This is a genomic window from Paenibacillus sp. JNUCC 34 (assembly GCF_058269055.1).
The window spans coordinates 1,521,887-1,579,557 of the sequence record NZ_CM177770.1 but is presented as its reverse complement, the minus strand read 5'-3'; the positions used below and the strand labels follow the sequence as shown (position 1 = coordinate 1,579,557).

Sequence of the window (57,671 nt, the reverse complement as noted above, 5' to 3'; positions counted from 1 at the left end):
CTCGTATCGGATCATCCCATCAGCCAGATCTGGAGCAGATCGCCAAGTTGCAGCCTGATTTTGTACTTGGCCCAGCTTCCATAAAAGACAATCTGGACAAATTATTTAAATCCGCATCCTTGCCATCCGCTTACTTACCAGCTGATTCATTAGATGAATTGAAGCTCTCGATGGTCACCCTCGGACGTTTATTCAAGAAAGAAGACAAAGCAGAAGCATTCCTGCAACAGTTCAACGAGAAAGAAAATGCCGTCATTGAAAAGACCAAAGGAAAAGAAGCCCCATCCGTCATGATACTGTTTGGGTCTGCCGAATCACTCATGTTTATGAATGAGAATACATACACTGGTAGTTTGGTGAAGAAACTCGGCGCATCTAATGTGGTTACTGATGTGCTCAAACTGAAAGAAACCTACATTCCTCTCAACATGGAAAGTATCGTCTCCGCGAATCCGGATGTTATTTTGTTAGTTGCTCACGGAGATCCAGATGCAGTCGCCAAAAAATTCGAGGAGGACACCAAGAAAAACGGTGCCTGGGAGAAGCTTGATGCATTCAAGAACGACAAGCTGATCGCGCTCGATTACAGCCTGTTCGGCATTGCATCGATCGTCAAAGCTCCGGAAGCATATGAAGAGATGTTCAAAATTTTGTACAACTGATACGGAGGAATCCAGAGTGACGGAGAAACACATCAGAAAAGCCGTACTGCTCGGGATCACTGCTCTAGCTCTAATAACCGCCGTTGTGCTGTCCATCGGACTAGGCAGTGTTCGATTATCTCCGACCGATACATTAAGTACCTTATTTGGAAATGGCGACGCGGCCAATCATACAATTCTTTGGGATATTCGAATCCCGAGAGTGTTACTCGCTCTGTTGATCGGGGCAAACTTAGCAGCTTCAGGCGCATTACTTCAAGCCGTCATGTTAAATCCCTTGGCTGACCCCGGTCTGACGGGTGTATCGAGCGGAGCTGCAGTCGCCGTACTGTTCATCTTGCTCGCTCAGCCCAAATATGCGTCATTGGTTCCATTAGCCGCAATTATTGGTGGTTTGGTTGCAGCGGTCCTAGTCTATACCTGGGCATGGAACCGGCGAACCGGGTTTACACCCATCCGTATCATTCTGTCCGGTGTAGCCGTTAACGCTGTATTCGGCGGAGTCATAGGGCTGTTGTCCTTGCTGTACAGCGATCAGCTCCCCTCCGCCTTACAATGGCTGAATGGCAGTTTGTCCGGCAAAGGTATGTCAGCGGTAAAGGTTCTACTCCCTTATTCCATCATCGGATGGATTGCCGCCCTTCTGTGTATCCGACAAGCCAATATTTTACGTTTAGGGGAACAGGTCGCACATAACCTGGGGCAAAATTTGAACCGCATCCGGTTTACACTCTCATTTATAGCCGTTTATTTGGCAGCCATCTCCGTATCAACCGTTGGACTTGTTGGCTTTGTGGGACTCATCGTTCCACATATCGCCCGCATGCTCGTCGGTTCTGATTATAAGCAAGCATTGCCGATGAGCCTTCTGCTCGGAGCATTGATCCTGCTCGCCGCAGATACTGCAGGACGAACGGTTTTCTCACCCACTGAAATACCAGCCGGCATTGTGATGGCGATGCTCGGAGGTCCTTATTTTCTATACCTGATGCGTAAGGGGGACACTTGAAATGCTTGAGGTTCAGTCTCTGACGATACGTTATGCCGATCGAACAATCATAAATAACTTTTCACTTGAGGTAAACGAAGGAGAAGTTGTATCCATCATCGGGCCAAATGGATCCGGCAAGTCAACCATACTCAAAGGATTGTCACGCAGCATTCCTTGCGAAAGTGGACGTATATGCATTGCTAACCGGGAGTTATCCTCCCTTAGCACCAAGCAGGTTTCTCGCATTATGTGCATGCTCTGTCAATCGAATTCATGTCCAGCAGACATGACCGTCGAAGAATTGGTTGGGTACGGGCGGGTTCCGCACAAGAAGTGGTACGAACGATTCGATGCAGGTGATGAGGAGGTCATTGGATGGGCGCTTGAGCAAACTGACATGCTTCAATACAAAGACAGGTTGATCGTTTCCTTGTCAGGCGGAGAAGCACAGCGTGCCTGGATTGCCATGGCACTGGCGCAGCGCCCCAAAGTACTGCTGCTCGACGAGCCGACCACTTACCTGGATATCGCCCATCAACTGGAAGTGCTTGAGCTGATAAGCAGACTGAATCGTGAATTAAACCTTACGGTTGTCATGGTGCTTCACGATCTGAATCATGCAGGTGCCTATAGTGACAAGATCTCCGTCATCCAGAATGGCGTCATGCGCGAATACGGTCCTCCACAGCAGGTGCTCACCCCGCATTTAATCCGCGAGGTATACGGCGTTGAGTCCGAAGTGGAATATGTTGTTGGCAGTTCCGCCCCACGTATTCATATTTTGAAGAAAAGTAGAGGGATCAGTCATGAAGCAATTGGATAAAGAAAAGATCAAGCTGGAGTATTTAACATTTACGGATAGCCTAAAGACAATCATGCTAAGCACTCTGGATGAAAATGGGCAGCCGTTCATCTCCTATGCCCCGTTTGTGAAAAAGAACGGCAAGCTCTATATCTACATCAGCCAAATCGCCAATCATTACCATCATATCGAGAATAATCCCGCTGTTGACGTCATGTTTATCGAAGACGAATCACAGTCCAAAAATCTATTCGCCCGTCAAAGAGCAAGATTCGCATGTACTGCCATCAATGTAGGAAACGAAGAAAATGAGGATATTTTTTATTTGTTTGGTCAGTCTTTTGGGGACAGTATGATCCGAATGCTCCAGGGATTGGATTTTTCACTGTTCGAGCTAACCGTACGCGAGGGGCGTTATGTGGTTGGGTTCGGTCAAGCGTTCGATATCGATCTGTCGGGTAACAGATTTGACCTTGTCTCAAGAGACGGACACACGTCCGAAGCACAATTGTAAATCAGACAAAGGAGTGTTACTTGATGACATTTACCACCGTATCTCAAATCTGGAATGCCGTTCAAGACCGATTTCATCAGACAGCCAAAAACCTACCCGAACAAGATTTACCGCTAAAGCTAGGCAATGCCTCTATCGGCTACATGCTTCGCCATAATGCAGAGGTTGAGTATATGTTCGCCGATTGGTTTTTCAATCGCCCGCTACCAGAAGGACTGGTTATCCATACCGCCCGCGGAGCTGCAGGAGCCGAGAATGAGTTTACCAACTTGCAGGAGCTCCTCGCCATCCTGAAAGCCTCGAACGAGCATATGCTTGACGCGATGCGAGAGTTGCCTGAAGAAAAGTGGAATGAACCCGTCAAGTCTCCGATGGGCCTTTCAACACCGCTCGAAGCTGTTGGCAGACTCATGTATCATACAGGCATTCATGCAGGGCAAATATCGCTCATCCAGAAGTGTGCAACTGTGCAGCGACCATAAGGACAGAGCTGCTGTTTATAGGGCACACTAAAATCACAGCTAACCAAGTAGTATCAAATCAACGAGTATGGAAAAACTCGAGATGTATAGCTGATTTTGAACGAAATACAAGAAGGGAGCCACATAACATGGCTCCCTCCCTTTATGTATAGGAGGTGGTCTAACTATCCCCCCCCTATAGCCTCATACAGCGCTTCAGTATAAGCGATTGCCAGCTTGGATAGCGTAATATTTTTATGGCTGATCCATCCCACATTGATACTCTCCTCGCTCTCAAGCGGAACCGGAATGATCTCATTTCCGTTCAGATCAGCGCTAAGTACACCGGTAGAAATCGTATATCCGTTTAGCCCGATTAACAGATTAAAAAGGGTCGCCCGATCATTCACCATGATGCTTTTTTTATGTGACAGTGTACTCAAAATTTCTTCCGAGAAATGAAACGAGTTGAACTCACCCTGGTCAAAGGAGAGGTACGGATAGTCGTCCAGCTGTTCAATCTTTACGACGGACTGCTTCGCCAGCGGGTTTTTTATACTAATGAAAATATGAGGTTTAGCCGTAAATAGGCTCTTGAACTGCAAACCGGCGTCTTTGAGCAGCTTGTTGATCACCTTGTCGTTAAACTCATTTAAATACAAGATTCCAATCTCACTACGCAGCGTTTTAACATCCTGTATTATTTCATATGTCTTGGTCTCCCGCAAAGCGAGTTCATACTCCTCTTGTCCATACTCTCGAACCAGATTTACAAAAGCATTGACCGCAAACGCATAATGCTGGGTAGATACTGAAAAGTGCTGCGGCGAAGGTTTCGCATTCACATAACGGGTCTCCAGAAGCTCCGCCTGCTCCACAACCTGACGGGCATAACCAAGAAACTCAGCACCCTCTTTGGATAATGAAATCCCTTTGTTTGTCCGTTCAAAAATCGTAATCTGAAATTCTTCCTCCAAATCACGAATCGCATTCGAGAGGCTTGGCTGAGATATGAACAATCGCCTTGCAGCTTCATTCATTGAACCCCGATTGGCTACCTCAATTACATATTTCAATTGCTGCAACGTCACTGGATTCATTCCTCTCTATAACAAATTCTATTTTTGACCATCCCATTTGGGATATATCCCTATCTGCTTCCTCTTATTCTAATCGATCCAAACCGATAGTTCGATAATATTTCTTATCATTTCAACGGTTGCATCGAAAGAATGGCCAGCTTATTCTCCTCATCCAGTTCGACCTTGACCTCGATCCCCAGCTTGTCCCTGAACAATCGGGTAACGTTTAGATAAGGATCTTTTGCTGCACTGCTTCCGCCATTGACGCTGTTTCGTGTCATGCCTGCCGCGATGATCGATTTAATGTATGTCTTATCTGGTTTCTGTTCCGGATTATAACGGTAAACCGGCTCTTTTTGCTTATTAAAAAAGACGTACGTCTCCGTGTAATCATTGGCGTTGATATACTCCTTCTCCGTCTCAACGAATTTGGCATCCATATCATACCGGACATTGCCCGCCAAAAAAGGATTTTCCTTCGAAGGAACAGTTTCATATTTTCCATACGCTAGTTGAAGCAGATAATGAGTACTGGTACCCTCGATCCGATAATAAAAAGCCTTATCTTCTCCCCTCTTATCTACCGCCGCAAAACTGTCGAAGAGAGGCCAAGCATCATACAATTTACCGTCTTCCTCAACAGCGAGCTTGTATTTCGTCAGCACCATTTCCTTCTGGAATACACCGAAAGAACGGGCGACAAAAAAGGTAGGAATGAGCAGAGTCCCCACGACGATAAATAAGATCAATTTAAAAACCGGGTTTCTTCTCATCATGTTTTCTCTCCTCATAAATGGTGCCGCTATCCACCCTGCGTGTTGACCGGAGCTTTTTGCTGCAATTTCCGTAAAATTTTTACGACCGCATCTCGATTTTTCGCTTCCTTCATATATTTGGGCACTGAATAGGAAGCCGTACATTTCATGGCACCGACAGGTTTCTCACGAAGGGTGGCCGACAGATAGGATAGCAAATAATTCAGATGTTCCCGGTTCACCGCCCATACCGGTTTGCCGCGCAAATAATCCAGATAATAAAGCTCCAATTGAAACACAGGATCCTTTCCATCTCGAATATCGGTACGATACATCAGTGATCCGGATTTTTGCTCTACGGCTACTTGATTAACTGCGCCGCAATGGGGGCATGGAATATGAATATGCTTATGGGCAAGCTGGTTGTCATCATGCAGTTCCTCATTAAACCATCTTTCACACGTCCCGCATACACCACTGGCTGTATGACGGAATTGCTCTTTTTCCTTCTCATGATAAAAACAATTCGTGCATCTTACTTCCTTCAAGCATTCTGTTCCGTATATGTAAGCAAGACCGCGACAATCCGGACACTTCACGGCCACTTGTCCTCCCTGACGGAGAACATAGCGGAACGAATATGGATATCCGAGCTCGTCTACAAAACGCTGCATCGTCCTTCCTCCTTCGGTTTTTTTGAGTAAAAAGCGGCCTGCAGCTTAGTCTTACGTGAGAACTGCCCACAACCATACTGAAACAAAGCCCAATACGATTCCTAGGATATAAATATAAAACAAGGTATCTAGTCCAACTTTAATCTACCCTTGTTCATGTTCTCAGCTACCACCGCAGAGGCTCCGCTTCGCTCTTCCATACGACATATCGTCCTAGCTCCCGGATCGTTCCGGTTCCAATGCTATACTCATCCATTGATTCCGCCCGGAGATCAAGCAGATGAAGCATTCCACCGTAAGTACCAACAGCCAACACGCCTTCATCATCCGAAACGGCCATCCCGGAAATCGTACTGCCGACAAAATGACGCCACAGCTCCGTTCCCTCTCCATCAATCATACGTAAATAGCCGTAGGCATCCCCCAGCACAACGCCGTCAGAAAGGACTGCTGCCGCATATACCCTTGCACCATCCTCCGCCAGCGGCCATTCCTCCCGCTCATCGGATGCTCCCGATAACACTTCATCGAGTGGAACCCTTATAGTCGAACCATTATAGAAATGACATGAATTGAACCATGCCTGCTGTCCGTCATGAGTAAATACACTGTAATGTGGATAACTCGACTCTGGATAAATGCTATGCACCTTTCCAGTACTCCGGTCCAGTAGCAGATGATCACTCGATTGACTTCCAAAAGCGAGCCACCGTTCATCAGGAGAAACAGAGCCGTGGGCCATAGCGATGGAGATATTGTCCATTTCGTATTCTTCAAGCTCGCTGGCACTCGGATGCAGCAGCTGCGTCCGATCCTTCCCGATCAAATAAATGCCCTCACTGCTAACCAGCAGCAGTCCACTCCCATCAGAAAAAGGAATGACTTCTTCAATAATCTGATCCGGCCGCTCACAATCCGCAAGTGTCTCCAAATTCGGCATCTCTTCCTTTAGCTGATGCTTAATCGTTGACCAAGAAAAGACGGCAAGCTCCTCTCCCTGCAGTTGCATATTCGGATTACGAATCAAGCGGATATCGGCTGGCCCGACTAACGCGTATACAGAGCCTTGGACAGAGCGTCCGACTAAGCTTAACTCCGACATCTTGCAAATATCATGCTCTCCAGCTGTATAGACAGCCCCCTCTTCCCAAGAGGTTCCGGCGCAGAAGATAACCGAAGATCCCACAAATGAAATGGATTTTATCGCTCGTGTATCCTCCTTGTAACTGTCAACCAGCGGCCATGTTGCCGCAGGCAGCTCTTGACGGAGCTGTTCCACCTCTCCTGCCTTGTTCGCTTCCCGAATCATCTTCCAGACACCTGCTGCAAGTTTACTGCGGGAATCGTTCTCCGGCTCTTTCAATTTCTTGTCCCATCCTGATTCCATTCCGAGCCTGACATACTCATTGATCTCTCTGGCATAGCGATGTCCTTCCGAACGCCAAGCAGCTGCGGCTTCACGGTTCAACCAATTCATTCTTATTCCTCCCATATTGTTCCTACGTATTCCTCAATCAGTATTCTATCTCTTCTATATTCGTTTTCAAATTGTGGTTGGATTCCCTCAACAGATCAGTAAAAGACTTCGCCACATATAATAAAATCGGGATCAAAAGCTTCGATAGCATCCCTTACAAAAAGTATATAGAAGGTGCATTACAAACAATACGCAAATCCCATTTAACACAACCGGAATTCTAGGGATTATTTCATTCATATGATAAAATGTATGCATGAATACTCCCGCCACTTACCTTTGCTTACACTTCGGTTGAAGTGGAGGTTTCTGACGTATTATCTCTGATTATTACGAGATGCTTAGCATCAGTGGAGTTGACACGTTGACGGACCGGTTACCGCCCAACCCCGCTATCCCATCGGCGGATGCCTTTGGGAATACTTTGCGCAAGATGTTCGCCGCACCATTCACATCGGCGTGGATAAAGCCCTTCGTGCTACGGTACAGCCCGCGATGAATTCGTCTGCCAGAGAAGGTCCTAGAAACTCCTTCTTCATACTTGGGCAAGGGATCGCGATCCAGGAAACTCGCTTTCGATGTATACGATTCTTCGGTGAGAATCACTTCGATTCCGAGTGCTTCGGCTTTGTAGCGGATCATCGAGACGAGCATCTGATGCGGGATGTGACAGAATGATTGGTTGTTTCGTCGTCCTATATCGGATTCCACCTTCCATCCTTGGTTGTATCCGATAATGATCGTCCCGATCTGTTGTTCTACAGCCAAGCTAACAATACAATGACTCGTCTTGTGGAAGAAGTCCTTGATCCTTCGGTGGCGCTTCAGATGCAATTGCTCGAGTCGCTTGGATGTATGCGCTCCTTCGTGCGGCTGTTTGCCTTGCCGGAGAATGCTGGTATAGTGTGCCGTGAGTTTGTTGTAAAACTGATTGATCGCTTTGAGCGGCTTGCCCTTCACGCAAACGGGTCTATGACCGGTATTGGTGACAATGGTTGCAAGCTGGTTAATACCGAGATCAATCGCCATCGCCTTCTCTTTCTTCAGATCAGCTGTTTCAGCCTGGCATGTAAACACCAGTTCCATGACATATTGCCCATATCTCGGAACAATGCGTACCATCTTGAAGTCCCCATCTATGGTTCCTAGCTTGCCAATGTTGAGACGGTGCTTCGTCTTTGGGAGTTTGAGGTACTTACGATCCTTGATCTGACAATCCTGGCTGGTGAGAACGACTTCTTTAGTTCTTGAGCGGGCATAACCGGGAATGCGCGGTATTCCGGTATACTTGTCAGGATTCATGCGGTAATCTCTGATGCTAGCAAAGAAAGACTTCCAGTTGGTGAATACGCTTTTCATGACCCACTGGCTGCTTTGCGTAGGGAGCGCTCGGTAATCCGCTTGATCCATCACTTTGAACAAACTATCCAGGAAGGGGAAATCGAGATAGGGAGAGTCTTTAGATGGAAGTTCGAACAGGTTGCAACGGGAACCTTTGCGCTGGTCAGTAGGTTTAAAAAGTTGTTTGCGAAGTCTGGATTGATGGGCCTCAAGCTGACGCAGGTTCATCAGATCGATGTTCGCGCGTAACGTGCCGATGACTTGTTGTTGCAGTGGCTCTAAGGGTTTGTCCTGCTTAAGTGTGGTGAACACTTGGCGGATATAAAAGTTGGTCGTATTGTACAAGTTCTTGGCGCCCTGACACATCTGCTCCGAGTAGGAAAATAATCGATGACCAGGCTTGATCCAGACTTGATAGGTTCGATATGTAGGTTCAGACATACATTAACCTCCCCTGAAACCAAACATATGTTCTGCTTTATTTTACCACATATGATGGTTTAGTGGGGGAGAATTGTAAAGAATTCGCAAAAAAATTAGCAAGTATTTCGAGAGATATCACCGATTCACCACCCACTTAGTTCCTTTGTCACTTGAAGTGGGTGTCCTCTCGGTGGTGTTGATAGATACCGATCCGATAAGGAGTGACATACCATGACTCGTTTTATCGATTATTATATACGGAATGAAGCGGAGCGAGAGCGATTAAAACAGGTGAATATCTTAACCGATCGCTTTGCAAAAAGAGCACCGATCCATGATACGGAAGGAAGCTTTCCGTTTGAAAATTTTAACGATCTTCGGCGGGCGGGCTATTTGAAACTAACCGTCCCCCGCAAATACGGCGGTGATGAAATTTCGCTGTATGAGATGGTACAGGTTCAGGAGCGGATCGCTTATGGCGATGGCTCTACGGCTTTGGCCGTAGGATGGCATCTGGGCCAAATGCTGCATCTGAGAACGACAGGAAAATGGCCGGAAGCATTGTATGCGGATCTGTGCAGGGACGTCGTAGCTCAAGGCGCTATGATGAACGTGTTCGCCAGTGAAGCTGGTACGGGCAGCCCCAGTCGCGGCGGCAAACCCGAAACGACCGCTGTGCGGACTGAAGGCGGATGGCATATCTCAGGCCGTAAAACGTTCAGCACACTTTCTCCGATACTGGATCGGTTCGTCGTAACCGCTTATGTTCCAGAAGAAGACACAGTTGGAGAATTTCTCATTGACCGGAGTGACCGGACCACCGTCGATGAGACTTGGAATACGCTTGGCATGCGTAGCACCGGGAGTCATGATGTTCTGTTAAACGAAGCTTTTGCATCCGACAATTCCCGGATTACCGGTAAGGGAACCGATGACGGCGGCGGATGGCTTCTTCACATTCCGGCATGCTACATGGGCATTGCCCTTGCTGCGAGAGATTTTGCTCTGGAATATGCCAAATCCTATAAACCCAACAGTGTTCAAGCTTCCATTGCAACCCTTCCGACCGTACAACAGTCCATTGGAAAAATGGAAGGCGAACTTCGCATTGCCCGAACGGTCATGTATGAAGCTGCTGATCGGTGGGACCGCGACCCTTCCGCCCGATCATCCATGCGGGCACAGCTTGGACTCGCCAAATACACTGTGACCAACCATGCGTTATCCGTTGTGGACCTGGCTATGCGCATCGTAGGCGGATCAAGTCTGTCCAAGGATTTGCCGCTAGAACGTTATTACCGTGACATCCGTGCAGGATTGCATAATCCCCCGATGGATACCACGGTGCTGAATCAACTGGCAGCAGAAGCATTGAATGAGAATTAACAGAAGCTAAGAAGCTAATGCGCCGCTTCACTACAAAAGGGATGCCCAACGCTCCAAAAGGAATGAGGATTCTATGATGAAAAAACGAAGCCGAAAGAGGCATCTCTCGACTTGAATTAAGTTTGCTGGAACAAAGTCGCGGTTACTCTGCAATCCGAACACAGGAACATGTAGTAGATTCCTTCACCATATTCCTCGACCTCTTCCCAATTCAATTGTCCGATAAAGGTCATACTTTCAAAGCAGCAGGGACATACCGGATACACAGCGTCCTGAATCCATGAAGGATGTCCGCCGATCTGCGAAATGGTCGGTTCAAGGGTCCAGTCTGCGGCATAGTAGCTGTTTCGAGGCATACTAGCTAATCTTAAATTTTTCCCCGCATGGACATATTCATCATTGAAATCATCGGGATCGATATCCGGTAAATATTCCGGTCTTTGATTGGCCTTGCTCCATCCGCTTTCTCCGTTCTTGTCAATGTCCATAAATATCGTATGATAGCAGCTGCAATGAACACAGGTGCTTACCATAAGCCGTTCAAACTCCCTATCTTCACCCAGGCTTAAAAAGCGAAGTGACGCCTGCTTTACATCCAGATCAACCAGCGTTGTTAACTTGCCACCGCACCATGGACAAGCGGATGACTGCTCCTCCAGAAAGATTGCGGATTTATCCGTTCCCCTTACGAAATCATCCTCTTTGTCTACCTTCTCCACCGCATAGCTGGTGAAGTGAAATAAATTCCGGCGCTCCCCACTCTTGGTAAGCTCCCATCCTGCCTCATGTGAATAACACTCTGGAGACACATAGAGCTCCTCAGCCCATTCCGGCGGTGACTGCCTCCATTGATGAAAGCTTCGCACAACCTTTTCATCGCCAATCCAAGCCAAAGCAAGTAACAGATGATTACGGTTTTCCCGATCATGATGTATCTGATCCAGTAATTGATCCCGAACTTCCTTGGACGCATCCTTAAACAATATCCCTGGGTAATATATTTCATGTTCCATCAGCTTAGGGATATAATCAGCAATCGACATATTCTTATAACAAACTAGCGACAATAAGATGTCCTGCACCGTTTCCTCTTCTCCTGAATCCAACAGATTCATGGCATTGTCCAGCATTTTACCGGAGTCCTCAAACGATAAGGAGGAGTAAACCTGTTCCTTACTCTGTTTATAAGGGATATAGCGAATCAAGGGATCATACGGGGGATGATGATATATAATCTTGAGAATTTCCACCGGATCCGTTATTCCCGCATACAAATCCACATCTCTGCGATTTTGTTTGATATAACGCTGCCGTTCTTTCCGTTCCATCTCCTGCGTGCACGGCATGCAATAACCGCCCGTTCTTGCAGCTGTGTTCGGCAATATGGTTGCTGAACAGTCTTGGCTCTTACATGGAATTCGCTCTGTCATAAGGGGCCCTCCTAAAAAAACTATCATTCATGTTGATGTCTTCCGTTAACATGATATTACTTCTAAATTGGAAAATTGTGAACAAAGCGATAGAAAAAGCACTTCCCGATCGAAATCGGGAAGTGCTTCTCCACAAGCATCTTATTTCACTGTACGGTTGTAATCCTGGATTTTGGACGTAATTTCTTTTGCCGCATCATCCAGAGCCTGCTGTGGTGATTTTTTGTTATTGAGCACCTCTTCAATCGCACCTTCGACAATCTGTCTCGCTTCCGGGAATACCCCCATCACCGCCCCCTGCGTCGCTTTGTTCAATTTCGTTTGGTGCAGCTGATCAATCGCTGTTTGGAACTGCGGGAACTTCTTCAGGTTTTCCTTCACGCTTTCTTCCTCATACGCTTTGGTTGTAATCGGGAAGTAGCCGGTATTGATATGCCAGTACGCTTGTTGTGAAGGAGAAGTCAGGAACTTGATAAACTCCCACGCCGCTTTTTGCTCCTCGTCCGGACGGTTGTTCATCATCCACAGGCTGGCGCCGCCAACGATAACTCCGCCATCCTTAGCATCTGCCGGTTTAGGAAGAAATGCCGTACCTACTTCAAATTTACCTGTGTTGCTGTCAACCAACCCTTTCAAGGCTGCAGTGGAATCGAGAATCATAGCAACCTGACCAGCAGAGAATGCCTTCTTGGAATCGTCCGTTTTACGTCCCAGATTGTTAGCCGCCTTCGTATCGATCAGGTCCTTCCACCAGGTCAGCACTTTCACACCAGCCTCGGTATTCACAAGCGATTCGGTAGCGAGGCCGTCCCGGCCGTTGCCGTTGTTCACATATTCTGCACCTTGGTTCGCAAACAACTGTTCCATAAACCAGCCGTAAATTGCAAAGTTAGCACCAACCGCTTTTCCTTTTTTCGAAATTGTGTCTGCCGCTGCTTTCAGTTCTTCAAACGTCTTTGGCGGATTTTCAGGATCCAGCCCCGCATCCTTGAACAAATCCTTGTTATAGTACAAAATCGGGTTCGACGTATTGAACGGCATGGAGTACAACTTGTTATCAAATGTATAATATCCACTAATGTTCGACTCCAGCTGACTGACATCCCATTTGTCCGTGTCGATAAAATCCTGCATCGGTTTGATCAACTTGGAATCGATCATGAACCGGCTGCCGATTTCATACATCTGTACAACAGATGGTCCATCATTGGTTCCCATGGACGCCTTCAGCTTGCTTAATAAATCGTCATAGTCGCCTTGGTACACCGCTTCAACCTGTACCTTATCCTGGGATTCATTAAAGTTAGCTACGAGCTGGTCAACAACCTTCGTATTGGCCCCACCCATCGCATGCCAGAACACGACCTTCTGCGTCCCGGCTTTGACTTCCGTTTCAGTCCCAGGTTTGTTATCGGTTGGCTGTGGTTTTTTTTCCTCGCCCATGTTTACATTACAGGCCGTTATGAGCAGCATCATGGTGGCGAGCAGCAGACTGACCCATCTCATTTTTCTCATTTCTTCATTTTCCTCCCCTTTTTAAATCATCAACTTATATGACAAGCCTGATTGGTAGACAGGCGAATCACCAAAAGTTACCCTTTGACCGCGCCAGCCGTAATGCCGCGCACCAGTTGTTTGACTCCGAAAGCTAGTAGTATAAAGGATGGCAGCAGTACCAGTGTGACTCCGGCTAATATCAGGTTCCACGACATAACCTCGGCATGCTGCAACATCGCTACCCCGATCTGGACTGTCCGCATGGATGCCTTGTTCGTGATCAGGAGCGGCCACAAGTAATGATTCCAGTGGGTTAAGAACACATATACCGCCAGAGTGGAAATGGCCGAACGTGACAACGGAAGCACCATAGAGAAATAATTTCGTAGGTGACCACAGCCATCAATCTTTGCTGCATCAAACAGCTCACCCGGAAGCTGGAGGAAAAACTGCCGCAGCAGAAACACCCCAAATGCGCCTGCCATAAACGGCACAATGAGGCCTTGATAACTGTCCATCCAGCCCCAATCCTTGATCGTCAAGTAATTCGGAATGATTGTAACTTCCCACGGAATCATCATCGTGGAGAGAAAGAGCGCAAACAGCAAGGCTTTCCCTTTAAACTTCAGAAACGAGAAAGCATACGCTGCAAGACTTGATGTTATCACCTGACAAATCATGATGGCCGTGGATACGATAAAGCTGTTCAGAATAAAACGCACGATCGGAAATCCGGATACAGCCTCTGCAAAGTTCCCTAAATAAAAGCTTGATGGAAAAAGCGGCGGCGGGAAGTTAGAAACTTCCTGCACGGTCATAAACGAAGAAAACACGGCAAATAGGAGAGGATATAACACTACAAGCGCTAAAACGGTCAGCAACAAATATGTGAAAAGGGCCGTTGTTCTTTTTGCTATCATTGATAGTGCACCTTCTTTTCAAGAACTTTAAACTGCAGCAATGTAAGCGCCAGAATGATGACAAACAGAATCAATGCCTGCGCGCTGCCAATGCCGAAACGGAAATTGACGAAGGCATCCTGGTAAATGGAGTACACGATCACGTTGGTCGAATTGATCGGCCCCCCCTTGGTGAGAATATGGATTTGGCCAAATGCTTGAAAAGCGCCGATGACCGATACGATGAGCGCAAAAAAGATAGTTGGCGACAGCAGCGGAAGGACAATTTGAATGAACGTACGAATCGGGCCGGAACCGTCCATTTTGGCACTTTCATAAATTTCCTCAGGTACACCCTGAAGCCCACTGGAGAGAACGATGTATAGAAAGCCCATGTTCATCCATATCGTCATCAACGAGATCGAAATGAGCGCCCATGATGGATCAGTCAGCCAAGGAATCGGACTGATGTTCACCAGACTCAAGAAGTAATTCAGCATGCCTGCTGTTGGATGAAACAGGAGAAACCAGATGATAGATCCTGTACCGACGGATATAACAATCGGCAGAGAAAATACAAACTGGAACACCTTCATACCGCGGAGCTTATTGTGTGTAATTGCAGCCAGAAACAACGACCACACGAGTGAAGTAGGCACGGTGAACAAAATAAATAGTAAAGTAACACCCAACCCCGAATAAAACGCTTCAGATCCAAGCAGCTTCGCAAAATTTTCAAACCATACAAATTCGGCGACCTGCCCCCGCGGATCAGTTATTGTCATACTGAGATACACCGATTTCAGCATCGGGTAGAACAAAAACATAATAAACAGAATGACTGAAGGGGCTAAAAACGCATAGGCTAACGCCTGCTCCCCCCGTTCTCTTCTCCTCACAATCCTACTTTTAGTATTTTTACCAGATAAAACGCTTTCATTATTACTCAAATCGATTTGCCCCTTTCTTTAAAATCTCTGTCTGTATCCACCCGCGGTATGAGAACCACAAAAAAAGAGAACAAAAAAACACATAAGCCACATGCCAAAAGACACGCAATTTATGTGATTCTCCTGTTCTCCATCACATGTTCATCTTGATCCTATCTTACATTCGCCACCCGAATATTGTCAACAAATATTCGTTTTTATAATCCAACAATACTTGACAGAGAGTTTATTCACCGTAATATGTTACAAATTCTCCGTTCGGTTTGCGATAGCCGCGAGGCCGTTGCTTGCTCGTGTCTTCTTTCCCGAGTGTAATAAGCATGACTGGTACGAATCTTTCAGGGATTTGAAGTGTTTGCCGGATCGCTTCAGGGTCAAAACCGATCATCGGACAAGTATCCCATCCCCGCTCCTTGGCAATCAGCATAAACTGCATAGCAGACAGACTTGCGTTACGAATCGCTTCATCTCGCTTGAAGTTTTCTCCTCTAGATTCATACAGTTCATGTACTTCTCGAACGTTCTTATCAAATTCGAACTTATCTATAATGCCGAGGTTCAGCATACCTTCATTCATCGGTCCGATGTCATGATAAGCTTCCAGATCTCCCAGAACCACAATAGTCGCTGAGCTGGTCAGAACTTTATACTGGCGGTATGCCGCCTCATATACCTGCTCTTTTAATGTCCGATCTGTCACAACCCCATAATGGGCATGCTGTAAATTAAATGCCGAAGGCGCATACTTGACTAGATTGAACATCTCCTCCAGCTCCTGCCGGCTGATCTTCACATCCGGAATGAATTTCATTGCAGATCTCCTGGATTTTAAAAGTTCGGTGAATGAGTTCGCTATTCCGTTCATGTATAAACTCTCCTTATGTAATCTGTTATTTTCATCTATATTATCACAGTTACTATAAAAAAGTAAGGTGATTATTGCTTATAACTGTGTAAATATGAGCTTAACTCTGACATTATTGTGACAACAAAAAACACGCCATACATGACGTGATATTTGTGTGGTCTATTTTATTCAGTCGTTTCCTCCGACGTTTCAACACCTAGCACATCCAACAGAAACATGAAGATTGGAATACCAATAATAAGCCCCCATATTCCTAAGTAATGCTGTGAAAAAATAAGAATGATAAACGTATAGAACATCGGAAGTTTCGTTTTGGATGCATACAATCTTGGATTAAGGAAATACGTCTCAAGGGCATGAACAACCAAAATCATAAGGATTGTCCATAGCACCAGACTCAAACCGCCAATCTGGTATCCAATGATACCAATAGGAACAAATGAGATAATCACTCCCGCCACGGGAATAAGACTCAACAGGAACACCATAATCGTGAGCGCGAACAAATACGGAAAACCTAATATCCAGAGGCCGATGATCGTTAAAATCGTGTTGAACACGGCAATGAGCAGTTGAACTTCAATTACTTTGCCGAAAGAAGAAGTGAACTTCCTACCATAATAGTAGAACTCTTTATAAGCCCAGCTAATTTTGCTGTCACGGAATTTCTCCGTAAATTGTACAACTTTCTTTTTTTGGACCAGATAGAAAAAGCTTAACAACAAGACGAACAAAATGATTTCCAGCCATTTCCCCAGCATCATAATGTAATTCACTACGTTACCCAAGTATTTTTGGAAATCCAGCTTTTCAAGTGCAGCAGCAGCCATCTCCACAAATTCATTCTGCTGGGAAGTATTCATGAAGCGAGTAATGTTATTAAACATATCCACAACTTGAACCACAATCTTAGGCACAAAGTTGATAATGCCAAACACCAATGAGATTACCAAAAGCAGGTATAAGGCGATGTTTACCACCAGTGGTGAGACGGGAAACAGACGGTTGAGCTTTCTCGTTACGAACCCCTCAAGACGCCCCATTACGAACGTAACCAGGAACAAGAGAAGTATTAAATTAAGCATATGCCGAAGGCTGTATAGCAGTGTTACAACCAGCATAAGAAAAAGTATTCTTTTTACAATGGATTGGGCAAAAAATGTTCGCAAAAATTCCATGGGCTTCCCTCGTTTTGTATTTATGTCTATTCTATGATTATATGCTACACTTCATTCGTTAGCCAGAAATAAAATAACGAATTACAAACCATAATATGGATACTCTATTGTGGTTGAAGTGGTTCGAGCAGCTTTCTCGCCTAACAGTTTCTCTACGATATACAAAGACATATCCATTCCAGCCGACACTCCTGCAGAGGTTAACACATCTCCATTATCTACAAAACGAACATTTCGTAGTACTTCAACATCAGGATATTTATCCGCAAAATTATTTAAAGCCAAGGAATGGGTTGTCGCTTTACAATTCGATAAAACACCTGCTTCAGCGAGCAGAAATGCTCCTGTACACACCGAAGCCATTATACATTCTGAACGATGTTGGGATGAGATCCAATGAAGAAGTTCTGGATTGTTCAAACAACATTTTATGGCCTTTAGAGGGCCTCCAGGTATAAGAACGATATCAAACTTAGGGTGATGACTAGTAAAGCTGAAGTCCGGCAGCACTTTCAATCCATTGTTGGTTGTAAACAAGCTGTCCATCTTGTGATATCGTTTTGACCAAAAAAGGTTTATCTTCACTCGCTATACCTCCCAGTAACAGCTCCGGCACCTGATTCGTTTCTTTAACCGTCAGAGAAAACACTTCGAATGGTCCTGAATAATCCAACACGTCTACATGGTCAAAAAGTAAAATACCTACATTCCATTGCTTCATTCCTATCGCCCCTTCACTTAAGACCATTCGGTCTCAAAATAGCAAAAAAAATTATGACTTCAAGCAATATTGGATGTAATGCTTTAGCTGCTTATAGTATTTTCTTACATATTCGTTGTTACTATAGAGCTTTCCCATCATAACACTACCTTCAAATGCGGATGTAAGAAAAATAGATACTTCCTCAACATCAAGATCCGCCCTAAATTCCTTTGCTTCGACTCCTTCTCGAAGAATAAACTGTATGAACGATAACCATTCATCCATGACCTCGCGTGCTCGTTGATTTAAAAGCGGATGTGTGTCATCCGTATCAACAGCTGTGTTTAATAAGGGACATCCCCCTTCTAAAGGAGGATTCTCTACGAGATCCAAATAGATCGATAATATAGACAACAGTTTATCCTCGCCCGATTTTCTGCCTGAAATCGCAGCCCGATATGTCCCTCTAAGCACCTCCGTCGCGTAATTAAATGCCTCTAACGCGAGTTCATCCTTATTCTTAAAATGCCGATATATGCCTCCCTTTTTCAATCCTGTAGCATCCATAATATCGGACATTGAGGAACCGGAGTAACCTTGTTGATTAAACAAGGCTGCGGATTGCTGTATAATCCTATTTCTTGTATCCTGACCATTTCCCATTATGGTTATTGTCCTCCTGTATCAACAATAGAGACCGTTCGGTCTCTTCATAATAACCCGAACATTTCCATTTGTAAAATGATTGTTTCCGGCTTCAAATTAATTACTCAAAGAAATTAGATGTATACCAGCTTGGTACATTTTCCCGAAATCCATCATACCACTCCAAAACTTCTTCGGCTCTTTTCAGTATGAGATTAACATCTTCTTCACCGTAAGGAATCGCCCAGGAAACGGATGAAATCTGGTTGCTTGCGATGTATAACGCCATTAATCTAAAAAACTCATCCGGAACATCATGGTTAAAATATCCGTTAATCCGGCCTGATGCAAAGTGCCCGCTTAGAGCGGCATCAAACGTAATACGATTGAACTCCTCCCATGGATCTCCATGATCAAGTCTGTTAAAATCGATAATTCCCAGCTCATCAGTCTGTGTAATAACCATATTTCCAATGTGATAGTCACCATGTTGAAAAGTTAAGGGGCGGTCATTCAATAAATATCGATTTTCCTCCACAAAGTTGATGATAATATCATCTCCATCTAAATGAATCCCGCATGATTTATAGTTGGTTATCCAAGCACCGGAAGAAGTACGTAGTGAGTATAAAAAACCACGTCGATATATCGACATGGTTTCATACTCGAATATTTTTTCGGGCTCATCCTTTTGTCCCGCCTTGCAAACCGAAGCCTTTGGACATAAACTGCTGCGACAAAATGTACATGATGATCGCCGGAATGGCATACAGCACCGAAAACGCCGCCAGACTACCGTAGTCCACCATACCGTATTGTCCGAAAAACTGATACAGCTTTAATGAGGCCGGAAACTTCTCAGGTGACTGCAGCAAAATATACGGTACAAAAAAATTGCCCCAGCTTCCGGAGAATGTAAAAATAGCAACCGTACAAATGCCTGGAACCATTAGAGGAGCGACCACTTTCCGTATCCCGGTGAATACAGAAGCCCCATCAACCCAAGCCGCTTCCTCCAGATCATTTGGCACCGAATCCATAAAGTTTTTCATCATCCATATTCCATACGGCATCGACGAGGCGACAAAAAATAGTATGACGCCAACAATGTTATCATACAGCTTCAAACCGAGGAACAATTGATATACAGGTACCATTACAGCCGTGATCGGCAGGGAAGTCATAAATAATATAGTCAACATGAACGGCTTCTTATACTTCATTTGATAGCGTGATAGTGGATAAGCCGCAAGCAGTGCCAACAATACGACGAGCACAGCTTGGCCAACGGACATGATCAGACCAATCAGAAAGGCACGCTGATTTTCACTACTGGTAATTACATCCACATAGTTATCTCCGGTTATCCGGGTCGGCATCTTTAGGGATTGCATCGCATTGGAATCAATGGATGCAACAAGAACCCACAGAAGTGGCAGTACGAAACAGATTCCTATCAGGGTAAGAATCGTATACGGCATCATTCGATAAATCACTTTACGTTGTTTGGCATTCATATGAATTCTCCTCAAAGTTTTGTGAACATTTCACCTTTACTCTTTCATCGATCGAATATAGAGCAGGCTGAGAATAATGCCAATAAGCAGCAGTAATAAGGATATCGCGGTTCCATAACCAAGCTGATAATTAACAAAAGCCTGATTGTACATAAAGATAGGTAATGTGGTTGTTGAAGTGCCTGGCCCGCCTCCGGTCATCGCATAAATCAGTCCGAATACACCCAGCGTCTGCAATGTAACCAGCATCATATTCGTTGTAATCGTGCCTTTGATATACGGTACAATAATTCTCGTGAAAATCTTCCACTTTGGCGCTCCGTCCACAACAGCCGCTTCTTCAATCTCATTCGGAACATCGTCCAGCGCTGCTTGGAATACAAGCATGGAGAATGCTGTACCGTGCCAAATATTCGCCAGGATGATGGTAAGCATCGGAACGGTAAACAACCAGGTAACCTCTGAAAATCCGAAGAAGGTAATAATGGCATTGAGTGTGCCCTCATCTGCAAAAAAGCTGTATAAACATAAAGCACATACGATTTCCGGAGTTACCCAACCAGCTAATACAATCGTTCCAATCACACGCCTGAATGTTTTGTTTTTATGCTTCATCAATAGAGCAATGAGAAATCCTAACACTTGTTGTCCAATGACAGCAGAACCGATCAAAAAGATGATTGTGTTCCAAATGCTCACCCGGACTGTCGGATCTTCAAACATTCGAACATAGTTATCAAACCCGATGAATTTCAGCTCTTTGGCCGCTTCTCCTGTTAAAGCAAGATTCGTGAAGGAATAGAAGAAGGTTAACAAGATCGGATATATAAAAAACACTAGCATGATTGCAATAGAAGGAAGTAAGAAATAGAGCCAGGTATAGGTCCTTCTCTTCTTATTAAAATCATGAACTGCTAAACTGCTCATGTTCCGGTCTCCTTCCGCCCGCTAAGTCTGAAAAAAATCGCTTGCTCAAGTGCTCCCGTTCATGAGGACTCACTTGAGCAAGCTTTTTACAATTATTTTTCCATTACATGGTCCCCGCCCACAATTCTGGTCACATCTTGGGCGTATTTATTCATCGCATCTGTCGGTGAGGTTCCGGTGGTCACGGACTCAACCATGGTTTGGATTTGAGTTGACACTTCAGGATATTTTTCCTGAGCAGGTCTGAATTCAGCATTTTGCAAATATTCCGTTGCAATTTCGTTAAACGGCATTTTGGTGTATTCAGGATCTTTGGCCACGTCGGCACGAACCGTAATATTGCCTGAAGCCATAACAAGCTTTTGAGTGTTCTCTTTATTAAGTGCATATTTGATAAAATTCCAAGCCTCTTCTTTGTGCTTTGAATTGCTTGGAATCGATAACGCCCAGCCTCCGGCCAGTGTGATCGAACCTGGTGCCTGGCCTTGTTGTGTCGGCATCGGAGCGAAACCGAGCACATCTTTATATTCCGGCCACGGGGAAGCGCCCTCTGCGAAATAATTGCCTGTAATCCATGATCCGTCCAGCGATATCGCCAGCTTGCCTTTTGGCAAATATTCTCGTGTCGATGTATTTCCTGCTTGCCCGTTCAACACTTTAGACAGCGGAGGACCCAGTTTTTCTTTATTTATCGCCTCAATAAAGGTCAACGCATCCATGATCCCTTGGCTTTTAATGATCCATTTTCCGCTGGCATCGTCATAAAGTCTTTCTCCGGTGCCATAGAGAAGCATTTCATAGGTCTGCATGGATGTGGCCTCTCCTGTTGCTTTGCCCATATTCATCCAGATCGGAACAACATCAGGTGCTTTTTCTTTAATCGTTCTGGCTGTATTCAAGACATCATCCCATGATTTCGGCTGCCAATCTTCAGGAAGTCCTGCTTGTTTAAAAATCTCCTTGTTATACCATAGCCCTCTGGAATCCGTGTTATATGGCACCCCGTATACCTTGCCATCACTTGCGGTCACGCCTTTTTTCATAGCTTCAATAAAGGAACCGTTGGTCCAATCTTCCCAACCCTTTAATTGCTCATCCAGCGGCTCTAGAAATCCTGCGCTTGCATCCGAGTTCAGAATGAATGTGTCCTCTGTTACAATATCTGGTGCTGTATCTTTGGATTTCAATGCTAATGCGACCTTAGCAAAATAATCTCCTTCAGACGCTTGAATGGGTGCCGGTTTGATCTCCACATTTTTATCTGGGTAACTTGCAGCTACTTCTTTTATCCATTTATATAACGTTCCATTCTCTCCAATTCCGTCATCTCTAAAGGTAATGGTGATGGTTGTCTTCGGAGTCTGTGTTCCCTCCCCTATCCCTGGTTTACTGGAATCCGCTGGTTTATCCGTTTTGCTAGTACAACCAAACAACACAGAAACACATAAGAGCGTCATTGCGATAAGAAATATTAACCGCTTACCTTTCTTCATTCTTCACCCTCCTTTTGGCTGCAACGATTCTAATTTGTATGCGTTTACATAACACATTACTAAAGCATATTTGATAATCGATATGGATATTACGAACTTTTCTCATACAAAATATGGGAGTTTATCAAAAGGTCCATAGACTCAAGACAATCCCATGCATCTGTTGTAAGACGCTGCTGTGTGCATACTTCAACTTTAAACATTACAAGAGCTATGTATGCTAAAATGCTATAATAAACACTTACTATCATTTTTACTAATGGATAAGAAAGGTGACTCTCAAATGGAAACTACCGAAATTATCGCGATTGCCGCACTCATCCTCTCCCTCCTTCTATTGATTAAAGTTTTTAGCCTTCAGAGCAAACTAAATGACATACAATCAGACCTCGAGTGGATGAAAAATCGTCCGGAAAACCCACGAACATACAAATCAGGAACGCCTGTAGTCTCTGAGCCAAATACCCACGGCATAGACGCAGATCTGGAAGAACGGCTCCATGTATTACTTGCATCGGATCAGAAGATTAAGGCTATCAAGATGCTGAGGGAAGCGAGAGGGATATCGCTTTTAGAAGCTAAAAACTACGTAGATAATATGGAGCGTGACCATTAACCTCAATCTTTCACTACATTTGTTAACATTGATATATTCTTAACAGAATACCCATTCACCGTCTCTCAGAGCAGCATAATTTATACTATGCATCTTGAGAGGCGGTGATCTAATGAGAATCTATAGTCTTATAAAACAACAACGACCTTGTGTGATAGAACAATCCGACAAGACTCGACGCAGCCTAAGCTGGTCCTCCAGCAACTGGAGCGGATTCGCTCTCTCCGGAAAAAAAGGAGCATATCATCGGATATCAGCAGAGTGGAATGTCCCCTTCGTTCGGCCTACTCGCTACACTTCTTTTTCCTCCGCCTGGATCGGGATCGACGGCTTTCAGAATAGCAACCTGATTCAGACCGGAACCGGTCATGATTTTGTAAATGGAAAATCCCAATACTATGCCTGGTGGGAAATACTCCCCGCTACAGCAACCATTATAGCTAAGCCTGTTCATCCCGGAGATCGTATGAAGGCCATCATCGTCAAGCGTACCTTCAATAAATGGTTGATTTCCCTCCAAAATTTGACCCGAAATTGGACTTTCCGCACGTTTCAACGCTACACAGGTCCGCAAGCCTCAGCAGAGTGGATCGTGGAAGCTCCCCAGGTTGGAGGACTCAATACACGATTAGCCCGCTTGACTCCCGTGGCATTTACCAACTACCGTGTTAACGGCAAAATCCCAAGGCTAACCCAAGCCGATAGAATTACTATGGTTCAGGGTAACAAAATAATCTCCATTCCCACCCGTTCCAATCAGACAGGCAACACTTTTGTCATCAGAGGTTCTTGAAAAAAAGCAGAAAAAGGAATCCAAAAAAACCATTTTGGATTCCTTTTGTTTCTTATCGATTATGTAATTTATCTAGTTCTGAGTTTTGAATGATTTTTTATGGTTTGGCAATATTAAATGAAATGCTAACAGTCATCTATATCAATTTTTTCGATGGTTTTACAACACTTTCATTATATAATAACAAGGCAAGATTCATATAAAAAATTGAGGTGTCTACAAACGTGATGTTTCTTGGAATTATTACTCTTATTTCACTAATTATTTTTCTAGGCTTTTATTTAACAGATCCTAGAAGAATAATAAACGGTTTTTTATTCAACATGTTTTTTTGTTCATTTCTTATTTTTTTCTGTTATTTGGCATTTAGCTCCGACATTGCGATTCTCAGGTTAATCGCCATTGCACCATTCTTCATTTTTCTCTTTATATCAACGTTTGGTCTATTTGCTTTAACCGTTGGATTATTTCTTAATGCGAAAATTCTTATGAAAAAAGAAGGACGACGATTTTCTAACTGTTTAACTTTTATTTTGGGGACATGCCTTTTATTATTGATCCTATTCTTAATTATTGATCCCGCTCGTTTTTTATCCCCCAATTTCCAATATATGTTTTCAGGGGCAACATTAATTGTGATTTATTTCTTTTTTCATTCAACAAATTTCTTAACTGCTTATTTTCTGTATCAATTTAACAGACCAAAAAATAATCAGGATTTCATCATCGTTCTTGGGAGTGGTTTAATTAACGATAAAGTACCGCCACTTTTAGCGAGCAGAATTAATAAAGCTATCGATTTTTATAGGAAACAAGCGACTGTGGCTTCCCCGCCTACAATTATTTTCTCTGGTGGACAAGGACCTAATGAAAACCTTCCCGAAGCCCAAGCTATGCAAATATACGCTATAGAAAAAGGGATTCCTCCTGAGCACACGCTGAAAGAAGAACGCTCTGTAAATACATATCAGAATATGCTTTTCTCAAAACAAATTATGGATTCACTAAAGGGTAGCGAATACAACAGCATCTTCACAACAAACAATTTCCATCTATTCCGTGCTAGCTTATATGCAAAACAAGCTGGGTTAATGAGCCAAGGAATCGGTTCAAAAACCGCTTTCTATTACTGGCCAAATGCAATGATTCGTGAATATATTGCTATTATTGTGATGAATCGTAAACGGCATAGCATTGTGGGAGGGACGATTTTGGGATTTTCTATACTCCTGACAACTATTAATTTTTTGTTTAAATAAACAAAAAAAGGGAATCCAAATGAACAACTTTGGATTCCCTTTTTTATCATCACATAATTATTAAAAACACCTTGCCGTTCACGAAAGAAACTGTATCAAAGTTGCTGTATTCCCATATCTCAATCGTATGGCCGTTAATGGCAGTAACACTCTTGCTGCCTGGATTCCCGATTGACATCCGGACTTGATCCTTCGTCATGCCGAGAGATACTTGTTCAGCTTTTATCAGTTTCCAGCTGGATGCGGACCATTTATATTTCTTGTACGGATCAAACTTGTAAAAATATGTCTCATCCGCAAGCAGCTGTGAAACGTTGGAAGATGACATAGAATAGCTCTTCAAAGTTTTACCTTTTGCAGATCTAAAAAGAATCGTGAAAGATCCTGTGTCATCCGGTACAATATCGGTTACTGTAACTTTCGAGAAACGTTCCCATCCTTGGAAATAGTTAATCCAATAGGTTTTTCCAATAAATCTGGATAGACTGCCTTGGGCCGCTTTCTTGATTAACGATGCCGTTTCGGAGGACACAACAGTCATACTTGCTTCTCCAAAAGAAATTTCAGCCTGCTTAAACTTGCTATCCCATTTGATACTAGCCCCTAGAGCGTTTGACAACAGCGAGACAGGGATTAAGGTCCCTTGTTTATCATTTATAGGAGCCGCTTTTAATTGGATTGCTTGTCCGTTCAGCTTGGCTTGGGTATCGCCTGCCTTAAACGACAGACTTGTATCGCCGAGCTTCACATCCAATCCCCCGCCTGATGAAGAAACGGTGCCGCCTAATGCTTGAAATACCGATTTAGCAGGCACAAACACGATGCCGTCAGCCTGCTTGGAATATTTCAGGTTATTACGCAGACTGGCGGATACGGTCACGGTTTTCGATATGTCATTTGAAGTTATCGTGACTTTCGTCTCGCCTACACCGAGAACTTTGAGCGTGTCGTTCGACTGTAATTGAAGCAAATGCGGCTTTTCAACCTCAATGTTTGCCTTACTAGCAGGAACTTTGATTTTCGCTCCATTTGTGTATGTTTCCTGTATGCTGACATTTAGTTTATCGCCCACAAACGGCTTCAGATCAGAGAACGACACATCCAATTTTTTTACACTTGGCACGTCGACGGACTTCACATCCCCCTTGTCGAACATCACCCAGCTACCGCCGCTGCGTTTCGCATAAAACTTCTCGGAATTGTCCAAAGCCGCTGTCTTCTCTATATCATTCAGCCCAGGCACCTGTTTGGCCAGCTTCCAACGATCCTTGTAATTTCCTGTAGTCCAGACCGTACCATCCTTACGGGTTACCAGTAATTGATCTGTTGGGTCTCCCGAAGTATATACGATATGAACCGCGTCTTCTGCAATCGTAACCGGGATGATTTTGCCGTTATCATCAAAATTGTGGACTTCGTACACAACAACTTTACCGCTGTTGTACAACAAGGCGACACGGCTATCATGTACCGTCAGAGCTGTAACGAAGGCCGCATCCGATATCGTACCCAGCTTCTTGTAAGATCCCGGTTTATAGGAGTCTTCCAACAGCACATCACCATTTTGGGTCAAAGCCGCAAATTCCCGATCTCCATAACTGATTAACGAGATGCTGTTGAGTTCTTTTATTTTTCCTGTTCTGTGCCAAACGGTTCCGTCCGTCTTAAGCCATGTATTACCCGCCACCTGCTTGACTCCTGTCTGGTCCTTCACAACATGTGGAGCCATTCCTATGTCCCACTGAATCAGCTTGCCATCGCTGGTCACTCCCATGCCCTCGTAATCCGTACCGTGAATCGATGCGATATTCCCCGGAGTGCGAATAACCTGGTTACCATTAATTAATGACCACATGCTGCCGTCTTCCATCAATAATGTTTTCTTGCCTATGATGTCTTTAATCTGGGGAGAAGCGTCCGCAGCGGAAGCTTGCCCGGCTGTCCAAGTGACTGAACCTAAGCCAAGCAGAAAACCGATCAAGATGATATGATATAACGTCTTCCTCAACAATATAACCCCTTTCAAGTTTTGGAATATTTTTCAACATAGTTGATTATTCGACAAAATAAGAGGTTTTCCTCCGCTACTTCGTGCATACTTCCGCTTTAAATATTTGTACATTCAATATGCCATGTATTAACTTTATCTTCCATTAGGCCTGGAAGAAGACATTTCTCAACATCATAATGGTCAAGCCATTGCTCATATTAAATACCTTATAAGATTTGATTAATTTGGTGTTCGTAGATGGGAGGGAATCCAGATTCATGAAACAGTCATCCCGAAATAACGGAAAACCTTTTATCGTTCCACAGCCAATTGGGAAAAATGGTACCGGCGGGCCTGACTTCGGTCCACGTGATATTATGAGGGACATCCAAAATCCGGATCTGTTAGTTCCGCCAGTTACAGATGCGGGTTTGCTGCCTAATCTAAGAATGTCATTCTCCGACACGCATATGCAGCTCAATCATGGCGGTTGGTCAAGAGAAATTACGATACGCGAACTTCCGATTGCCACTACGCTCGCAGGGGTAAATATGAGCTTAACCCCAGGCGGAGTACGCGAACTTCATTGGCATCAACAAGCAGAGTGGGCTTACATGATATGGGGCCATGCACAAATAACGGCTGTAGATCAGAATGGTCGAAACTTTATTGCAGATGTCGGCCCAGGAGATTTGTGGTATTTCCCCGCAGGGTTACCACATTCCATTCAGGGGTTGGCCGAAGGATGCGAGTTCCTACTCGTGTTTGATGACGGGCATTTTTCTGACCTTAACACCTTGTCTATCTCCGACTGGTTCGCCCATACCCCCAAGGATGTGCTGTCCGCAAATTTCGGTGTTCCCGAAAGTGACTTTGACTGCATCCCATCAGATCAGGTTTATATTTTTCAATCCGAAGTTCCAAAACCTGCGGAAAATCAAGCTCTTCAATCTCCCTATGGGACCGTTCCACTTAGCTTCAGCCATCAGCTGTTAGCCCAGCCTCCTCTGAAGATGTCAGGCGGAAGCGTACGAATTGTGGACTCCACCAATTTTCCGATATCAACAACCGTTGCCGCTGCTCTGGTCGAAATTGAGCCCGGTGCGATGCGAGAGCTTCACTGGCATCCGAACAATGATGAATGGCAATATTACCTTACAGGACAAGGACGAATGACCGTGTTTGCCGGTAACGGAGCGGCGAGGACATTTGATTTCAGAGCTGGAGACGTCGGTTATGTACCTTTTGCATTCGGACACTACATTCAGAATACTGGACATGAAACATTATGGTTCTTGGAGATATTCAAAAGCGACCGGTTCGAAGATATTTCTTTAAACCAGTGGATGGCACTTACACCTCGAGATCTTGTACAGAACAATCTTCATCTCGGGCCCCATACATTAGACGCTTTGCGTAAGGAGAAGTCCCCGGTCGTTAAGTATCCCCCTTATACTTATTATCCCAAATAGTTGACATCCTCTTAGTCATCCTTTACTTCAGTTCCCGCAAAAACGCCGCTGCGATCACGCAGCGGCGTTTCATCTCATTCATTATTCTTCTCATAGACTGTGAAGCCGCGACCTTAAGATCAGCAGCTTCTTCTATCTCATTTATCATGAATTTTTCATATAGTGTAATATATAGCTCTCGATTTACTTTGCTGTCTCTTCTTTTGCCATCAATTCCTGTGCATATTCATTCAGATTAATGGATTGGCCTTGATTCAACCGGGATTTCTCAGCCGCGAACGCGATGAGATGGCTCCGTACGGAGGCGCTGGCCGACGTCAAACTCTCCTGCCCGTTATAGTTACGAACCTCACTCAGGAAGCTGGCAACAATACCACTGTCGCCCCCACCATGTCCGCTGGATTGCGAAGGAATCGAAATCTCCGTTTTTTGACCGGTTAAAAAATCAAATACCGTGATTTTCCCTTCCTCTCCCCTAAGCTCTCCACGGGTCCCCATGATCTGAATTCTGCGTTCCTGTTCATACGTAAACCCACACATGCTGAACATGGCGGTAGCACCGCCCTCAAACTCCATATTGACGACCTGATGATCGACCACATTGTTATCACTTCGATACACACAGCGGCCATAGTCCGTTTCGCGAAGTCCCTGAATAATGTTCGGCTTGGTTAGCTCCTGGGTAAAATGCCCTGCCCATCCTTTGTACTCATTGCTCAAATAAAACCGGGGTGCCGAGTACGGGCAGGTGGATTCCACCTTGCAATCCATACAGCGGTCAGTCGATCCTTCGGGCGCCTGCTCCTCCCGGAAATGCATCAATGAGCCAAAGGAGCTGACCTGTGTGCACGGCCGGTCCATCAGCCAAGACAGCACATCCATGTCATGACAGGATTTGGCCAGAATCATCGGACTGGCCTTGTCGGAATTATTCCAATTCCCCCTTACAAAGCTATGTGCAATATGCCAATATCCCACATTCTCGTTCAGCTGGATCGAAGCGATCTCTCCAATAGTTCCCTCTTGAATCACCCGTTTGATGGTACTCCAAAAAGGGGTATATCTCAGAACATGGCATATGGTCAGCAGCCTGTTGTTACGAATGGCCGCCTGCTCCATCTCCAGACATTCCTTCGGATTCGGAGACATTGGCTTCTCCAGGAGCACGTGGTACTTTTGCTTTAAAGCCTGCATTGTGGGACCATAATGCATACGGTCCTGCGTACAAATTACCGCGATATCGGCTACCCGAGACTCTGCCAACAGCGGCTCCCATGATTCATAGCAACGTTCAGGGGGAATCCCGTGCTTCTCGGCAAACCGAATTCTCCGCGCCGGATCAGCCTCGGCTACAGCCACAAAGTTTAGCTCATGCGGGTAATCCAGGGCATAGGGGGCATAGCCCCCGGCACCGCGTGCTCCTGCCCCGATCAATATGGCATTGATTTGAGTCATATTGTGTCGCTCCTTTATGTTCAGGTACACATCATTATTTGGTGTATCGGTCTGCCGCGGACTGGTAAATGGCCAGGTAGCGCTCCGATCCCATTTTTTGCAGGGCAGCTACATATTGGTCCCAGTTATCAAAGGACTCGTTGCCAGCTATGAATTTATCCCGCATCTCATCCACGTACGTGTTGATGTCTGTCTGGATGCCGGTAAGCTCGGATTGTTCATCGGCTGTAAAGTTGAACGGCGGCCAAATCTTGTCTAGAGGTACAACGTATGGCTCGGCTTTTTTCGCATTTTCTACGGACGTCGGGAGCCCTTCTGCTCCTTTAAAATACTTCTGCGTTACAAAACCAGGATAGTATCCGCCAGGCCAAATCAGATACTGCCCTACTGCCTGGTCCAGATTGAGTCCGTTCGAATTGTTCTTGATATCGTCCACATAATCCACATTGCCGTCTGCATCTTCCTTATAGGTTTCGTCTTTCCAGCCCATAAAGAACATTCGGATGCCTTCATCGCTGTAGAAGTGATCCATCCAGCGGATCAACGCCTCCGGATTCTTCGCTTTATCTGTTAGGACAAACATCCCGATATTACCAAGCGGGGAGCCTGCGGCGCTGAACATCTGATCCCCGTGCGGTCCCTTCAGTACAGGAAGTCCCACATAGCCCTCCTGGTTGTAAATGGCGACCGGGTCCACGTTATCAACAACCCCAAGAAGCCCTTCCATTCCCTTCGCATCCACCTCAGTGCTTTGTACGGACATGATATCCTGCTCCAGCAAGCCGTCCTTGTACAACTTGTTCACGAATTGGAGAAGCTCTTTGTACCTTGGATCAGAAGGTATGAAGCGGACTTTTCCACTATCCGGATCGGTATCGACGTTAATATTGGAAGTTCCGTTATAATTGAGGCCAAACGAACCGCGCAAATAGTTCACGATGCCCACGGTTTTGACACCGCCCCAGGCGATTTCATCCTTCTCACCGTTTCCGTTCGGATCCTTCTCTTTGAAAGCCTTCAACATATCGTAGAATTCATCCAGCGTCTGCGGCTCCGCAATACCGAGCTTCGTGAGCCACTCCGACTTCACCCACGGCGTTCCGTACAGCACCGATCTGAACTCCGGATCGAATATCGTCGGCAGACCGTAAATATTACCGTCCGGCATCGTTAACCCCTTCTCGATGACCGGGTACTTCTCCATCAACGCTTTAAAATTCGGCGCGTATGTATCAATCAGATCATTCAGCGGTATAAACGCTCCCTGTTTGCCGTACTTCAGCAGATCAGCTCTTGGGAATGCGGAGGCGTAGAATATTTCCGGATAATCGCCGCCGGCGAGCAGCAGATTACGCTTTTCCGCCAAATTGTCTTTCTGCACCGTGTCCCACTGCACATGGACGTTCGTCATTTTTTCATATTCCTGCCACAGCTTAATGTTATTCCAGTCGGCATTGGCAAAGAACTTTCCGGCAAAACCTGTGACCGTGATTTTGTCGTTTACAATCGGAAATCCCGTCTTGTTAATCTTGGCCGTGGCTTCTCCCGATGAATCCGGTTCTTTCGTTCCTCCTGAACCCTTGGAACTACAGCCCACCATCAATGATACCGACAACATACAGGTCAACAGAAGACTTCCCCATTGCTTCAGCTTCATCCGATTTCCTCCCCTTTTGTTATGTTCCAACACTATATCCATACAAGGAATTATCCTTTGATGGCCCCAATCATAACGCCCTTGACAAAATACCGCTGCAGGAACGGATAGAGCACCAGCATCGGAATATTGGCCACGACCAACACCGCATACTTAATGCCTTCCACTTCCCTTTGCTGCTTGATCGCCGACTCCGTCGACATTTTGACCATGTCATTCGTTTGTCCCTGAATCAGAATTTCGCGTAAGATAAGCTGCAGCGGAAATTTATCTTTATCCGACAGATACAAAAGTGCATTGAAAAAAGCATTCCAATGACCAACCGCATAGAACAAAATGGTCACCGCGATAATCGGCATCGAGAGCGGCAGGATAATCCGTGTCAAAATTTTGATATTCGAGCATCCATCGATGGTCGCTGCCTCCTGCAGCTCACCGGGGATAGACTGCTGGAAGAAGGTCCGCATAATGATGATGTTCCAAATGGATACCGCATTCGGAATAATCATGACCCAGAGCGAATTCAGCATGCCTAGGTTCTTGATCAGCAGATACGTCGGAATCAGACCACCGCTGAAAAACATGGTGAAGACCAGCAGAGCCATAATGGCATTTCGCCCGACAAAATCCTTCCGGGACAGCGGATAGGCCGCAAGGATGGTCATCGTAAGGTTAATCAGCGTGCCCAGCGTTGTATAAATAAGCGTGTTGGTAAAACCGCTGATAATATCCTTGTTTTGAAATATTTTCTCGTATGAGTTCAGATTGATTCCCTTTGGCCACAACAGCATTTCGCCCCGGAGAACCGTCTGCGGATCGCTAAACGATGCGCTGAGCACAAAGAGCAGCGGGTACATGACGATGATGGTGACCAAGATCAGAATCGAATAGTTAATAATATTAAAAATGCGGTCCCCTCTGGATTCAATTTGCATGGTTCATCTCTCCCCTCCCTACCAAAGACTTGTCTCGTTCACGCGCTTCGCAATAAAGTTCACAACAACCAGCAGGACAAAGTTGATGATGGAATTGAACAATCCGATGGCTGCCGAGAAGCTGTATTCGGCATTCTGGATCCCCATTCGGTAGACATATGTGGCAATAATGTCGGAGCTCTCCATGTTCAGATTGTTCTGCATCAGGAGCACCTTCTCGAAACCAATGCCCATGATACTGCCCATGTTCAAAATCAGAAGGATGATAATCGTGGGCATGATGCTGGGTATGTTAATATGCCAGATGCGCTGAAGCCGTGTCGCACCATCTACACGTGCAGCTTCATGCAGTTGGTTGTCAATACCGGCAAGGGCGGCCAAATAAATAATGGAGCTCCAGCCCATGGTCTGCCATACATCCGACAGAACGTATAATGACTTGAACCAGGATGGCTCGGTCATGAAATTGATCGGCTTGCCTCCAAACAATTCAACAAAATGATTGATGATGCCGTAGCGGGGTGACAGAAAGATCATCATCATTCCGACAACCACCACGGTGGACAGAAAATGCGGTGCATAAGTTATCGTCTGCACGAATTTTTTGAATCTTTCAGCCCGAACCTCATTCATGAGTAAAGCTAAAATAATAGGAATCGGAAATCCAACAGCTAGGCTGTATAAGCCAATACCAAGCGTATTTTTGATCAGACGCCAGAAATAATAACTGTTGAAAAACCGATCAAAGTGCTCAAATCCGACCCACGGACTGCCCCAAATCCCTTGGGTTGCTATGAAATCCTTAAAGGCGATCTGGATCCCATACATCGGAACATACTGGAACAGGATGTAGTAGGCAATGACGGGAGAAATAAGCACATAAAGCTGCCAATTACGTAAGATACGATTCCACTGGAAGCGCTTACGTTTTGTTTCGGGTACCGCATTTACTGCGGACTGTACGGTCGTATTAGCCAATGAGCATCACCTCGGGTATGTATTTGTGGACTTGTTATGTATTCTTTAGAGTGTCAGATATAATAACGTGAAATCAATCTATAAATAAAACCCGATGGATTCGGATGTCATTATACAATTTTGGATTCATCTCGGACAAATCATGAGACTAAATTGGATTGTATTTGGAGTTTATTTGGTATACGGAACACAAATCCCCTGCAATACAAGGACTTATATCTTCAATATGAGGAATGGCATCTATTCTTAAATACCCTTTTATAAAGGGAATGAAAGCGAAATCATAATAAGAGTTAATTCGAACGAAGGGTAGTATATATCGATTCCAAATCTAAAAAGACTTACCAAATGTCTCTTTGATTTTCACTCATGATAATATAGCCAAAATGTATTGTCAAACACTTTTTGGATTATTTTGGCGCAACATACTCCTGATTTTTGGTTGAGAATGCAAAAAGCAGCCGTCGGATTTCACACCAACAGCTGCTTTTTGATCATATAATTATCATTATATGTAATATAAATGTACATGTAATGTGAGTTTCAAATTCTGGAGAAGCTGGAGGATTCCCGGATAATAAGAGAGCACGGCAGCAATATTTTGGTCGCCATCGGGTAATGTCCATCCAAATAATCCACGATGGATTTTGCAGCTACCCTGCCGATCTCGTACTTGGGAACGGAAACGGAGGTTAGCGGCGGAGTCGTATACTGGGCTACATCAATATTGTCCATACCTACAATCGCAATATCCTCCGGTATGCTGCCATGATTCTCAACAACGGCACGCATGGCCGGAATGGCCAGCATATCACTGGCACAAAAAACAGCGGTCGGCCATTCCGCTTTTGGAAGCCGTCCAAGAAGCTCGGACATCTTACTGAAGCTTCGATCCACATTCCAGCCGCTATTCATCAGCCACTCCTCCCGCAGTTGCAGGTTGGCTTCCAGCATCGCAAATTTATAACCGACAAACCGTTCTTCGCTCTCCATCTGCTTGGAATATGCGGGGCCCCCGATATAAGCGATCCGCGTATGTCCTTGATCAATCAAGTGGCGTACAGCTGCCCTCGCCGAAAGGATGCGGTCACAGTCTACGACAGGTACCGTCAACCGCTCATCATTCAGGCTCACCCCCATGATTGCAACACCATCCTGCTGTATCTGTTTAAACAGCTCCTCGTCGTACCAACTGATGGCAACAATCCCCTGAGCCCCTGTCTCCCTCAGCATCAGCCGTATTTTTTCCGTATCACCAACTTCCTCGCATGTACGAACAATGGCGGGAGGCTGCCCGAGCTCCTCCATTTTTTGATGGAAACCTGCTAAAACCTTGGAGAAATAAGGATGGTCGTCCATCAGGAGTTGGGGAACGATACAGGCGATCCGCTTGATCGCTGCTGCGTTGTTACCATTTCCGTTTCTGGATGGTTCATGTAGCTTGTATCCAATTTCAAGTGCCGCTTCCCGGATTTTCTGCTTGGTTTCTTCGCTGACCGGACGGCTTGCATCGTTACTGATTGCCCGCGAAACCGTAGATATGGATACCCCGACCCGCTCGGCGATATCTTTAAGTTTAGCCAATCGCATCTCCTCCTTCGCAAAATTTGGAACCAAATTTTCCGCCCATCCATTGATCATAGCATAAACTTTGTCATTTTGGAGCGTCAAATTGATGTCCGTTCCGTTGTACGACGAGTCCCCACAACCACCGGAGTGTTTCCCTATCGCTCCATTATGGAGCCTTTGACAAGAGGAGGGGATTCCTTCCATTTCCCGTCTATTAACATGTACTTTCTTCAGATTGCATGTGTTTTCCTAAGCTAAGCGTTACAAAATACAAAAAAACGGCACCGCGGCCGTCTATAGTTCACTTCATAGAATGGATTAGAGGGGAGACCCGATCCAGCCTAATCCGAATGCTGATGAACAAAAGCAAGTATCCTTTCATTCACCTCTTCAGGGAACTCGCCATTGATGGCATGGGAGGCGTCCGGCCAGTTCTCGATTTGGATATTCGGCACATGGGTTTTGCCTTGCAACACCGCTCTTCGCGAGTTATGCATCGTGCTTTTTTCCGCCATTAGAGCCAATACGGGGATATTGATTTTCTTCAAATCCTCCGCGCTCATCAAATCCGGCGCCGGCAGGCTGATTTTGTAATTCGCCATGCCCAACTCTATCAGCCTTGCAATCGGATCGCTCTCGTCTGCCTTAGCCCCACCGGAAATGTAGCTTAGCATTTTCTCTCTGATAAACCTGGGAACCATCGGGACGGATGCAGGTATTGAAGCTGCAATCATTTTGAGTGACAGAGGCGCAAAGACAAAGACCGGATCCAATAAACTGATCGTCGCTACTTTCGAAGGGGCATGTCTTCCGAGATTCATGGCCGTCCAGCCTCCGATGGATACGCCTATTAGATGCACGGTTTCTACATCCAATCCGGCCAATACTTCACTCAACCAACTGGCTTGATCCTCGGCATTACGGATCAGCTTTGTTTGACAACTCATTCCCGGTTCTCCCAACAGATCGAGGGTATAGACCGGTCGTTCCTTCATGAGCCCACGCAGGTTCGGATCCCACATCGGGGTGGAAGACGAGCGTCCCGGCAAGAGCATGAGCGGTTCTTTCCCCTTGTGTTCTTCTCTGGTAAAGAGATAGATCCGTACACGGCCGAAGGCGGTCTCGATATCCTTCGTTTCAAGCGGTAAGGGAAGAAACTTCATGGCATCTCCATAGGCCGCCTCAAACTCCGCCTTTCCCGTCTCAGTAAGGTAGCGTCCGGTCTTATAGTTGTTATTTTTCACGATCGGCCCCTCCTTTCTTCAAAAAAAACTGATGAGCTGCTTCGATAAAAGAATCGCAATATTCCATGAGATAACGATCTTCCTGCGGCCAGGATTTCTTTGACGCATAACTTTCACTATAGGCGTCTATCATCTCCTGGCTATCCTGCGTGGCATTTTGAACAAAAGAGTGCCACTTCTCACCGAAGGCATAACCGGCTTCGCTGCCGGGGTCAATCCCATTATCGATCAGCAGGAAAGCCTTCAGAACCAGCTCTTTCCATCTCCAATACACTTGGACTGCGGTACCGTAATCCGGAATATATTGTTCAAAAGTTTGAGTTGCCTCAGGGGGAAGTTTCATATCCAAGTACTCCAATATAATGTGTTTCCTCCTATTCACAGTCAACTTCAGCATCGTCTCCAGGTTTATATGATGATTCGTTTCCAAACTCGAAACCATCGCATCTATAAAGGCCCGATCACTTCTGAATTCCATCTCTTTCTTGAATAGAACGTCGCTCTGACGCTGCAGTATCCGCTTTAGATCCCTCTTATCCCCGTAGGACAAGCATAGCTCTTGTATTTCTTTTAAGGTGAATCCCAGATTTTTGTAAAACAGAATTTGCTGGAGTTTTACCATGTCTTGTTCGCTGTAATATCTGCTGTTCTTATCTCCGCTGCGAGTCGCCACAAGCAATCCGATTTTATCGTAATGCTGCAGGGTTCTTACCGTCGTGCCGCAAATCTCTGCCAGCTGGCCTACCGTATACACTGCTTCTTCCAACTGCCTCACCTCCTGAATCCTATTCTTGCACATGACGCAACGTCATGTGCAAGCAGGAGCCACAGTTTCTTCAAATAAAAAAACGGCATTCCTGCCGTTTGATTGTGAAGCCTATTTCAAATGATTTTTAATCCATTAAAGCTTGTGTGTCTTGGCCGGCATCAAGCAATACGGCGTTAATTCCGTTTAGGAAAGCCAACGCACTTGCCTTAATGATATCCGTATCCATCGCACGCCCAGAATAGATTTTGCCCTGGTATTCGATGCGAATGTTCACCCGGCCGATGGCCTCTTTTCCCCTGGACAGACTGTTGATTTTGTAATCCTTTAATTGAACATCTAAACCGACCAACGTTTTAATGGCGCTGTACAGCGCATCAATCGGACCATCACCCACCATGCTGTTCTTAAATGTCTCACTGCCTTTTTTCAGTTTGACGGTTGCCGTAGGGTACAGATCATTAGTCACGACTTGGAAGGAATCCAGCTCATACAGATGGCTGCTGACTTCTTCATGGGTACGGTGCTGGGTCACCAGATAAAAGACGTCATGGTCATACACTTCCTTCTTGGCATCGGCAAGCAGTAGGAATTTCTCGAACAGCGCTTCGAAGTCTTCGCCTTCGCCTGACTCAAAGCCCAGCTTCTCCACCGCATTCTTGAACGCGTGCCTTCCGGAACGGGCGGTCAAGATCAGCTCCATACTATCAGCACCGACTTCCTCCGGCGACATAATCTCATAGACCTGCTTATCCTTGAGAAGTCCATCCTGATGAATACCGGAGGAATGCGCAAATGCGTTTTCACCCGTAATCGCCTTATTCACCTGCACATCCAATCCCGTCAAATGAGTCAGCAACCGGGAGGTTCTGATCAGCTCTTTCAACTGAATATTGGTGTTAGCGTTAAAGTGATTTGCCCTGACTTTTAGTCCCATTACCACTTCTTCAAGCGAAGTGTTACCAGCACGCTCCCCTAAACCGTTGATGGTGCATTCCACTTTCTGAGCGCCATTTCTCACTGCGCTGAGCGTATTGGCCGTGGCCAGCCCGAGATCGTTATGGCAATGCACGCTGAGGATTACCTTATCGTCCAGGTTTTTCAGGCGCTCGTTAATTTTACGGATCAACTCACCGAATTCATCCGGAACAGCGTAACCGACCGTATCCGGGACATTAATCATCGTTGCTCCAGCTTTAACAACGGCTTCGATCGTTGTCCACAGATATTCAAAATCGGATCTGGATGCATCCTCCGTCGAATACTGCACATGAGGCAGCAGCGTTTTGGCGTACTTCACCGCATCAACACCCATCTGGAGCACCGCATCCTTGGAGCGGTTGAATTTCTTCTCGACATGGATGTTCGAGGTGCCGAGCACAATATGAATTAGCGGATTTTGCGCAAGCTTAATACTTTCATACACGGCGTCGATATCACCCTTCACGGCCCGTGCGAGTGCGGTAATCGAGACACTGTCACCTACGGTTCTTGCAATTTCCTGAACCGATTGAAAATCCCCTGCAGAAGACGCAGGAAAACCTGCTTCAATAATATCGACGTTCAACCGTTTCAACTGCTGTGCGAATTCAACTTTCTGTTGTACATTCAGTTTAGCGCCCGGAACCTGTTCTCCGTCGCGCAAAGTAGTGTCCAATACAATAATGTTACGGTCCATTTGCAATTCCTCCTTGAAGATCTTAGTTAATCTATATCAAGCGGGGTTGATTAAACCCGGAATTTAATCAACAAAAAAACCCCGCCTCTACGTATAGAGGCGAGGTTGAACCCGCGGTACCACTCTAATTCATTTTATACAAAATGATCTTCTTCGATGGCCATCACCATCTATCCCTATAACGGTGGAACTCCGGCTAACCCTACATGATCAGGTAGCTGTTCATAGACGAGTTCGAAGGGAACGACATTACCGTTTCACACCTGCCAACGGCTCTCTGGAAAGTCATTTCACTTCTACTATTTCTAATCAAAACATTTGAATATGAAATTGATATCTATCTTAGGGAATTGACAGCGTTTTGTCAACCCTTAATCTTCCAGAATTCACATACCTGCACGATTTTATAACAATCCCGATTTCTTCACATTCGCAAGAAAGTCATGAAATTCCGGAATATTCAATTGCTGCGCCGCATCAGACAAAGCCGTGGCTGGATCTGGATGAACTTCAACCATTACACCGTCTGCCCCAGCGGCCAGAGCAGCTTTGGCACAAGGTGCCAAAATATCCTTGCGACCCGTTGAATGCGTCACATCAACTAACACCGGAAGATGAGTTTCCTGTTTCAGAATAGGCACTGCCGAGATATCCAGAGTGTTTCTCGTCGCCTTCTCGTACGTACGAATTCCACGTTCAATCAGCATGACTTGTGTATTTCCTCGAGATACGATGTACTCCGCAGCATGAACAAATTCATCGATCGTGGCAGCCAGACCACGTTTGAGAAGAATCGGAGTTTGCACATCACCAGCAGCTTTTAACAGCTCGAAGTTTTGCATGTTTCTTGCACCGATTTGAATAACATCGATGTATTCACAAGCGATCTCGACATGGGCAGGGTCTACAATCTCACTGATTGTCTTAAGTCCGAACTCGGACGCAACATCTTTTAGAATTTTCAGCCCTTCAATCCCGAGCCCCTGGAAATCATAGGGAGAAGTTCTCGGTTTGAACGCGCCACCCCGCATGACGGTAATGCCGGCTTCTTTAAGAGCTGCTGCAACGGTACGTACCTGCTCATAACTCTCAACAGAACACGGTCCTGCAATCATTACCGGTTTGCCGCCACCCACAGTTGTATTACCTAAATGAATAATCGTATCCTCTTTTTTCTTTTTACGGCTAACCAGCAAATGTTTTTTTAGATCGACCTGTTGGAGTTTTAACGATGCTTGAAAAATCTGCTTGAACAAATGCCGAACCGTTTCATTATCAAAAGGACCATTGTTATTTTCGATGATTGCTTCCAGCATTTTCTTTTCCCTTACCGGATCAAAATCAGGAACTCCCTGCTTCTGTTTCTCCTGCCCGATGTCCTGGGAAATTTGTGCCCGCTCCGACAATAGCTCCAACAACTGAAGATTTACTGAATCCAATTGTGATCTTAACTGCTCTAAACGTCCTTGACTCATGCCGACTCTCTCCTTATTTTATCTATTTTAAAACAAAAAAACTCCCGTCCGGAAAGGGACGTGGAGTTCGTGGTACCACCCTTATTAGATATGCCAAGAAGAAACAACTTTGTCGTCTTTTTCAAAAAGCGACAGCGTTTCTTCGAGAAATATAAGCCAGCCAAGTATAAAACTTATGCTTTCTTATATTTCAAAATAGCCGCACATCTCACTTGAACCTTTTAACGCAAGGGGACGGGTACTCCTACCGCCTGCGTTAACGCAAGCTATCAGAATACCGGCTCAGGAATGAACTTCGGCGGGAACGTTCGCTCGGATGCTTTCAGTCGGGTGGCATACCGTCCCTGTCAGGAATTTTCTCCGCTTACTCTTTCCTTCATCGCTTGTATTGGATTTACGTGGGAATATAAATTATAAGCATTGTATTACAATAGCTATTGTCGTTGCAAGGCATTGTTTTAACGCGTTAATGCACTGTGGTTTCACAAAAATGACTATCTTACCCAACAAACTATTGACATATTTTATGTCACCAGTACAATTGACGTATATTATGTCTGACGTATTTTATGTCAAAAGGAGATGAGGATGAACATGGAACCCGCACAATCCATAACAGTATTACAATACCTGGCATTGATTCATCAGGTTTCGTACACAAAAGTATGTAAAGAGGTCGGATTAACGCCGCAGCAATTTTCCGACTGGGTCAAGAAGAGACGCCCTGTTCCCAAGGAGCGGCTTCAATCCCTGGCAGATTATTTCAATATGGATGCCAGTTTATTGATTGATGGACACCATTATTTACAAGACTTAACGGGAGAAAAAAAGATAGATATTCAAATTCTTTTTCTTAAACAAAGTTTAGAGCATTCAGACGAAAAAGCGGCAGATAAGGATGAGTATCGAGAGAAATTAGCACGTCTTCAAAACGAGAAAGAGCTTCAAATCCTGATCGACAGATTTACTGCAATGGTTAAGGAAGCCGATACGCAAACCCTTCGCCTATGCAATGCTTTTTTAGATCAAGTTGAACGCCGTGATTTAGACACTCTCCTAACCATTTTGAATATTAAGGAGGCTGAGTGATGAGTACCGCATTTCAAATGAAACAGGATAAAAAAATTGTTATCTGTAAAAATCAAGATGTGATATACGATGGTGTCTACCTGTTTACAAACCAAAGAGGTGTTCACAAAACAGCACTCATGATGCCACCGGCGGTTCCTGCATCGTGGGTATCTCGCTATGGCAGCATAACGATTTCCCAGAACGGTAAAGAGAACCCCAACGGCGGAATGAATGAGCAGGGTCTCATCGTAGAGCAGACGACGTTATGGTCAACAGAACACCTGCCTGCGGATGATAAGCCGACGGTTAATGAATTGCAGTGGATTCAATATATGCTTGACACTTGCGCTACTGTGAAGGAAGTACTGCAAGCAGCAACAACAATTCGCATTGACCAGACCACATCCAAATTGCATTATCTGATTGCCGATCAAAGTGGAGAATGTGCGATTATCGAGTTATTAGACGGACAAATGCACATTTATACCGATCATCTGTCGACTCCAGTTATAGCAAATACGACTTATCTACAAGCTGTTGAGGAAATGATATCTGGAGATCGGAATTGGACGGGCCGTGACGAATATGAGAAAAACTCAATGGAACGCTTTTTGACGGTATGGGAACGAACAAAGAAATCTACACTCGACATGAACATGATCGATTTTGGATTTGAGACTCTGAAGGCAGCCAAGCGAGAGGATACGGTTTTTAGCATCATATACGATCCTGGCGAAATGGAGATTCACGCGAAAACCAGTCAAAACGATGAAACAAGAATAATCCGTATGGCCGATTTCGATTACTCTAATGAATCGCTCGCTGTGGCAGCCGACCTTCAATTACTCCGAGCCTCACATGTTCAAGAAGATTTCGTCACCTATACTACTGAATTCAATCATAACGTCGTACATTCTTTTTTTAGAGACCCTACATTGACGTCAATCTTCCATTGGGAAATTTCAGATGAAGTGATCCAGTATTTGGCCCAATATCCTGAATCATTTCGTTAATTACACCATTTTCTGAACGGGAAAGACCACTTCTTTAGGTGTGGGATGAAAGTGAGGTCGGATACGGAGTGCCACTAGCCCAAAGGTTTGTGGTGCTTCAGGTATCCGAAAAGTCTATGTCTTTTCTCTGTTGCAGTATATCTGTTCAATTGATACTATATAGACATGAACAAATACAGAAGAACCAACACAACCGTATCTCTACTGAATTATCATTTTGTGTTCTGCCCACGATACAGAAGAAAGATTTTTCTCAAAGCAGAGGTAGAGCAACGCTTCAAAGAATTAGTACATGAAGTGTGTGCGGAACTAAAAATTGAGATTGTCGCCCTTGAGTGCGATAAAGACCACACTCACATGTTCCTCAGTGCACTACCAACATTAAGTCCTGCCGATATTATGGCGAAAGTGAAAGGGTACACCTCTAAAAAGCTACGTGAAGAGTTTCCACACCTCTTGCATTTGCCGAGTTTATGGACACGTTCATATTTTGTTTCTACTGCTGGAAATGTATCAAGCGAAATGATTAAGCGTTATGTTGAAGAACAAAAGACAAGGGGGTGACGTATATGGCACAGACCATAACAGTTAAGGTAAAGCTACTTCCCACAACAGAACAAATCCAACGATTGAAACAAAATAGTAACGAGTACATTGGGGTCGTGAATATGCTCGTAGCTGAGATGGTTGAAGAAAAGAAAAGCACGATAAAGACGACGAAAGACGTTCCTGCTAATCTACCTAGTGCGGTAAAAAATCAAGCGATTAAAGATGCGAAAAGTGTATTTTCCACTAAAGTAAAGAAAAGTAAATACACAATTGTTCCGATTCTAAAGAAACCAGTTTGTGTATGGAACAACCAAAACTATTCTTTTGATTTCACGCATATTTCTATTCCACTTATGGTAGAAGGTAAATCCAATCGTGTTAAAATTCGTGCATTGTTTATCAACAAAGATAATCGGAATTTTGATTTATTAAAGCATAAACTTGGTACGCTCCGTATCACACAAAACTCAGGTAAGTGGGTAGCGCAAATATCTGTCACGATTCCGACAACTGAAAAAACGGGTACAAGAGTTTTAGGCGTTGATTTAGGACAGAAAGTCCATGCGGTAGCTATCACAGAAGATGATAAAGTTCGTTTTTTTGGTAACGGACGAGAAAACAAATATAGGAAACGGAAGTTTCGTAGTGTTCGTAAAATACTTGGGAAACAAAAGAAAGTGAATGCTATTCGCAATTTAGACGATAAAGAACAACGATGGATGAAAGACAAAGACCACAAGATCAGTCGCGAAATCGTAAATTTTGCAGTTGAGAATAAGATTTCTGTCATACGCTTAGAGCAACTAACGAAGATAAGGCAGACGACAAGAACAAGTCGTAAAAACGAAAAGAATCTACATACATGGTCTTTCCATCGTCTATCGACCTTCATAGAATACAAAGCAAACTTGGTGGGGATCAAAGTAGAGTACGTTAATCCTGCAAATACGAGTCAATCATGTCCAAAATGTCCGAAAAAAAACAAGGCACAAGATAGAAGATACAAGTGCCCATGTGGATTCGAAAATCATCGTGATATCGTTGGAGCGATGAATATTCGCTACGCAACTGTGGTTGGCTGTAACAGTCAATCAGCCTAAGATGCTATACGCACTGTCTTAGGAGGGGCGATGACACGCCCTAAACTTGAGAGTTGTCCAAAACAGAAATGGATTGAGGGCGTTAACTACTCAAGAATCCCAACTGCGTCAGCAGACTTGCCCCTTTAGGGATGGGAGTGTCAAACCTTCAGACGATAAATAGATTTATTTTCAAGTCCTCTAATCATGGGTGTCCAGGGTTCGGTTTCAACTGTCGTGTCTAAGGCGTCTTCCACCATCTGCAGCTTGGCATCGAGCATATCAATATAATGCAGTGCAACGGCTTCGGCTGTTTGCGGTTGAACCGGACTCCCCCACTCTCCGAGGTTATGATGAGATAACACCAGGTGCTGTAAGCCAACAATCATCTCGGAATCAAGAGGAATGTTGAATGTAAGGGCAGCCTCCACAATCCAATTGGATGCTAACACGATATGCCCGACCAACTTCCCCTGATTGCTATAATCGGTGACGATGCCCATCTGCGCAATCATCTCTTCCGGCTTCGCAATATCATGAAGAATAATTCCCGCCTTTAATAAATCCGGATTCAGAAATGGTCGCTGCTTGCATACAAAATCTCCAATTTCAAGCATTCGTACAATGTGATATGCCAGCCCAGCAAAATAGGCATGGTGATAGGTTTTCGCCGCAGGATAGTGCATTAGCTTCTCTTCAACCCTGTCCACACAAAACTGAACGATATTTCGGATCTTATGATCGGTAATTTCATCAATCGTAAGCTTTATGGTATGTAAAAGATCCACCGGGCGGATCGGGGCAGACCTTACAAAGTCGGTTAATGAAACCCCATCGTCCTCTGTGGCTTTGCGGATTTTGTTTATTTTCACTTGAGGTTGATCTCGATAACTTTGAACAGTACCCTGAATTTTCACTAATTGCATTGGAAAAAATGTTTCTTTATCTTGGATGGTGACATCCCAGTACTTGGCTGAGATTTGACCACTCGAATCCGAGAGCACAATGTCGAAATAATCTTTCGGAGGAGTGCTGCTCGTCTGTCTAACATTAAGTTCTTTTAGCAAGTAAAAGCCGATGAATTCATCCTGAATGTTCAACTTATTTATAGGCTTCATATGTTCCTCCTTGGAAGTCATTGTGATAATCCCTCTCACAATCCACTATTGATCAATCATTTGAGAGGAGATGACTGTAATATAACAATGGATACGTTAAATATAACAAAGTCTATTTATATGAGTCTATCAATTGCTGCTTGCCAAGCCTATTATGCTGTCTAGGTTTGCCCATATGATACCGAAAAATCATCCAAAGCTAGTTATCGAAGCGCCAATGAACCAAAAAAAAGAAGCCCGCTGCGGGCTTTACTGGGACTCGTTCTGTTTTAAACGGAGCATTTGTTGCAGCAACTGTTCTACCTTTTGTTCAGGAAAGGTTGCTAACAAAACTTCTTTAAACGTTACTTGTGCCCTATCAAGCTTATCTTGACCTATTGGTGTAAGCGAGGTATAAATACTTCTGCGATCATCGCCGCAGACATGTCTTTTTAAAGCTCCACAACCCTTGGCTTCAAATCGGCTAACAAGTCTGGAAACGGCACTTTGACTTAAACCAACCATTGATTCTAGTTGTTGTAGTTTTAATTTCTTCTCTGGAGCCTCAGACAAAAACAATAGTAAATAAAATTCTTTTAAAGACAATTGATATTTATCTTGCAAATTCGCTTCCAATTCATTGGCTACGTTCATTTGTATATGTGTTAAAGTCAACCAATTATTTATAAAGTCATTGTTAAGAACGTTGTCCATCTCACAATTCCTCTCCTGAGCGTAATGCTACTGATCAATATAATTAATATATCCTTACAATTTTAACATTGTCACATTAATCGTCAAGTAGACGCGGTTGCGCCATACTTACAGGAACGGTATCCAAAAAGAGCAAACATTCCGTTTTGTGTAAAAAAAAGAGACCCGCTTAGGCTAATCAGGCCGGTCTCCTACAAATAATCGTCATATTTAGCGGTGCTCTTTATTTGTTCTTTCTAGGAAATCCGTATCTATACTGTTCGGGAACGTCAGTCTCCTTATTAAGTTGGGCAGCAGCCTCTAACGTCCAGTAAGGGTTTCTCAGCATGCCTCGACCTACTGCAACAAGATCAGCCTCTTCATTGCCGATTACGGCATCGGCAAGCGCTGCCTCATCCAACCTTCCAACCGCAATAACTGGAACAGCCAAACTCTGCTTGATTGCACTCGCGAACGGTACTTGATAAGCTGCATGTGCACCCGGTTTGTCTTTTGTTGCCATTGGACCAAGTCCAATAGGTCCTTCACCACCGGTACTGACATGGAAAATATCTGCTCCCGCTGCTTTATACGCCTTACTAAACTCTATGCTCTCATTAATTCCATATCCGCCATCTACATATTCCTTAGCAGAAATACGCATGATTAAAGGCATCCCTGCTGGCATTGCGCTTTTGGCTGCACGAATAACTTCTGTACCGAACAGGGTCAGATCCTGTCCATACTCATCCGTTCTATGGTTTGTTAACGGTGAATGGAACTGATGAATAAGGTAACCATGTGCGCCATGAAGCTCGATGACATCAAATCCAGCTTTAACAGCCCGTGCTACACCCTGCCGGAATTTCTCGACCATTGCTTTCACTTCTGCAGTCGTTAATTCTCTTGGAGTTGTAGACTCAGCATTAAACGGAATTGCTGATGGCGCTACTGGAACCACTGCATCTTCTGCCTTGCGACCTGCGTGGGCAATTTGTATACCTACCTTGGCACCATAAGCATGACAAGCCTCAACTATTCTGGCCAACGGGACAATCTGTTCATCAGACCATATTCCAAGATCAAAATCGCTAATCCGGCCATCAGGCTCAACATCGGTCATTTCAATAATAATTAATCCGGCTCCACCAATCGCTCGGCTCACATAATGTGTATAATGCCAATCGGTAGCAAAACCATCTTTCTTGTTGACTGAATATTGACACATCGGAGGCATAACTACACGGTTTTTCAGCTTCAAATCCATCATTTCATAGGGGGTAAATAAATCTTTCATGAGTTCTCTCCTCTTTGTATAATACCTGGATTTTGCATGCACATATCATAAATACAATACGAAAAATAATTAATGTATGCACATGCATATAATATAATGAATACAACAAGTTCTGTCAACCGTTTAATATTCGTCCAATCACTCTCCTCTTGTACAACATACTATGAAAATATCAAAGAAGAGGAGTTGATTTAATGGTACGTATTCTCGATAAAGCTACCACTCAGCCACGACGTAGATTCAACTTAGCAACGGCATTTACGATCAGTAGTTCACCAGCAAGGTCTCGCCTAGCAACAATTCGAATAACAATACCTGTTTTGAATGCTCGACCTAATCGGGTTGAATTAGTAGCAACTATCGGTGTCCAGGGGGTTACCGGTATCGCTCAAATCCTCTTTAGAATCTTCCGTGACGGAATAGAGATTTTCAATACTCAACAAGGTATTGAGTCAGCTGGTTCTGAAGAAAACTATGCTGTCACATTTCAGGCGATCGATAGAAATGTAAGATCGGGTAGTCATGTTTACACAGTAACTGCAGAAAATCGAGCCGCAAATACCAGAGCTGATATTGTTGGGCCGATTTCTTTTAGTGGGCTAGCCGTTCGAACGAGAACCTAATTTAGAATTATTTGCACCTGAATAAGGTGCTTTTTTTGTTTCCTCGTGGACGAAACTTATAGTAATCAATGTTAAAGCCCTCTCCTTTTTGGTAAACTTCTAAAGCATAGAAGTTTACACCTCGATTCACCTTAGTCCCAAATACATTGTGAAACATTGTCCCTAAACTAATAGTGCATAGTTTATCAAAAGACCGTCTTAGACGGTCTTTTTTTGGTGTTTAAAATTTCCCATTACCCTTTTTCAATGTTTCACGCCAAGTCCTTTCTCCAAGTCTTGAATTTGCTGACTTAAAGGTGGCTGTGTGAACTTAACCTTATGTTATGATCGGTGCCTTTCATGGCTCACTTTTTCTATGTAGGACAAATTTCTGATGCGGGTAATTGAACTCCTCCACCAACTCATCTTCAACAAAACCAAATTTCTTATATAATAGGCGGGGAGCAATTCCTTTATCATCATTTTCTCTAAACGTGGATACTGAAATATCCACATCTTTCGGAAATAAAGATAACATCTTTTCTATCATAGCTGTCGCAATTCCTTTTCTTCTATGTTTAGGATCTACGGCCATGCAAGAGAGACATTTTGCATTATAGGAAAATATCATGATTCCAACAACTTCACCAGAGTATTTAGTACAGATCGCTGTATGTCTGTTCATATTTTTAATTACCGTTTGCCTATAACTCTCCAACAATTCTGCAGTATCTAAGCCAGGAAAGTTCGTTTTAACGATTTCAATCATTTGCATCCATGAATCAATGTCCTGGATTTCTGCAAACTGTATCGTATACTCTTCACTCATTCTTAATCCCCTTCCCGTTGGTTAATTACACTGCCTCTATCCTCTGAACTAGGCAAGCTAATCCGAAACAAGGTAGAATACCGCTGACCAGGCTTGCGGATCACCGTAGGCGTTTATCCAACACATATTGCTTAATAGATACTTCTCGAGTTAAGTCGCCTGTTTCTAATTCTGATCCATCCCCGTATTCAAATCCAGTAGAATTCGTCAATAAATGTTTCATGGTTAGGGGAGAGTCAGTCTGATTCGGGATTTGAACGTCCCCCAGGTAACCTGACAAATCTTTGTTCAAATCGATTTTCCCTTGCTCCACTAATTGCATCACTGCTGTAGCGGTAATCACCTTAGAAATCGAAGCGACACGGAACACTGTTCGGTCTGGATCGACCGGAAGCTTCTTTTCCACATCCGCATAACCGTAACCTTTATTCAATAGCATTTTATCGTCAACATCATCAGAATAAATGAGTAAACTTAATCCAGATTCTATACAATCTTAATGTAATGTGAAATATGCAAAGCTGCATCATCTTTTGCTGAATACTTCCGCTAGCGGTTCATTAACAAAAAGACCCTACCAGCGTATAGTAGTATAGCCGGCAAGGTCCTTCGTATTGTCAAACGGTTGAATAAGCAAACATTGTACCCGAATAATCTCAAGTGCTATTTATTAGTAGCTAATAAAATATTTACAATAGTGTCAAGTTGAAGCTCCATCGAGTAAGGATCTTCCATTACAAATTCATCGCCTTTATCTCCGAATCCACCGTACATATATACCTGACCTTTTTTGACAGCAGGAAGTCCCTTCCACAAGTTGCTATTTAACACTTCATTGGCCCCTTCATCTTCTGCACCATATACAAATATATGATTTCCCATATATTCAGGCAACACTTCGAGGGAAATATTCTCAAACCCTTCTTTCATATTCAAGGCTTTTTCCGTAGGCGGCAACTTCATCATCCCATATATGGTCGAACTCCCATAATTGCCGCCTTTCGCCGCAAGCACATACAGTGATTTATTCGCAACTTGTACGATGGAGACCGTCTCGCCTTCTTTGATTATACCGTCAATTTTCTTTTTAGCCTCTTCGACTTTCTTTTCATATTCGGCTATCCATTGCTCCGCTTCCTGCTGCTTTCCGAAGATTTCACTAATTCTCCGGAATTTCTCCAATGGCCCCGCTGTTGATAAGCCTTCCCAATATGGCAGAAACACCGTATTTCCAATTTTTTGGTAGTCTTCGATGTTCTTTTCGATCGAACCTATAATTAAATCTGGCTCCAGATAAGTCAATTTCTCTAAATTCATTGGGAATTCGCCGAGATCCTCGATTCCGGCAATAACATCTTTGGAAATACCCGCTTTCTCGATCCAGGCCTCACTAAGCATAAAGCTCCTCACCCCAACTGGAATGATACCAAGTTTCAAAAGATGCCCCATATACTGGTCTGAAGCTACCCGTTTCGGATTCGCCGGTACTTCTACATCGCCCTTCAACGTCGTTACCGTTCTCATCTTTGTTTGCTCTCCTGTTTGCCCGTCTCCAGTCGGCTGATCGCCTTTAGTTTGGGTTGTTGTCGGGTTGGTCTCCGTTTGCGAACCTACTTGTGTATTTGCCTGATTTGAACAGGCTCCCAGCAACATCGATAAACAGATCAGCATCGTCATCGCTGTAATTTTGATCCTTCCTTGCATCAAAAAATCCCCTCTCGTACCACGTTGATATTGATAATCAATCTCATTATAGCGTGGGGGTTGTTTCTCTTGAACGGCATATTTTAGCATTGTTATGGGCAGATCCTGATCCCAATGTTGCTGCCGCCGCTCTTTTTTGAAACGGACAGGAGATACTCCCTTGTATTTTTTGAAGCTACGGCTTAACGAATGGGCGTCCGGATACCCTACGCTCTCCGCAATTTCCTGTAAAGTAGCGTCCGTCTGCAGTAACAACTGCATCGCTCTATCTACCCGTACTTGATTGAGATAATGAATAGGACTGGTATGCATCTGTTTCTTGAACAGCCTGGACAGGTGCCCGGTGCTGCATTCCAGTTCTTCCGCTATCAATTCTAATGTGATGGGCTGGTTAAAATGCTCGCGGATATACACGACAGCCTGCGCCATCAGATCCGGTTTAAGCGGCTGGATCCCTTGCTGGTGCAGCTGCGACAACAGCTCATACACAAATTGATGAAGTAAAGCTTTGACATGCAGTTTACCGAGTCCCGATGCCTGACGCCACTCCTGTTCCAGCAATTCAACTTTATCGTACAGGGACAGCGGATGATGCGGTGCAAAAGCATATTGATACTGAAAGGGATTCTCCCTTTCCAGTAGTTGTTGAATTTCCTGGCGGCATGGCAAGGCCAGAATTGCCCTATAAAGAATAATGTAGTATTCAAGCTCATCCTCCGAGACGATATTCAGGCACATCCCCTTTCCGCCATGCAGCACATGGAATCGTTCGACCCTATGGACGCGCTGATCCAACCACACCCGGGCGCTTCCGCGCACGGTATATAGAAATGCGCTGGCCGGCAGCCGATAGGTTGGCAACTCCTCCCCCTTATCCATTGTCTGAAAACGGACATCCATTACTTTTATAAAAACATGGTTCCAAAGCAGGATGTGATCATCCAAATTCATAACTATTGTTCTCCCCCGATCAAAATCATCACCCATACCTGACTTGATTCTGTATTTCAACTAAGACTCATTATAGTTGATAATTATTCTCATTTGCAATGATCTCTCCGTATCGTATGATTTGTAAACAATTCATAATCCAGCGCCAAGTTCTTTTTCCAAGTCTTGAATTTGCTGACTTAAAGGTGGCTGTGTCATATTCAATTTTTCCGCAGCACGGCTGAAATGGAGTTCTTCCGCTACTGCAATGAAGTAATATAATTTACGTATATCCATCCTCTTTTTCTTCCTTCGCTCATTTTAATCCCCTACAGTTTAGTTTCACTTATTAATTACAATAGATAACTTATAATTAGCGTGTTTGTTTAATTCGGTTAAAAATAGGTTCAATTCATTGTTAGTTGGAAATCTACACTCCAGGAGATAACAACCTTCACCACTAATTTTGTAATTGTTCATTATGAATTTTTGTTGTTTTTCTATAAATGTTAAATAGGGTTTATGGTCCATACTATGTGTATAAATATTTAGAAATGAGAGGATAGAGTATCCTGCTTCTATTTGATTTAGATGAATCGTGTATCCCTCTATTACACCTTGTTCCTCTAATTTGCTCACTCTAGATGCAGTTGCCTGACCCGTCAAATGAACTTTCTCACCTAATTCCTTCATTGTGATACGACCATTCTTTGATAACTCTTCAAGGATTTTTTTATCCGTGTTATCTAACATAAGTGACAGCCTCTTTCATAATTCAAGTATTATATAGAATACTCTTGATTTAATTTATGTACAGCATTCTCCCTTAAATATTATCCTATAGATGAGGGTTATTAAAGGAGGAATACAGCATGAATATTAGACAAATACGTAATGCAACAATTATTTTGAACTATGCAGACAAGAAATTTTTAATTGATCCCTTCTTATCAAAAAAGGGAACTTATCCACCATTTCCAAATACTCTGAATCAAGATAAATTTAATCCAACAGTAGACCTACCAATCCCTGCTGAAGAAATAATTGAGGTTGATATCGTTATTGTAACTCACTTACATCCAGATCATTTTGATTCTGTTGCGATAGAAATATTACCTAAAAATATTAGAATTATTGCACAGTCTGAAAAAGATGTAGAAATCATTAAAAAAGAAGGTTTTCAAAATGTAGAATCTTTAGCTAGTGTTTTGAGTATTGGGGGCATTAGCTTAACTAGAACAAGTGGAAAACATGGAACAGGCGAAATAGGAAAATTAATGGGTGAGGTTTCAGGCGTTGTCTTTAACCATCCCGATGAAAAAACGCTATATATTGCAGGAGATACAGTATGGTGTAGTGATGTTCAGGATGCCATTAAGCATCATAATCCCGAAGTGATTATTGTAAATGGAGGCGCTGCACAATTTCTTCAAGGTGATCCTATTACGATGACGAAAGAAGACATCTATCAAACCTATATGGAATCTCAACAATCTACTATTATCGTTTCACATATGGAGGCTGTCAATCACTGCTTATTAACAAGACAAGATTTAAAAGCTTTTATCAATGAAAAAGGTCTGTCCAACAACATATTAGTACCTAATGATGGTGAATCAATCACTTTTTAATATAATCAAAATCCCTGACATCAATGTGAGTCAGGGATTTTAATTATTCTTAGTATATCTGACATTCACTTAAGTCCTATTTTACCGGGATAATATCTTTAAGAATCCAGATGGAGTCTTTTTATTTTGAGTTTTGTGGACCCTAAGGATAACTCAAGCCAAAATCTCTCGGGTAACTCGTATTTAATGTTACTGGCAATTTACCCATCGGCTTCGAACCAAATATGACCTGAATGGCAGCATCCCACGAGACCGGAATGGGCGTTAACCAATACCAATTATCCAAAGCATATGCTGACACATATGCCTTAACATCCAAGTAGCCCAGAAGGTCGCCGGGATTGCCGAGAGAAACAGCTACAACAGGCTTGCCAGTTGCAACTAACTTGTTTACCAAATCAATTTGCCCTTGCGGTATTTCCCGATCCGATTGAGTAAATACAATAATACGATCCGCTTTCTTAGCCTGTTCAAGGGCCTTCTCAACAGCTTCTTTTGTTGCATCCAATCGTTCGCCAGTAGCTGGAGCTGCCTGATAAGCAATCACTTCCCCCTTGCTTACCCTCTTTACTGTCTCTGCAATCCGATTCGCATAAGCCACACTCACGACAAGGGTTGTTTCATTCGTTTGAGGATCAAAAGGAAGTACGTTGTCATTCTTAACTAGTGTTATGGAATCCAATGCAATACGCTCTGCGATCTTCCAATGCTCTTCGTTCCCTACCACTTCGGTGGCTTTCTCAACGTCTACAAAGCGATTATGAAACATGTTCAACTTTAATTTATATGTAACAATCCGTTCTACAGACTCATCTACTCGGCTTCTCTCAATTTTCCCAGCCTGAAGTGCTTCATACAGAGAGTCCAGTGTATCGATTTGATCGTCTACAGAGCCATTGGCCATCACAATATCTGCTCCTGCATTAACGGCCATAACTGCTGCTTCACCCGCTCCCCAATTTTTCGATATAGCTTCCATAATCATTGCGTCAGTAATAATAATTCCTCTGAAGTCTAGATCATCTCGCAATAGTCCTGTTAGAACCTTTTTTGATAATGTGGCGGGCAGTTCAGGATCAATGGCTTCGATAATAATATGTGATGTCATAACAGATTCAATGCCTTGATCAATTACCGCTTGAAATGGAGGAAGGTGCACTTGCCGCAGTATGTCTTCGCTGTAGGATATTTTGGATAGAGTTGAATGGGTGTCGAACCCGGTATCCCCATGCCCCGGAAAATGCTTAGCACTGGATAACACTCCTTCGCTTTGATAGCCTTTCACTTGGGCTACAGCCATATCGCTAACCAGCTTCGTATTTTCACCAAAAGAGCGGACACCAATAACCGGGTTTTGGAGATTGGAGTTTACATCCACCACAGGAGAGTAGCTCCAATGAAAGCCCATTGCTTTAGCTTCAATAGCCGTCACCTTTGCTGCTTGTTCAGCATACTTGACATTACCTGTGGCCCCAATTGCCATCTGTCTTGGCAGGATTGTAGCTTCTCCAGGAACTCTTTGCGCGGCTCCATATTCCATATCGCCAGAGATAAATAGAGGTATACCTAATCGGGATTCAGATGCCCATTGCTGTAATTGGTTCGTAAACTGAGCAGTCTCTGCGGCGGTACTCATTTGTCCATTTAAAAGAGCACTGCCCACATCATATTCCTTGATCATTTTACTTGAAAACGAATCAGCTTGAACGGTAGGTGTATACATCACTAGTTGGCCTATCTTTTCCTTGTCGTTCATGAGCGCTACAAGCTTCTTTGCCTTATCGTCAATGGATATTTCATCACCGAGAATTTCAGTCACCGTCGCACTTTGTACAGGCTTCGGTTCCTTATTCTTTACTTGGGAGTTACTCTGATCCCATATAAACATGACAGCTGCTGCGATTACTAAGATGGAAGTGAACATAAGAGCGACTTTCTTTTTCATCGTCACCTTCTCCTTCTCCTTCATTTTGACCGTATTACATGTGTATGCTATCTATTACGGTCAGCACTCTATTTTGAATTTCTAAATAAAAAACCCCCGCATTTTTTCCATATTTAGAAATTTCGATACATAGCGTAAAATTCCTTTGGACTAAATAAATAAAACACGCCTCAATTGGCGTGTTTATAATTTTGTTCCACATTTCTAATCAAATTACAATCTATCAAGATCGTCACATATCCATTCCTTCTACTTTATTCTGCTCCTCCATTTTATTATTATTTCAAAAGCCAACTCTCTGCATCTTCTTTAGTTTCAAAAACTCTAAAATGGTTACTATGATTTGATTCGAGTACCATTTCCTTAAATTTGCCTCTGTTAACCAACTCTTTTGGAATGACAGCTGCAGTTTTTACATGATAATTGATAAATTTTTGAATCATATTTCCTGCTACGCCAGTTCTAAGTTTGAAAAAGTCTTCTGAAAGAACATGGCTATGCAGCAAAAGAAGATTCGTTTCACTTTCTTTGCATAAGGCAACGAGATCCACAGCATCCTGTTCTGTGCTAAGTGGGGTTGGGGTTGATATAAACTCGATATATTTTTGAGTTCCGTTCTCAATAATTTTATAGTTAATTATCATCCGCTCCTCAATTAATTCTTTAAGTTCTTTACGAATTCCTTGAACCCAATTCAGTTCATTGTAATAGGAGGAAAGCAGGTTTTCGGAAATCTTATTCCATAAAAATACTTCACGTGAGTTTCTATCAGGTGAAATAACTCCACGTCTAATTTTTTCCTGCTGGAATAAAATATGTATGTTTAACTTACTTTCATATTGTACCAGCAATTCATTTAATTCCTCGTTACTTAGTTGTTCAGCCCACGCCAATTGAATTAGGAAAGTGTTCTTGAACTCAGGAACTTCCGGTTCTGAAAGAACCCATTCTCTTAATCTAGCAAGTCCTTCATCCGTAATACTATATATTTTCTTTGATGGAGAACTCTCCTGATGTTGAATCTCATTAGTCACCAGACCTTCACCCAGTAGCTTTACAAGTGATTTGTATATTTGATTGTTGTTACCAGACCAGTACATTGTTGAAGATTCTTCAATAATCTTTTTTAGTTCATACCCTGAAGAAGGCTTCCAACTGAGAAGACCTAGTATTGCATATTGGATAGACATAAATTCACCTCTAATTGTTATCAATAACGTATGTTAACAGTAACCTATGTTACTGTTATTGTAAACATAAAAAATCCAATATTCTGCAGGTTACCGAAGTCAGACGCCGGGGCTCCACCAAACAAAAAAAACACGCCTCATTTGGCGTGTTTAATATTTGTATTTGGTGGAGCCTAAGGGATCGGCCCCTACCTCTTCGCTGCCAGCGATGAAATCTCCCACCATGGTTTAGTCCCACTACCCAATATAGGCAGTGGAACTATTTAAACCCACAGGCCTAATCGCTAACAGATCCACACAGCGGTAGGGGCCTCATTCACTTCATTAACTCGCTTCTTCCTCACCCTCAGAGAACTGACTGTTGTACAGGTTTTCGTAGAAACCGCCCTGAGCTAACAGCTCATCATGCGTACCTTGCTCGATAATATCGCCATCCTTCATCACAAAGATGAGGTCGGCATCGCGAATCGTTGACAGACGGTGAGCAATCACGAAGCTCGTTCGTCCCTTCATTAGATTCGCCATCGCTTTTTGAATCAGAACTTCGGTACGGGTGTCAACCGAGCTGGTCGCTTCGTCCAAGATCAGAATCTTCGGATTGGACAAGATCGCACGTGCGATCGTAAGCAGCTGTTTCTGACCTTGTGACACATTGCTTGCTTCTTCGTTAAGCACCATGTCATAGCCATCAGGCAGCGTACGAATGAAGTGATCAACCTGAGCAGCCTTAGCCGCAGCGTAGAGCTCATCATCGGTTGCATCGAGCTTACCATAGCGGATATTTTCCCTAATGGTATTGTTATACAACCAAGTATCCTGTAGAACCATTCCGAACATCGAGCGCAAATCGTTGCGAGTGAAATCGCGAATGTCGTTGCCATCGATCATGATTGCACCATCTTGAATATCGTAGAAGCGCATTAACAGCTTAATGATCGTTGTCTTACCAGCACCTGTAGGTCCAACAATAGCGACCTTCTGTCCAGGTTGAACACTTGCCGTAAAGTTATTAATAATTGTTTTCTCTGGATTGTATCCAAAGTGAACATTTTCAAAGCTAACAGCACCTTGCACATGAGAAGCATCTACTGGCGTTGCCGTATCTGCAGGCTCTTCCTCTTCTGCCAAGAATTCAAATACGCGTTCAGAAGCCGCAACTGTTTGCTGCAGGACGTTCGAGATATTCGCAACCTGCGCAATTGGCTGCGTAAACTGGCGCATATATTGGATAAAGGCTTGGATATCACCGACAGAGATTCGGCCATTTGCAGCCAAGTATCCACCGAGAATACAAATCGCTACGTACCCAATATTGCCGATAAAGCTCATAATAGGCATCATCATTCCAGAGAGGAATTGCGATTTCCATGCGGAACTGTACAGCTTCTCGTTATGTTCATCAAACTTCTTAAGCGACTCTTCCTCTCCATTGAACGCCTTCATCACCGTATGGCTACCATACATCTCTTCAATGTGCCC

At 44.0% G+C, this 57,671-nt stretch carries 51 protein-coding genes, 4 pseudogenes and 1 other annotated feature (2 of these 56 running past the window's edge); of the genes and pseudogenes, 16 read left to right on the top strand and 39 right to left on the bottom strand.

Annotated elements, in window-relative coordinates; all coding sequences use genetic code 11:
- The 5 genes in view from AC2TF5_RS07195 to AC2TF5_RS07175 are tightly spaced (at most 23 nt apart) and all read left to right on the top strand, a layout consistent with a single transcriptional unit that may run on beyond the window.
- Window positions 1-662: the 3' portion of a helical backbone metal receptor gene (locus AC2TF5_RS07195; protein ID WP_491301504.1), read on the top strand. 376 nt of this gene lie to the left of the window's left edge; 662 of the gene's 1,038 nt are visible here — the last part of the coding sequence; its start codon lies beyond the left edge, outside the window; the stop codon is at window positions 660-662.
- Window positions 663-678: 16 nt separating this feature from the next.
- The gene (locus AC2TF5_RS07190; RefSeq protein WP_491301503.1) at window positions 679-1,671 is read left to right on the top strand and encodes a FecCD family ABC transporter permease; all 993 of its coding nucleotides are present in this window, start codon (window positions 679-681) and stop codon (window positions 1,669-1,671) included.
- Window position 1,672: 1 nt separating this feature from the next.
- On the top strand, window positions 1,673-2,476 hold the full coding sequence (locus tag AC2TF5_RS07185) for an ABC transporter ATP-binding protein (protein WP_491301502.1): 804 nt from the start codon (window positions 1,673-1,675) through the stop codon (window positions 2,474-2,476).
- Entirely contained in the window at window positions 2,460-2,969 is a 510-nt protein-coding gene (locus tag AC2TF5_RS07180; protein WP_491301501.1) for a HugZ family pyridoxamine 5'-phosphate oxidase, read from the top strand. The genes AC2TF5_RS07185 and AC2TF5_RS07180 overlap by 17 nt, the downstream gene beginning before the upstream one ends.
- Before the next feature lie 23 nt (window positions 2,970-2,992).
- Window positions 2,993-3,451: a DinB family protein gene (locus tag AC2TF5_RS07175; RefSeq protein WP_491301500.1), complete on the top strand. Its 459-nt coding sequence runs from the start codon at window positions 2,993-2,995 to the stop codon at window positions 3,449-3,451.
- A gap of 164 nt (window positions 3,452-3,615) precedes the next feature.
- Here AC2TF5_RS07175 and AC2TF5_RS07170 read toward each other — a convergent pair whose 3' ends face one another.
- The 5 genes from AC2TF5_RS07170 to AC2TF5_RS07150 form a co-directional block, all read right to left on the bottom strand.
- Complete coding sequence (locus AC2TF5_RS07170) at window positions 3,616-4,521, bottom strand: LysR family transcriptional regulator (RefSeq protein WP_491302831.1); 906 nt, start codon at window positions 4,519-4,521, stop codon at window positions 3,616-3,618.
- 116 nt (window positions 4,522-4,637) lie between these two features.
- A complete protein-coding gene (locus AC2TF5_RS07165; protein ID WP_491301499.1) occupies window positions 4,638-5,288 on the bottom strand; it encodes a hypothetical protein in 651 nt (216 codons plus the stop codon).
- 26 nt (window positions 5,289-5,314) lie between these two features.
- Window positions 5,315-5,941, bottom strand: coding sequence for a hypothetical protein (locus AC2TF5_RS07160; protein WP_491301498.1), 627 nt, complete (start codon window positions 5,939-5,941; stop codon window positions 5,315-5,317).
- Window positions 5,942-6,107: 166 nt separating this feature from the next.
- Window positions 6,108-7,418: a WD40 repeat domain-containing protein gene (locus tag AC2TF5_RS07155; RefSeq protein WP_491301497.1), complete on the bottom strand. Its 1,311-nt coding sequence runs from the start codon at window positions 7,416-7,418 to the stop codon at window positions 6,108-6,110.
- A 330-nt stretch (window positions 7,419-7,748) separates the two neighbouring features.
- Complete coding sequence (locus tag AC2TF5_RS07150; RefSeq protein ID WP_491301496.1) at window positions 7,749-9,200, bottom strand: RNA-guided endonuclease InsQ/TnpB family protein; 1,452 nt, start codon at window positions 9,198-9,200, stop codon at window positions 7,749-7,751.
- A gap of 213 nt (window positions 9,201-9,413) precedes the next feature.
- On the opposite strand from AC2TF5_RS07150, the gene AC2TF5_RS07145 reads away from it, so the two are divergent.
- Window positions 9,414-10,568, top strand: a complete 1,155-nt coding sequence (locus tag AC2TF5_RS07145; protein ID WP_491301495.1) for an acyl-CoA dehydrogenase family protein — start codon at window positions 9,414-9,416, stop codon at window positions 10,566-10,568.
- 116 nt (window positions 10,569-10,684) lie between these two features.
- On the opposite strand, the gene AC2TF5_RS07140 is transcribed toward AC2TF5_RS07145, so the two are convergent.
- From AC2TF5_RS07140 to AC2TF5_RS07085, 12 genes and pseudogenes are all read right to left on the bottom strand, one after another.
- Entirely contained in the window at window positions 10,685-11,998 is a 1,314-nt protein-coding gene (locus AC2TF5_RS07140) for a DUF1963 domain-containing protein (RefSeq protein ID WP_491301494.1), read from the bottom strand.
- 141 nt (window positions 11,999-12,139) lie between these two features.
- A complete protein-coding gene (locus AC2TF5_RS07135; RefSeq protein WP_491301493.1) occupies window positions 12,140-13,513 on the bottom strand; it encodes an ABC transporter substrate-binding protein in 1,374 nt (457 codons plus the stop codon).
- Between the two features lie 77 nt (window positions 13,514-13,590).
- Window positions 13,591-14,415, bottom strand: coding sequence for a carbohydrate ABC transporter permease (locus AC2TF5_RS07130; protein WP_491301492.1), 825 nt, complete (start codon window positions 14,413-14,415; stop codon window positions 13,591-13,593).
- Entirely contained in the window at window positions 14,412-15,296 is an 885-nt protein-coding gene (locus AC2TF5_RS07125) for a carbohydrate ABC transporter permease (RefSeq protein ID WP_491302830.1), read from the bottom strand. The genes AC2TF5_RS07130 and AC2TF5_RS07125 overlap by 4 nt, the downstream gene beginning before the upstream one ends.
- 274 nt (window positions 15,297-15,570) lie before the next feature.
- Complete coding sequence (locus AC2TF5_RS07120; protein ID WP_491301491.1) at window positions 15,571-16,155, bottom strand: nitroreductase family protein; 585 nt, start codon at window positions 16,153-16,155, stop codon at window positions 15,571-15,573.
- Window positions 16,156-16,376: 221 nt separating this feature from the next.
- Entirely contained in the window at window positions 16,377-17,390 is a 1,014-nt protein-coding gene (locus tag AC2TF5_RS07115; RefSeq protein ID WP_491301490.1) for an AI-2E family transporter, read from the bottom strand.
- A gap of 81 nt (window positions 17,391-17,471) precedes the next feature.
- Window positions 17,472-18,111 (bottom strand): annotated as a pseudogene (locus AC2TF5_RS07110) (DJ-1/PfpI family protein).
- A gap of 51 nt (window positions 18,112-18,162) precedes the next feature.
- The gene (locus AC2TF5_RS07105; RefSeq protein WP_491301489.1) at window positions 18,163-18,756 is read right to left on the bottom strand and encodes a TetR/AcrR family transcriptional regulator; all 594 of its coding nucleotides are present in this window, start codon (window positions 18,754-18,756) and stop codon (window positions 18,163-18,165) included.
- Window positions 18,757-18,859: 103 nt separating this feature from the next.
- Window positions 18,860-19,339 (bottom strand): annotated as a pseudogene (locus tag AC2TF5_RS07100) (aminoglycoside phosphotransferase family protein); the annotation flags it as partial.
- 82 nt (window positions 19,340-19,421) lie between these two features.
- The gene (locus tag AC2TF5_RS07095) at window positions 19,422-20,255 is read right to left on the bottom strand and encodes a carbohydrate ABC transporter permease (RefSeq protein WP_491301488.1); all 834 of its coding nucleotides are present in this window, start codon (window positions 20,253-20,255) and stop codon (window positions 19,422-19,424) included.
- Between the two features lie 36 nt (window positions 20,256-20,291).
- Complete coding sequence (locus AC2TF5_RS07090; RefSeq protein WP_491301487.1) at window positions 20,292-21,182, bottom strand: carbohydrate ABC transporter permease; 891 nt, start codon at window positions 21,180-21,182, stop codon at window positions 20,292-20,294.
- Window positions 21,183-21,274: 92 nt separating this feature from the next.
- Entirely contained in the window at window positions 21,275-22,675 is a 1,401-nt protein-coding gene (locus AC2TF5_RS07085; protein WP_491301486.1) for an ABC transporter substrate-binding protein, read from the bottom strand.
- A gap of 283 nt (window positions 22,676-22,958) precedes the next feature.
- Here AC2TF5_RS07085 and AC2TF5_RS07080 point away from each other — a divergent pair, with 283 nt between their 5' ends.
- The 3 genes from AC2TF5_RS07080 to AC2TF5_RS07070 all read left to right on the top strand — a co-directional run bounded on the left by AC2TF5_RS07080 (window position 22,959) and on the right by AC2TF5_RS07070 (window position 25,343).
- On the top strand, window positions 22,959-23,291 hold the full coding sequence (locus tag AC2TF5_RS07080; protein WP_491301485.1) for a ribosomal protein L7/L12: 333 nt from the start codon (window positions 22,959-22,961) through the stop codon (window positions 23,289-23,291).
- 112 nt (window positions 23,292-23,403) lie between these two features.
- Window positions 23,404-24,084 (top strand): G1 family glutamic endopeptidase, encoded by a 681-nt coding sequence (locus AC2TF5_RS07075; RefSeq protein WP_491301484.1) that lies wholly within the window; start codon window positions 23,404-23,406, stop codon window positions 24,082-24,084.
- A 227-nt stretch (window positions 24,085-24,311) separates the two neighbouring features.
- Window positions 24,312-25,343, top strand: coding sequence for a YdcF family protein (locus AC2TF5_RS07070; protein ID WP_491302829.1), 1,032 nt, complete (start codon window positions 24,312-24,314; stop codon window positions 25,341-25,343).
- 49 nt (window positions 25,344-25,392) lie between these two features.
- Here the strand turns inward: AC2TF5_RS07070 and AC2TF5_RS07065 are convergent, their stop codons facing one another.
- The gene (locus AC2TF5_RS07065; RefSeq protein WP_491301483.1) at window positions 25,393-27,351 is read right to left on the bottom strand and encodes a stalk domain-containing protein; all 1,959 of its coding nucleotides are present in this window, start codon (window positions 27,349-27,351) and stop codon (window positions 25,393-25,395) included.
- 260 nt (window positions 27,352-27,611) lie between these two features.
- Between AC2TF5_RS07065 and AC2TF5_RS07060 the strand changes: the two genes are divergently transcribed.
- Window positions 27,612-28,805: an oxalate decarboxylase family bicupin gene (locus tag AC2TF5_RS07060; protein WP_491301482.1), complete on the top strand. Its 1,194-nt coding sequence runs from the start codon at window positions 27,612-27,614 to the stop codon at window positions 28,803-28,805.
- A gap of 22 nt (window positions 28,806-28,827) precedes the next feature.
- On the opposite strand, the gene AC2TF5_RS07055 is transcribed toward AC2TF5_RS07060, so the two are convergent.
- The 10 genes from AC2TF5_RS07055 to AC2TF5_RS07010 form a co-directional block, all read right to left on the bottom strand.
- Window positions 28,828-28,953 carry a hypothetical protein gene (locus AC2TF5_RS07055; protein WP_491301481.1) on the bottom strand — a complete coding sequence of 42 codons (126 nt, stop codon included), beginning with the start codon at window positions 28,951-28,953 and terminating at the stop codon, window positions 28,828-28,830.
- 35 nt (window positions 28,954-28,988) lie between these two features.
- Window positions 28,989-30,260: a Gfo/Idh/MocA family protein gene (locus AC2TF5_RS07050; protein ID WP_491301480.1), complete on the bottom strand. Its 1,272-nt coding sequence runs from the start codon at window positions 30,258-30,260 to the stop codon at window positions 28,989-28,991.
- Window positions 30,261-30,294: 34 nt separating this feature from the next.
- A complete protein-coding gene (locus AC2TF5_RS07045; protein ID WP_491301479.1) occupies window positions 30,295-31,917 on the bottom strand; it encodes an extracellular solute-binding protein in 1,623 nt (540 codons plus the stop codon).
- Between the two features lie 50 nt (window positions 31,918-31,967).
- Window positions 31,968-32,852, bottom strand: a complete 885-nt coding sequence (locus AC2TF5_RS07040; protein ID WP_491301478.1) for a carbohydrate ABC transporter permease — start codon at window positions 32,850-32,852, stop codon at window positions 31,968-31,970.
- A gap of 18 nt (window positions 32,853-32,870) precedes the next feature.
- Window positions 32,871-33,830, bottom strand: coding sequence for an ABC transporter permease (locus tag AC2TF5_RS07035; RefSeq protein ID WP_491301477.1), 960 nt, complete (start codon window positions 33,828-33,830; stop codon window positions 32,871-32,873).
- 543 nt (window positions 33,831-34,373) lie between these two features.
- The gene (locus AC2TF5_RS07030) at window positions 34,374-35,414 is read right to left on the bottom strand and encodes a LacI family DNA-binding transcriptional regulator (RefSeq protein WP_491301476.1); all 1,041 of its coding nucleotides are present in this window, start codon (window positions 35,412-35,414) and stop codon (window positions 34,374-34,376) included.
- Window positions 35,415-35,740: 326 nt separating this feature from the next.
- Window positions 35,741-36,643 (bottom strand): alpha/beta fold hydrolase, encoded by a 903-nt coding sequence (locus AC2TF5_RS07025; RefSeq protein ID WP_491301475.1) that lies wholly within the window; start codon window positions 36,641-36,643, stop codon window positions 35,741-35,743.
- On the bottom strand, window positions 36,633-37,409 hold the full coding sequence (locus AC2TF5_RS07020; RefSeq protein WP_491301474.1) for a MerR family transcriptional regulator: 777 nt from the start codon (window positions 37,407-37,409) through the stop codon (window positions 36,633-36,635). The genes AC2TF5_RS07025 and AC2TF5_RS07020 overlap by 11 nt, the downstream gene beginning before the upstream one ends.
- A 127-nt stretch (window positions 37,410-37,536) precedes the next feature.
- Window positions 37,537-39,087 carry a 2-isopropylmalate synthase gene (locus AC2TF5_RS07015; protein ID WP_491301473.1) on the bottom strand — a complete coding sequence of 517 codons (1,551 nt, stop codon included), beginning with the start codon at window positions 39,085-39,087 and terminating at the stop codon, window positions 37,537-37,539.
- Window positions 39,088-39,179: 92 nt separating this feature from the next.
- Window positions 39,180-39,409: a binding site (T-box leader), on the bottom strand.
- An 82-nt stretch (window positions 39,410-39,491) separates the two neighbouring features.
- Entirely contained in the window at window positions 39,492-40,562 is a 1,071-nt protein-coding gene (locus AC2TF5_RS07010; protein ID WP_491301472.1) for a bifunctional 3-deoxy-7-phosphoheptulonate synthase/chorismate mutase, read from the bottom strand.
- Between the two features lie 594 nt (window positions 40,563-41,156).
- On the opposite strand from AC2TF5_RS07010, the gene AC2TF5_RS07005 reads away from it, so the two are divergent.
- From AC2TF5_RS07005 to AC2TF5_RS06990, 4 genes are all read left to right on the top strand, one after another.
- A complete protein-coding gene (locus tag AC2TF5_RS07005) occupies window positions 41,157-41,651 on the top strand; it encodes a helix-turn-helix domain-containing protein (RefSeq protein ID WP_491301471.1) in 495 nt (164 codons plus the stop codon).
- Window positions 41,651-42,646, top strand: coding sequence for a linear amide C-N hydrolase (locus AC2TF5_RS07000; RefSeq protein WP_491301470.1), 996 nt, complete (start codon window positions 41,651-41,653; stop codon window positions 42,644-42,646). Before AC2TF5_RS07005 ends, AC2TF5_RS07000 begins: the two co-directional genes overlap by 1 nt.
- Before the next feature lie 165 nt (window positions 42,647-42,811).
- Window positions 42,812-43,210 carry an IS200/IS605 family transposase gene (tnpA, locus tag AC2TF5_RS06995; RefSeq protein WP_491301469.1) on the top strand — a complete coding sequence of 133 codons (399 nt, stop codon included), beginning with the start codon at window positions 42,812-42,814 and terminating at the stop codon, window positions 43,208-43,210.
- Window positions 43,211-43,215: 5 nt separating this feature from the next.
- A complete protein-coding gene (locus AC2TF5_RS06990; RefSeq protein WP_491301468.1) occupies window positions 43,216-44,295 on the top strand; it encodes an RNA-guided endonuclease TnpB family protein in 1,080 nt (359 codons plus the stop codon).
- A 140-nt stretch (window positions 44,296-44,435) separates the two neighbouring features.
- Here the strand turns inward: AC2TF5_RS06990 and AC2TF5_RS06985 are convergent, their stop codons facing one another.
- From AC2TF5_RS06985 to AC2TF5_RS06975, 3 genes are all read right to left on the bottom strand, one after another.
- Complete coding sequence (locus tag AC2TF5_RS06985; protein ID WP_491301467.1) at window positions 44,436-45,392, bottom strand: 3'-5' exoribonuclease YhaM family protein; 957 nt, start codon at window positions 45,390-45,392, stop codon at window positions 44,436-44,438.
- Between the two features lie 249 nt (window positions 45,393-45,641).
- Window positions 45,642-46,085 carry a MarR family winged helix-turn-helix transcriptional regulator gene (locus AC2TF5_RS06980; protein ID WP_491301466.1) on the bottom strand — a complete coding sequence of 148 codons (444 nt, stop codon included), beginning with the start codon at window positions 46,083-46,085 and terminating at the stop codon, window positions 45,642-45,644.
- A 223-nt stretch (window positions 46,086-46,308) separates the two neighbouring features.
- Complete coding sequence (locus tag AC2TF5_RS06975) at window positions 46,309-47,361, bottom strand: NADH:flavin oxidoreductase/NADH oxidase (protein WP_491301465.1); 1,053 nt, start codon at window positions 47,359-47,361, stop codon at window positions 46,309-46,311.
- Window positions 47,362-47,555: 194 nt separating this feature from the next.
- Between AC2TF5_RS06975 and AC2TF5_RS06970 the strand changes: the two genes are divergently transcribed.
- A complete protein-coding gene (locus AC2TF5_RS06970; RefSeq protein WP_491301464.1) occupies window positions 47,556-47,984 on the top strand; it encodes an exosporium protein C in 429 nt (142 codons plus the stop codon).
- A 337-nt stretch (window positions 47,985-48,321) separates the two neighbouring features.
- Here AC2TF5_RS06970 and AC2TF5_RS06965 read toward each other — a convergent pair whose 3' ends face one another.
- The 5 genes and pseudogenes from AC2TF5_RS06965 to AC2TF5_RS06945 all read right to left on the bottom strand — a co-directional run bounded on the left by AC2TF5_RS06965 (window position 48,322) and on the right by AC2TF5_RS06945 (window position 52,179).
- Complete coding sequence (locus AC2TF5_RS06965) at window positions 48,322-48,792, bottom strand: GNAT family N-acetyltransferase (RefSeq protein WP_491301463.1); 471 nt, start codon at window positions 48,790-48,792, stop codon at window positions 48,322-48,324.
- 77 nt (window positions 48,793-48,869) lie between these two features.
- A pseudogene (locus AC2TF5_RS06960) lies at window positions 48,870-49,240 on the bottom strand (serine hydrolase domain-containing protein); the annotation flags it as partial.
- A gap of 215 nt (window positions 49,241-49,455) precedes the next feature.
- Window positions 49,456-51,447: an AraC family transcriptional regulator gene (locus AC2TF5_RS06955; RefSeq protein WP_491301462.1), complete on the bottom strand. Its 1,992-nt coding sequence runs from the start codon at window positions 51,445-51,447 to the stop codon at window positions 49,456-49,458.
- 135 nt (window positions 51,448-51,582) lie between these two features.
- Window positions 51,583-51,723: pseudogene (locus AC2TF5_RS06950) on the bottom strand (LysR family transcriptional regulator); the annotation flags it as partial.
- Between the two features lie 45 nt (window positions 51,724-51,768).
- Window positions 51,769-52,179 carry an Lrp/AsnC family transcriptional regulator gene (locus AC2TF5_RS06945; protein ID WP_491301461.1) on the bottom strand — a complete coding sequence of 137 codons (411 nt, stop codon included), beginning with the start codon at window positions 52,177-52,179 and terminating at the stop codon, window positions 51,769-51,771.
- Between the two features lie 119 nt (window positions 52,180-52,298).
- On the opposite strand from AC2TF5_RS06945, the gene AC2TF5_RS06940 reads away from it, so the two are divergent.
- On the top strand, window positions 52,299-53,057 hold the full coding sequence (locus AC2TF5_RS06940; protein WP_491301460.1) for an MBL fold metallo-hydrolase: 759 nt from the start codon (window positions 52,299-52,301) through the stop codon (window positions 53,055-53,057).
- A gap of 142 nt (window positions 53,058-53,199) precedes the next feature.
- Here the strand turns inward: AC2TF5_RS06940 and AC2TF5_RS06935 are convergent, their stop codons facing one another.
- From AC2TF5_RS06935 to AC2TF5_RS06925, 3 genes are all read right to left on the bottom strand, one after another.
- Window positions 53,200-55,002: a glycoside hydrolase family 3 protein gene (locus tag AC2TF5_RS06935; protein WP_491301459.1), complete on the bottom strand. Its 1,803-nt coding sequence runs from the start codon at window positions 55,000-55,002 to the stop codon at window positions 53,200-53,202.
- 278 nt (window positions 55,003-55,280) lie between these two features.
- Entirely contained in the window at window positions 55,281-56,192 is a 912-nt protein-coding gene (locus AC2TF5_RS06930; protein WP_491301458.1) for a PadR family transcriptional regulator, read from the bottom strand.
- A 324-nt stretch (window positions 56,193-56,516) separates the two neighbouring features.
- A protein-coding gene (locus AC2TF5_RS06925; protein WP_491301457.1) for an ABC transporter ATP-binding protein crosses the window boundary here: on the bottom strand, window positions 56,517-57,671 show its 3' portion. Its footprint extends 726 nt past the window's final position; 1,155 of the gene's 1,881 nt are visible here — the last part of the coding sequence; its start codon lies beyond the right edge, outside the window — the gene reads right to left on this strand; the stop codon is at window positions 56,517-56,519.

Coding starts and splice junctions, on each gene's coding strand:
- AC2TF5_RS07070 (WP_491302829.1), top strand. CDS start 24,312: ATGTTTCTTGGAATTATTACTCTTATTTCACTAATTATTTTTCTAGGC.
- AC2TF5_RS07040 (WP_491301478.1), bottom strand. CDS start 32,852: ATGCAAATTGAATCCAGAGGGGACCGCATTTTTAATATTATTAACTAT.
- AC2TF5_RS06940 (WP_491301460.1), top strand. CDS start 52,299: ATGAATATTAGACAAATACGTAATGCAACAATTATTTTGAACTATGCA.
- AC2TF5_RS07145 (WP_491301495.1), top strand. CDS start 9,414: ATGACTCGTTTTATCGATTATTATATACGGAATGAAGCGGAGCGAGAG.
- AC2TF5_RS07015 (WP_491301473.1), bottom strand. CDS start 39,087: ATGGACCGTAACATTATTGTATTGGACACTACTTTGCGCGACGGAGAA.
- AC2TF5_RS07105 (WP_491301489.1), bottom strand. CDS start 18,756: ATGGGAAATGGTCAGGATACAAGAAATAGGATTATACAGCAATCCGCA.
- AC2TF5_RS07175 (WP_491301500.1), top strand. CDS start 2,993: ATGACATTTACCACCGTATCTCAAATCTGGAATGCCGTTCAAGACCGA.
- AC2TF5_RS07165 (WP_491301499.1), bottom strand. CDS start 5,288: ATGATGAGAAGAAACCCGGTTTTTAAATTGATCTTATTTATCGTCGTG.
- AC2TF5_RS07140 (WP_491301494.1), bottom strand. CDS start 11,998: ATGACAGAGCGAATTCCATGTAAGAGCCAAGACTGTTCAGCAACCATA.
- AC2TF5_RS07090 (WP_491301487.1), bottom strand. CDS start 21,182: ATGAGCAGTTTAGCAGTTCATGATTTTAATAAGAAGAGAAGGACCTAT.
- AC2TF5_RS06930 (WP_491301458.1), bottom strand. CDS start 56,192: ATGTCTATCCAATATGCAATACTAGGTCTTCTCAGTTGGAAGCCTTCT.
- AC2TF5_RS06980 (WP_491301466.1), bottom strand. CDS start 46,085: ATGGACAACGTTCTTAACAATGACTTTATAAATAATTGGTTGACTTTA.
- AC2TF5_RS06945 (WP_491301461.1), bottom strand. CDS start 52,179: ATGTTAGATAACACGGATAAAAAAATCCTTGAAGAGTTATCAAAGAAT.
- AC2TF5_RS07045 (WP_491301479.1), bottom strand. CDS start 31,917: ATGAAGCTGAAGCAATGGGGAAGTCTTCTGTTGACCTGTATGTTGTCG.
- AC2TF5_RS06985 (WP_491301467.1), bottom strand. CDS start 45,392: ATGAAGCCTATAAATAAGTTGAACATTCAGGATGAATTCATCGGCTTT.
- AC2TF5_RS07075 (WP_491301484.1), top strand. CDS start 23,404: ATGAGAATCTATAGTCTTATAAAACAACAACGACCTTGTGTGATAGAA.
- AC2TF5_RS07080 (WP_491301485.1), top strand. CDS start 22,959: ATGGAAACTACCGAAATTATCGCGATTGCCGCACTCATCCTCTCCCTC.
- AC2TF5_RS07055 (WP_491301481.1), bottom strand. CDS start 28,953: ATGATAAATGAGATAGAAGAAGCTGCTGATCTTAAGGTCGCGGCTTCA.
- AC2TF5_RS06955 (WP_491301462.1), bottom strand. CDS start 51,447: ATGAATTTGGATGATCACATCCTGCTTTGGAACCATGTTTTTATAAAA.
- AC2TF5_RS07130 (WP_491301492.1), bottom strand. CDS start 14,415: ATGATAGCAAAAAGAACAACGGCCCTTTTCACATATTTGTTGCTGACC.
- AC2TF5_RS06990 (WP_491301468.1), top strand. CDS start 43,216: ATGGCACAGACCATAACAGTTAAGGTAAAGCTACTTCCCACAACAGAA.
- AC2TF5_RS07160 (WP_491301498.1), bottom strand. CDS start 5,941: ATGCAGCGTTTTGTAGACGAGCTCGGATATCCATATTCGTTCCGCTAT.
- AC2TF5_RS06970 (WP_491301464.1), top strand. CDS start 47,556: ATGGTACGTATTCTCGATAAAGCTACCACTCAGCCACGACGTAGATTC.
- AC2TF5_RS07185 (WP_491301502.1), top strand. CDS start 1,673: ATGCTTGAGGTTCAGTCTCTGACGATACGTTATGCCGATCGAACAATC.
- AC2TF5_RS07000 (WP_491301470.1), top strand. CDS start 41,651: ATGAGTACCGCATTTCAAATGAAACAGGATAAAAAAATTGTTATCTGT.
- AC2TF5_RS07135 (WP_491301493.1), bottom strand. CDS start 13,513: ATGAGAAAAATGAGATGGGTCAGTCTGCTGCTCGCCACCATGATGCTG.
- tnpA (WP_491301469.1), top strand. CDS start 42,812: ATGAACAAATACAGAAGAACCAACACAACCGTATCTCTACTGAATTAT.
- AC2TF5_RS07010 (WP_491301472.1), bottom strand. CDS start 40,562: ATGAGTCAAGGACGTTTAGAGCAGTTAAGATCACAATTGGATTCAGTA.
- AC2TF5_RS07050 (WP_491301480.1), bottom strand. CDS start 30,260: ATGACTCAAATCAATGCCATATTGATCGGGGCAGGAGCACGCGGTGCC.
- AC2TF5_RS07120 (WP_491301491.1), bottom strand. CDS start 16,155: ATGAAATTCATTCCGGATGTGAAGATCAGCCGGCAGGAGCTGGAGGAG.
- AC2TF5_RS07115 (WP_491301490.1), bottom strand. CDS start 17,390: ATGGAATTTTTGCGAACATTTTTTGCCCAATCCATTGTAAAAAGAATA.
- AC2TF5_RS07060 (WP_491301482.1), top strand. CDS start 27,612: ATGAAACAGTCATCCCGAAATAACGGAAAACCTTTTATCGTTCCACAG.
- AC2TF5_RS06965 (WP_491301463.1), bottom strand. CDS start 48,792: ATGAGTGAAGAGTATACGATACAGTTTGCAGAAATCCAGGACATTGAT.
- AC2TF5_RS07085 (WP_491301486.1), bottom strand. CDS start 22,675: ATGAAGAAAGGTAAGCGGTTAATATTTCTTATCGCAATGACGCTCTTA.
- AC2TF5_RS07155 (WP_491301497.1), bottom strand. CDS start 7,418: ATGAATTGGTTGAACCGTGAAGCCGCAGCTGCTTGGCGTTCGGAAGGA.
- AC2TF5_RS06935 (WP_491301459.1), bottom strand. CDS start 55,002: ATGAAAAAGAAAGTCGCTCTTATGTTCACTTCCATCTTAGTAATCGCA.
- AC2TF5_RS07150 (WP_491301496.1), bottom strand. CDS start 9,200: ATGTCTGAACCTACATATCGAACCTATCAAGTCTGGATCAAGCCTGGT.
- AC2TF5_RS07005 (WP_491301471.1), top strand. CDS start 41,157: ATGGAACCCGCACAATCCATAACAGTATTACAATACCTGGCATTGATT.
- AC2TF5_RS07095 (WP_491301488.1), bottom strand. CDS start 20,255: ATGAATGCCAAACAACGTAAAGTGATTTATCGAATGATGCCGTATACG.
- AC2TF5_RS07180 (WP_491301501.1), top strand. CDS start 2,460: ATGAAGCAATTGGATAAAGAAAAGATCAAGCTGGAGTATTTAACATTT.
- AC2TF5_RS06975 (WP_491301465.1), bottom strand. CDS start 47,361: ATGAAAGATTTATTTACCCCCTATGAAATGATGGATTTGAAGCTGAAA.